Below are 55,114 nucleotides of genomic sequence, written 5' to 3'. Positions count from 1 at the left end.
ACGTCTCAAAGAACGTCTCAGAGAAGGGCACGACCATGGCGGGACCCGTCCTGGAAATGCGCTCGATCGTCAAGACCTTTCCCGGCGTCAAGGCGCTGTCGGACGTCTCCCTGAGCGTCCGTCCCGGCGAGGTCCACGCCATCTGCGGGGAGAACGGCGCCGGAAAGTCCACCCTCATGAAGGTGCTCTCCGGCGTCCACCCGCACGGAAGTTACGAGGGGGACATCCTCTTCGAAGGGGAACCCTGCGAGTTCAAGGACATCAACGCCAGTGAGGCGCGCGGCATCGTCATCATCCACCAGGAGCTGGCGCTCGTGCCGTTCCTGTCGATCGCCGAGAACATGTTCCTCGGCAACGAGCACGCGAGCCGCGGCTTCATCAACTGGCACGAGACGCTGGGACACGCGACGCGGCAGCTGCGCCGCGTGGGCCTGAACGAGAACCCCAACACCCGTGTCTCGGACATCGGGGTGGGCAAGCAGCAGCTCGTGGAGATCGCCAAGGCGCTCGCCAAGGAGGTGAAGCTGCTGATCCTGGACGAGCCGACGGCCTCCCTGAACGACGAGGACTCCGACACGCTCCTCGATCTGATCCTGGAGCTGAAGGACCAGGGCATCACCTCGATCATCATCTCGCACAAGCTGAACGAGATCCGCAAGGTCGCCGACTCGGTGACGATCCTGCGCGACGGTCGCACCGTCGAGACCCTCGATGTGCGGGCCCCGGAGACCACCGAGGACCGGATCATCTCCGGCATGGTCGGCCGGGACCTCGACAACCGCTTCCCCGACCGCACCCCGCACCAGCCGGAGGCGGGCGCCTCGCCGGCCCTGGAGGTCCGCAACTGGACGGTGCGCCATCCCATCGACCGCGAGCGCAAGGTCGTCGACGACGTGTCGCTGTCCGTGCGCCGCGGCGAGATCGTCGGCATCGCGGGCCTGATGGGCGCGGGCCGCACCGAACTGGCGATGAACGTCTTCGGGCGTACGTACGGCAGGTACGCGGGCGGCGTGGTCCTCAAGGACGGCAAGGAGATCAGCACGCGGCACGTGTCCGACGCGGTCGGCCACGGGATCGCGTACGTCACCGAGGACCGCAAGCACTACGGCCTCAACCTCATCGACACCATCGGCCGCAACATCACGATGAGCGCCCTGCACAAGGTCGCCAAGCGCGGAGTCGTCGACGAGCACGAGGAGCGGCAGGTCGCCGAGGGCTACCGCAAGTCGATGAACATCAAGGCCCCCACGGTGTTCGAACCCGCGGGCAAGCTGTCGGGCGGCAACCAGCAGAAGGTCGTCCTCAGCAAGTGGATCTTCGCTGGGCCCGACGTGCTGATCCTCGACGAGCCGACGCGCGGCATCGACGTCGGCGCCAAGTACGAGATCTACACGGTCATCGACAAGCTCGCGGCCGAGGGCAAGGCGGTCGTCTTCATCTCCTCCGAGCTGCCCGAGCTGCTCGGCATGTGCGACCGCATCTACACGATGGCCGCGGGCCGCCTGACCGGCGAAGTGCCGCGGGCCGAGGCGACGCAGGAATCGCTGATGCGCCTGATGACGAAGGACAAAGAGGTAGCGCGATGAGCACGAACGTGACGGACAAGATCCCGGCGGCGGCGCCACCGCCGCCGCCCCGCAAGGAGGGCGAGGCGGCCGGGGGCGGGCTCCTCCAGCTCGTCGTCGACGGCATGCGCCGCAACATGCGCCAGTACGGGATGCTGATCGCGCTCGGCCTGCTGGTCGCCGTCTTCGCCGTGTGGACCGACGGCGACCTGATCCTGCCGCGCAACGTCTCCAACCTGGTGCTGCAGAACAGCTACATCCTGATCCTCGCGATCGGCATGATGCTGGTGATCATCGCGGGCCATATCGACCTGTCCGTCGGCTCGTTGACGGCGTTCGTCGGGTCGATGGCCGCGGTGCTCACGGTCAGCCACGGCTTCTCCTGGCCCGTCGCCGTGATCCTCTGCCTGGTCATGGGCGGCATCGCCGGATCGATCCAGGGCTGGCTCATCGCGTACGGCGGCATACCGTCGTTCATCGTGACGCTGGCAGGCATGCTGGTGTGGCGCGGGCTCACCGAGATCCTGCTCAAGGGGCAGACGCTCGGCCCGTTCCCGGACGGCCTGCAGAAGATCGGCAACGGCTTCCTGCCGCAGGTCGGCCCGAACACCAACTACCACAACCTCACCCTGCTGCTCGGCATCGTGCTCGCCGCGGCCGTGGTCTGGCAGGAGATGCGCGACCGGCGCAGGCAGCGCGAATTCTCCCTGGACGTCGTCCCGTTCAACCTCTTCATCCTGAAGCTGGTCGCGATCATCGCGGCGATCGCGGTCGTCACCATGCTGCTCGCCAGCTACAAGGGCACCCCGATCGTCCTGATCATCCTCGGCGTCCTGGTGGTCGGCTACGGCTATGTGATGCGCAACTCGATCTTCGGCCGGCACATCTACGCGATCGGCGGCAATCTGCCGGCGGCGAAGCTCTCCGGCGTGAAGGACAAGAAGGTCTCCTTCTACGTCTTCCTGAACATGGGCGTGCTCGCGGCCCTGGCCGGCCTGGTCGTCGCGGCCCGGCTGAACGCGGCCTCGCCGAAGGCGGGTCTCAACTTCGAACTCGAGGCGATCGCCGCGTCGTTCATCGGCGGCGCGTCGATGAGCGGCGGCGTCGGCACCATCCTCGGCGCGATCATCGGCGGTCTCGTCCTCGGCGTGCTGAACAACGGCATGAACCTGCTCGGCGTCGGCTCCGACTGGCAGTCGGTGATCAAGGGCCTGGCCCTGCTCGCCGCGGTCGGCTTCGACGTGTGGAACAAGCGCAAGTCCGGTTCGTAGTCACGGTTTCGTATCTCACTTCAGGAGCCGCACAGATGGAACTGAGCAGACGTACGGTCATGGCCTCCGCAGCGGCGGCCGGTGTAGCAGCCACCGCGCTCGGCGGCACGGCCCACGCATCGGGAAACGCGTCCGGGAACGGTTCGGGAAGCAGGAAGCCCGTGAAGGAGCCCTTCGGCAAGCTCGCCGACGGCACGAAGATCTACCGCTGGTCGCTGGAGAACGGCGGCACGCGCCTGAAGGTCCTGAACTACGGCGGCATCGTCCAGTCGCTCGAACTCCCGGACCGGCACGGCCGCTACGTGAACGTCTCCCTCGGCTACGACACCGTCGAGGAGTACGTCGCGGGCACCACGTTCTTCGGCGCCACCATCGGCCGGTACGGCAACCGCATCGCCAAGGGGAAGTTCACCCTGGACGGCAAGGCGTACCAGGTCTCCGTGAACGACGGCGAGAACTCGCTGCACGGCGGCGCCAAGGGCTTCAACACGCGGGTGTGGGACATCGAGCCGTTCACCTCCGGCTCCGACGTCGGCCTGCACATGCACTACACGTCCGTCGACGGCGAGATGGGCTACCCCGGCACGCTGAAGACGACGGTCACGTACACCCTGACGGCGCGCGGCGACTGGCGCATCGACTACGAGGCGACGACGGACAAGGCGACCGTCGTGAACCTCACCAACCACACGTACTACAACCTCGCGGGCGAGGGCAGCGGCACCATCTACGACCACGAGCTGACGCTGGCCGCCTCCCGCTACACGCCCACCGACGCGGGCCTCATCCCGACCGGTGAGCAGGCGTTGGTCGCGGGCACGCCGTTCGACTTCCGCAAGGCGAAGCCGATCGGCCGCGACATCCGCGCGGCCCACCCGCAGCAGATCCTCGCCAAGGGCTTCGACCACAACTGGGTCCTGGACAAAGGCATCACCGCGAAGCCCGTGCTCGTGGCGACGCTGCGCGATCCGGCCTCGGGCCGCAGCCTGAAGATCGCCACGGACCAGCCGGGCCTGCAGTTCTACTCGGGCAACTTCCTCGACGGCACGCTCGTCGGCCAGTCGGGCCGCACCTACCGGCAGGGTGACGGACTGGCCCTGGAGACCCAGCACTTCCCGGACTCGCCGAACCAGCCGTCGTTCCCGTCGACGGTGCTGCGTCCCGGCGAGACGTACCGGACGACGACGGTGCACTCCTTCGGCGTCTGACACCTGCGCGCACACGAGCGGCCGGGGCCCTTACGGGTCCCGGCCGCTCGTCCGTGCCGGTTCAGTACGCGACCGGCCAACCACTCCCCCAGTTCAGCAGGTTGACGCCCATCTTGGGCGTCCCGCCGTCCGTCCCGTCGTAGTAGTGGTAGACGAGCAGATCGCCGTCGGAGTCCGCGAGCACGGACTGGCCGCCGGGCCCGATGTACTTGCCGTGCGTGGCGAGCACCTCGGTGCCGCCGTTCTCCGTCATCCGCACGCCGTTCTTGTCGACGTAGGGACCCGTGGGCGAACTCGCCCTGCCCACCTTGATCTTGTACGTCGACGAGGTGCCGGCGCAGCAGGTGTCGTACGAGGCGAAGAGGTAGTAGTACGCGCCGTGCTTGACGACCGCGGGGCCCTCGACGGCCTTGGTGCCGGTCGGCCGCGCGGCCAGCGAGCGGACGGCCTTGTCGGCGGCGTACTGCTTGCCGGTCGACGGGTCGAGCCTGATCATCTTGATGCCGGAGGACCAGCTCCCGAACGACAGCCACCACGTGCCGTCGCCGTCCACGAAGAGGTTCGGGTCGATGGCGTTGTAATCGGATGACGTGGTCGTGGCGTGCACGACGCCGTGGTCGGTCCAGGTGCCCGGCTGTCCGCTCGGCGAGGACGCGAAGCCGATCGCCGAGTGTGTCGAGCCGAAGGTCGAGACGGCGTAGTACATCAGGTACTTGCCACCGTGGTACGAGACGTCGGGCGCCCACACATCGTTGTCGGGGCTGTACGTCGACCACCACGACGGCAGCGTCGTGAAGGCGGCGCCGGCCCGCTTGAAGGCCGTGCGGTCGGTTGAGGTGCGGGCCTCGACGCCGTTGTGCGTGGAGTAGACGACGTAGCCGCTCGACGTCTTGACCATCGACGGGTCGTGCACCGAGACGTCGCCGGTGAGCACGCCCGAGCCGGGATAGGCGGCGTAGGCGCTTGCCGGGACGAGGGCGTAGACGGCCGCGGCGCCGACGGCGACGGCGAGTACCGGGAGCAGGCGGCGCTTGCGCAGCGCGCGGTGGCGGGATGTTCCGGCGGCGGACGGCGCGGGGGATTCTTCCTTCATGCCGGTGAGTCGCCGCGGACGGGGCGCGGGTTGCCGCGTCACGCACGTCACATTCGACCCACGCGCTGAACGCCGCCCGCCCCGTCCTCGTACTCATGCCCGACACCCGGCCGATGGGAGGAAACCGATGAGCGGAAGCGTCGTCTCGCTGTTCCAGGGCTCGACGGCCCACTCCCCTTCCTACGGCCAGCTGACGCGGGCCGGGGCCGGCGGCGGCAGCGGCGCGGTCGTCGACTTCTGCATCCCCTGCAACCCGTACTTCCCCACCCCCGCGATGCTGGAGACGCTGCGCGGCCGGCTGCACGAGATCCTGACGTACTACCCGAGCGGCGCCGAGCACATCACCGCCGAGCTGTGCCAGGTCCTCGGCCTCAACCCGCAGACCGTGGCGATGGGCAACGGCTCGACCGAACTCATCACCTGGATCGACCACTTGCTCGTTCGCGAGTCCCTCGCCGTGCCCGTCCCGACGTTCGGCCGGTGGACGGACCAGCCCATGGAGACCGGCAAGCGGGTCGACATGTTCCCGCTGCCCGAGCGCGACGGCTTCGCGCTCGACCCGGCCGCGTACGCGGAGTTCATCCACGCGCGCGGCTCGCGGGTCGCCGTCGTCTGCAACCCGAACAACCCCGACGGCGGCCTGCTCCCACGCCGGGCCCTGCTCACCCTCGTCGACGAGCTGCGACACCTCGATCTGATCGTGATCGACGAGTCGTTCCTCGACTTCGCCGACGACGAGGGCGGGCAGGCCCCCAGCCTCGTACAGGAGGCGGTGCTGCGGCCGAACGTGATCGTGCTGCGCAGCCTCGGCAAGAACTTCGGCCTGCACGGCGTGCGCTTCGGCTATCTCGTCGCGAACCCGGGCCTCGCGGGCCGGGTCCGCGCGGCGCTCCCCAAGTGGAACCTCAACTCCTTCGCGGAGACCGTCGTCTTCATGCTCCGCGAGCACCGCCAGGAGTACGCCGACAGCCTCCGCCAGGTCTGCCGCGACCGCCACGACATGCGGTGGCACCTCGCCCGCCTGCGCCCGCTCACCGTCTACCCCTCGCAGGGCAACTTCCTCTACGTGCGCCTGCCGGACGGGGTCGACGGGGTGGCGGTCCGCGACCGGCTGCTCGCCGAGCACGGCGTCCTGGTGCGCGAGTGCGGCAACAAGATCGGATCGTCCAGCAGTTTCCTGCGCCTCGTGGTGCGACCCCAACCGGACGTCCTGCGCCTGGTGGCCGGTCTGGAGTCGCTCATGGGGAGCGGGAACGGAGTCGCCGTGCCCGAGCGATACGGAGGGACCACCTACAGCTCGGGCACGGCGGCGGTCGACCGCCTCATACGGTCCACGGGGGCGTGAGCCTCACGGGTTGCGCCAGGCCGCCGGGTCCTCGGCCAGCTCCCGCACCGGGTCCGGCAGCCGGTCGTGCGCGAGGTCGGAGAGCGTGACGCCCTCCAGGATCTTGCGCACGTTGGCCCGCAGCGCCACCCACAGCGGGAGCAGCGGTTCGGCGGGGCCCGTGTAGCTGAGCGCGTTGGGCCGCTCGCCGCGCACCGACACGATGGGGCCCTCGACAGCGCGCACGACATCGGCGACGGTGATCTCGGTGGCCGGGCGGGCGAGCAGATAGCCGCCGTTGCCGCCCCGCTTGCTCACGACGATGCAGCCGCGCCGCAGGTCGCCGAGGATCCCCTCTAGGAACTTGTGCGGAATCTCCTGCGCCGCGGCGACGGCCTCGGCCTTGATCGGGACGCCGTCCCCCTCGGCATGAACGGTGATTTCCAGGCAGGCACGTACGGCGTAGTCGGCGCGGGCGGAGATCCTCATGCGCACATTGTGGTGGACGTTCGCGCCACTGAGTGCAGTGGATCACCGGGTGCTTTCCAGCATCTGGGACAGACAGATCTTCCCTACCTTTCCCATAGGGATGGTGCGTACAGTCGCCGTCATGGACTTCTCATGGGCGATAGTCGTCGCGGGCGCGCTCGTCGGTGTGGCGGTGGGCCTCACCGGCATGGGCGGCGGCGCGCTGATGACGCCGATCATGGTGATGCTGTTCGGAGTCAACCCGACGGCCGCGATCGGCAGCGACCTCGCGACCTCGGTGTTCATGAAGCCGTTCGGGGCGGCGGTGCACCAGCGGGCGGGGACCGTGCGCTGGGACATCGTGCGCTGGCTGCTGCCGACGGCGATGCCGGCGGCGGTGCTCGGCGCACTCGCGCTGCAACTCCTCGGTGACGGAGAGCAGCTTCAGGAACGCGTGAAGTACGTCATCGGGGGCGCGCTCGTCCTGGCGGTCGTCGGGATGCTGGCCCGCATGTGGCTGGACGCGCGGCGCGGCACGGGCGCCGACGAAGCGGAGGACGCGCACGTGGCGGTCCGCCCGCTGGCCACCCTCGCCATCGGCCTGATCGGCGGCTTCATCGTCGGCATGACGTCCGTCGGCTCCGGCTCGCTGATCATCGTGATGCTGATGCTGGCGCACCCGAGGCTGAAGGCGAACCACCTGGTCGGCACGGACCTCGTGCAGGCCATCCCGGTGGTCGCGGCGGCCGCCCTCGGCCACGTGCTCTTCGGCGATGTCGCCTTCGGCATGGCGGGCACGCTGCTGATCGGCGCGATCCCGGGTGTGGTGGGCGGCGCGCTGCTGTCGACCCGCATCTCAGGACCGGCCCTGCGCTGGGCGCTGGTGACGCTCCTCGCGGGCTCGGGCCTGGCGATGTGGGGCGTGTCGGGGACGCCGCTGCTGCTGGTCTGCGCGGTGTTCGCGGCGGTCGGGGCGACGGTCACGCTGCGCGGGCGGCGCCGCCGCTCCCTGGTGGTGGCGGGCTCCCCGGTGCCGGAGGTTCCTCCGGTCACGCCAGCCGGATCACGTTCCACGACAGGGGTTCCAGGTCCGTCTTGAGCGTGCCGTCCTCCAGGACCGTTCCGGTCGCCGCGTGCGGCACCACCCGCTCCGGCTCCGCGAGGGTGTTGCGGGCGTCCGGGTCGGCGTCGGAGAGCACGCTGTGCTCGACCACGCGCGCGAGGTCGAGCCCGTTCAGGGCGACCTCCAGAGGCAGCGCCTGCGTCTGGCTGCGGTTCACCGCGAAGACGGTGACCGTGCCGTCCTCGGCGCGGACCGCCGTGGCGTGCAGCAGGTCGGCGGTGCCGTGGCGCTGTGTGTCGTACGTGGGGCCCGAGACGCGGACGTCGAGGACCTCGCCGCGACCGTACTTCGAGGCCGCCGCGAACGGGTAGAACGTCGTCTGCCGCCAGGCGGGGCCGCCCGGCTCGGTCATGATCGGGGCGATGACGTTGACCAGCTGGGCGAGGCACGCGACCGTCACGCGGTCCGCGTGGCGCAGGAGCGCGACGAGGAGCGAGCCGAAGACGACCGCGTCCGTCACCGAGTAGACGTCCTCCAGGAGACGCGGGGCCTCCGGCCAGTCGAGGGCGGCGACCTCGGACTGGGTGCGGGACTGGTACCAGACGTTCCACTCGTCGAAGGAGAGGTTGATCTTCTTCGGCGACTTGAGGCGCGCGCCCACGTGGTCGCAGGTCGCGACGACGTTCTCGATGAACGACTCCATGTCGACGGCCGAGGCGAGGAACGAGTCCCGGTCGCCGTCGTGCTCCTCGTAGTAGGCGTGCAGCGAGATGTGGTCGACGAGGTCGTACGTCTCCTGGAGGACCTTCGCCTCCCACTCCGCGAAGGTCGGCATCGACTGGCCCGAGCTGCCGCACGCGACCAGCTCCACGTCGGGGTCGATCTGGCGCATCGCGCGGGCCGTCTCCGCCGCGATCCGCCCGTACTCCTCGGCCGTCTTGTGGCCGGTCTGCCAGGGGCCGTCCATCTCGTTGCCGAGGCACCACAGGCGGATCCCGAAGGGGTCCTTGTCGCCGTGCTCGATGCGGAGGTCGGACAGGGCGGTCCCGGCGGGGTGGTTCGCGTACTCCTGGAGCTCTATCGCCTCCGCGACGCCGCGCGTGCCCAGGTTGAGCGCCATCATCGGCTCGGCCTGCGGGCCCAGCTTGCGCAGGAACGCGATGTACTCGGACAGGCCGAAGCGGTTCGGCTCCGTGGTGCGCCAGGCCAGGTCGAGGCGGGCCGGGCGGTCCTCGACGGGGCCGACCGAGTCCTCCCACTTGTAGCCGGAGACGAAGTTGCCGCCGGGATAGCGGATGGCGGTGACCCCCAACTCCCGTACGAGGTCCAGGACATCGGTGCGCATGCCCGCCTCGTCCGCGTGCTCGTGGCCCGGCTCGTAGATGCCGGAGTAGACGCAGCGGCCGAGGTGCTCCACGAACGAGCCGAAGAGCCGGGGGTTGACGGTGCCGACGGTGAAGGCGGGGTCGAGGGTGAAGCGTGCGGTGCGCAAGGCGTTCCTTTCGACGAACTGGGTGAACTGCGGGGACCGGGGGTCACTGCCCCGCGAGGCCCGTGTGGGCGACGCCCGCCACGATCTGGCGCTGGAAGAAGACGAAGACGATGATCAGCGGCAGGCCCGCCATCAGGCCGCCGGCCATGAGCTGAGCCCACTGGATGCCGTAGGAGTTCATGACGGTCGCGATGCCGTTCGGCATGGTCATCAGGTCGGGGTTGTTGGTGACCATGTACGGCCACAGGAAGTTGTTCCACGAGCTGATGAAGGTGAAGATGCCGACCGCCGCGAGCGAGGGGCGGGACAGCGGCACGACGATCGTGAAGAAGACCCGCCAGCGGCCCGCTCCGTCGATGAACGCGGCCTCCTCCAGCTCGCGCGGGATGCCCTGGAAGAACTTGTAGAGGATGTAGACCATCGCGGCGGGCGCGCACTGCGGCAGGATCATGCCCCAGTACGTGTCGACCATCCCCATCTGCTGGACGGTGGTGAACAGGGGGACGCCGAGGACGGCCGGGGAGATCATGAGGCCCGCCATCACCACGCCCATGAGGACGGACTTGCCCTTGAACTCCGTGCGGGCGAAGCCGTATCCGGCGAGCGCCGCGACGAACAGCACGATCGCGGTCACGCACACGGACACCACGACGGAGTTCACGAACCAGTTGGTGATGTTGCCGGTATCGAAGAGGGCCTTCCACGCCTGGCCCGTCCAGTCCTTCGGCAGCCAGTGCGTCGGCACCGCGACCGCCTCGGTCTCCGACTTCAGCGAGGTGAACAGCGCCCAGACGAGGGGCGAGAGGAAGACCGCGGCGACGGCCACGCCCACGAGCGTGAGCACGATCTGGCTCGGCGTCCATGGCCGGCGGGACTTCACGAGTACCTGAGCGCCGCTCATCGCGCGCCCTCCTCACGGTTGCGCAGCAGCCACATCCGCGCGAGGGCGACGGCCGCGATGATCACGAAGAAGATGATGGAGATCGCGGAGGCGTAGCCGACGCGGTAGGCGGTGAAGCCCTCTTCCAGGGTGAACTGCACGAAGGTACGGGTGCTGTCCTCGGGGCCGGGCCCGAAGTCCATCATCACGACGGCCTGGTCGAAGACCTGGAGCGAGGCGAGGATCTGGAGGGCGATGACGAGGCCGGTGATGTTGCGCAGCATCGGCAGCGTGATGTGGACCATCCGGTGCCAGGCGTTCGCGCCGTCCAGCTTCGCGGCCTCGTAGAGGTGGGCCGGGATGCCCTGGAGGGCGGCGAGGTAGAGCAGGAAGCTGAAGCCCGTCGTCCACCACAGGGTGCAGATGACGACGGCGAGCATCGCGTACGACTTGTCCGACAGCCAGGGCGTGTCGATCCCGAAGACGTAATTGACCATGCCCGTACCGGGGTTGAACAGCCACTGCCACAGGTTGCCCGCGACCGTCGACGGCAGCAGGAACGGCAGGAAGAAGCAGAGCCGCCACAGCCACTTCCCGCGCTCGATGTGGTGGGCGAGCATCGCGAGGAAGAAGGCGAGGACCGTGATGCAGGGCACGACCAGCAGCGTGAAGTACGCGCTGTGGCCGAGCGAGTCCCACATCATCGGGTCGTGCAGGGCCTCGCGGTAGTTGTCGAGGCCGATGAAATTGGCGCCCTCACCGGAGATGTTGGCGTCGGTGAACGAGAGGTACAGGCCGCGGATCAGCGGCCAGATCACGAAGAGCGCGAAGACGGCCAGGAAGGGGGCGACGAACCAACCCCCGTGCTGGAAGCCCTGCTTGCGGCGGACCGTCGCGCTGCCGGCGACGGCTTTCGCGGGCGCCCGGGTAATGACGGTCTCGGCACTGGTCGTCGTCATGCGACCGCACCTCCCTGCGTGTGACGGGTGCCGGACAGGGCCTGCGCGGCGGTCTTGCCGTCCATCGGGTTCTTGGACGCGAGGAGCGAGGAGAGCGCGCCCTTGATGCGGCGGGCCGCGGCCTCCGGGGTGCTGGAGCCGGCCGACGAGGACATCACGATGGGCCCCGTGCGCTGGGCGAGCAGCCCGGTGGAGCCGGCGAACCACACCTTCGGCTCGGTGGCCTGGTGGTTCATGGCGGACACGTACTCGTTCTGCGGGGTCATCCGCTTGTACGCGGCCGAGGACAGGGTCGGCGTGTACGCGGGGATGTGCCCGCCGAGCGCCCACTTCTGGGCGTGCTTGACGATGTACGCGGCGAGTTGGTGCGCGGCCTCGTTGGCGGCGCCGCCGCGCTCCGCCTGGTGCGGCAGGACGAAGGAGTGCGACTCGGCGTGGGTGGCCTGCTTGCCGAAGACGGGCGGCAGCGGCGTCGCCCCGTACTTCACCTTGGCGCCGTCGAAGACGGGCACCGACCAGTTGCCCTCCCAGGTGAACGGGGCGCCGTTGATGAACTGTTCGGCGTCGGCCGCGCCCGATATGGAGTAGCCGTCGGTGACGTGCTTGCGCAGGAACTCCAGGACCTGGGTGGCCTTTTCGGTGTCGAAGGTGACCTCGGTGTCGGCGCCGTTGAACCAGGTGCCGCCGAGCTGGGTGTAGAAGGCGACGAACATCCACCACTGGACGTTGAGGTCGTTGACGTGCAGGCCGAGGGTCTGCAGCCCCTTCTTCTGGGCCTTCTTGGCCGTCTTCAGGACGTCGAACCACTCGTCGGTGGACGTCACCGGCACCATCCGGCCGTCCGCGCCGAGCAGCCCCGCCTTCTTCAGCACGTCCTTGCGGTAGAAGCAGAGCTGTACGTGGATGTCGAGCGGCAGCGCGTACAGCTTGCCGTCGATCACCGCGCGCTTCCACAGGTGCGGGTTGAAGTCGGCCTCCTTCACGCCGTACTTGGCGAGCAGGCCGACGTCCCACGGGTCCAGGAGGCGGCCGGGCGAGAAGCCGGTGACCCGGCCGAGGTGCATCACGGCGAGGTCCGGGGCCCGGCTGCCGGACGCGGTCATCGCGAGCTTGGTGTAGTACGGATTGCCCCACTGGAGCGTGGAGTCCTTCACGTCGACGTCCGGATGCTCCTTACGGAAGGCGTCCAGCATCGAGATCATGTTGTACCCGTCGCCGCCGCTGAAGAGGTTCCAGTAGCGCACACGGGTGTCCGCGCCCGAGGCGAGCGCGTCGGCGCCCGTTCCCATGGCAGCGAATCCCAGGCTTCCCGCGACCGCCAACCCACCCGCACCGGCGAGGAGTTGTCTGCGGTTCAGGCCAGGTCGTCCCACAACCGGCCCCTCCCTACGTCCGATATTTCGAATGCCGCTCGTAACTTCGAACGGGACCGTAGAATCGAAGCGCTTCCGCGTCAATGGGTCGCGCGGGAATCGCGGGAAAAGGTGCGGGGCGCACGACGCGAACGCCGTACGCCCCGCAGGGGTTCACCGGGCCTCGGCCCGAACTCTCAGCCTCCGAAGGCCGCTTGGGGCACGCCCTGCCCGACACCCGGCACGACGAGCAGCGACCCCGCGAGCGGCTCGGGCCCTTCGAGGCCGACCCGCGCCGTCGACACGTACAGGTCCTTGAGGTCGGCGCCGCCGAAGGCGCAGCACGTGGGGCGGCTCACGGGCAGCGGCAGCACCCGGTCGAGCTTGCCCTCGGGCGTGTAGCGGCGGACGGCGGCACCGTCCCACAGTGCCACCCACACGCAGCCGTCCGCGTCGACGGTGAGCCCGTCGGGAGAGCCGGAGCCGTCCTCGACGACCGCCAACTCCCGCCTGTTGCCGATCCGTTCGCCGTCCACGTCGAAGACGTCGATACGCCCCGTCGGCGTGTCGACGTAGTACATGCGCGTGCCGTCCGGGCTCCAGCCGGTGCCGTTGGAGATCGTGACGTCGTCGAGGACCTCGGTCACCGTGCCGTCGGGGGCGACGCGGATCAGGTTGCCGCCGCCGGGCGTCTCGTCGTACGTCATCGAACCCGCCCACAGCGCGCCGTCGGGGGCCACCGCCGCGTCGTTGCCGCGCCGACCGGGGACGGGCTCGCGGTGCAGCCACGTGAAGGCGCCGTCCGGGGCGTAACTCCCCACTCCGTCACGGAGGTTGACGACCAGGCCGCCGCCCGCACGCGGCTTGGCGGCGCCCACGTGCTGTTCGGTGGCGAGGACGGTGCGGCGGCCGCTGCCCGGCTCGTAGGTGTGCACGCGGGAGTTGAGGATGTCCACCCAGATCACGCGGCCGGTGGCCGGGTCCCAGGTCGGGCCCTCGCCCAGCTCGGCCGAGGCCCGCACGGCCTCCTCCACGCGGATCCTCATCGCGCCACCCCCCGGTGGCCGAGGCGCTCGGAGAGGTCGGCGGCGCCCTTCGCGGCGAGCCCCGCCAGCTCGTCCTCGCGCGCGTCGCTCCAGCGGATCATCGGTACGGAGATGGAGAGCGCGGCGACGACCCGGTTGGTGCGGTCGCGCACGGGGGCGGCGACGCACGACACGTCCGTGTTCGACTCGCGGCTCTCCACTGCGATGCCGCGCTCGCGCACCCCGTCCAGGTGTGTGCGCAGGGCCGCCGGGTCGGTGATCGAGTTCTCGGTCATGGCGACGAGGTCCGCGTCGTCCGGGACGCGCGCCGTCAGTTCGGCCTCGGGCAGCGACGCGAGCAGCATCTTGCCGACCGACGTGCAGTGCGCGGGCAGCCGGCGGCCCGCGGCGGACACCATGCGCACGGCGTGCGTGGAGTCGACCTTCGCGATGTAGATGACGTCGGTGCCCTCGAGGATCGCCACGTGGACGGTCTCGTCGCAGGTCTCCGCGACGTCGCGGGCGACGTGCTGCCCCTCGGCGGCGAGGTCGAGCTGCTCGGCGTACCGGCTGCCGAGCTGGTAGGGGCGCACGCCGAGGCGGTAGCGGCCCGGCTGGCCCGGGACCTGCACGATGTACTGGCGGGCGGCGAGCGTGGTGACCAGTTCGTGGACCGTGGTCCGCGGAAGCTGTAGCTTGCGGACGATGTCGGGGGCGGACAGCGTGCCGTCCCCGTCCAGGAACAGCTCCAGTATGTCCAGAGCCCGGGTCACGGCTGGTACGAGACGTCCCACAACCGACCCCTCCCTATGTTCGGTATTTCAACAGACGGTCGGTATCACGAACATAGGCTAAACACGGGGGCATTGACCGGGCAATGGGTGATCCCACGCCCTGTACACGCTCTACACAGGTCCTAGGGCCCTCCTGACGGATCAGGCTGGACTCGGTGGGCCAGATCATTCGGCTCCCTGTGCGTGCCAGGGCCCGCGACTCCAGCAGGATCCGTCAGGAGGGCCCTAGTTCTCCCCGCAGGCGTCGCGCTCGCAGTACCAGTTCGAGTTCGAAGCGGCGGTCCGGGTCGTCGACCTCGTCGCCCCACAGCTCGCGGATCTGGCGCAGCCGGTAGCGGACGGTCTGCGGGTGGACGCCGAGCCGGGCCGCGACCTCGGGGGCGCCGCCGCGGGTCTCCAGCCAGGCGAGCAGGGTCTCGGCGAGCCGGCGGGCGTGGGTGGGGCCGCAGCGGGTGAGGGGTTCGAGGGCCCGCCGCGCGAGGTCGTCGACGAGCTCCTCCGGCTGGAGCAGGACGAGGGCCTGGGTGTGCTGCGTGCACTGCACCACTTCGGCGTCGGGCAGCAGTCCGCGCTCCATGAGGCCGACCGCCGCCTCGGCCCAGCGCAGCGACTTCGCCGCGTCGGCGGGTTCGACGGGCGGCCCGATCGCCCCGGTCCAGCCGGACAGGGCGCGGCGCAGCAGGTCGGCGCGGCCCGCGGCGTCGGGTTCGGACAGGACGAGCCGGGGCCGCTCCGGTTCCATGTCGAGGAGGACGTCGGCCCCGACGGCGGGGGCGACCGCGTCGCGGGCCGGGCGGAGCAGCACGCCGACCGCGACGTGCGCGGGGACCGGCCACCCGATGCGCGCCGCGCGTTCGGTGAGCGCCTGTACGGGGTCGCGGGGCGGCGCGGCCCGCCCTTCGAGGAGCAGGTCCATCAGCTTGCGCTGCTGGCGCAGCCGCTCACCGGCCTGCCGGGCGGCGGCCTCCGCGTAGCCGCGGACCGACTGGTCGACGAGGCCGTCGAGGTACTCGTAGCCGGCCTCCGCGAGTTCGTACAGCGCCGGTGGCGGGATGTGCAGCCGCTGCCCGATGTCGGCGAGGCGGCGCCAGGACATCTTCACGCCGAGCCGGTACATCGCCTGGAGCGAGTCGAGGGTGCGGCCGTGCAGGGACTGACCGCGCCCGAACTCCTGGAAGAGGGCCGGGGCCCGGCTCTCCGGAAGGCCGTCCGCGGTGCCGTCGGCGAAGCCGCGCACGAAGTCCTCGATGGCGCGGCGGATGCCGACGAGGGCGACGGCCTCGCCCGACTCGTCGAGCACGACGGGCAGTTGGGGGAACTCGCGGTGGATCTCGTCGAGGATGTCCCGGGCGAGCCGTGGCGCCTCGTCGAGCGCGAGCGCCACGAACTGCTTGGTCTGGAGACGCGGCACGTCGCACCATGCGGAGCGAGCGGTGGCCGGCACGGCTCAGCCCCCTTGGCCGGGCGTCTCGTAGGTCACCAGAGGGGTGTTGGGCTGGTCCGGTGTCGCGTTGATCAGCGCGAGCACGCCGAAGGCGGCCGCGAGGGCGAGCGCGGCTCCCGTGGCCGCGGACAGCGCGGCGGCGAGCAGTCGGTTCATCGCAGGGTCAGCCTCTCGTCCGTGCCCGATCCGGCGTTCACCGATCGGGGTATCGAGGTCACCAGAGGTCGTTCCCCACCCGTGCGATTGCGACGTACGGCAAGCCGTCCGCCTCAAGTCCCCAGTCTCCGCAGGACATTGACACTTCGTCAAGACTCCGTCTACGGTTCCCGGCCCATAACCGGCCGACCGCGTAACCGCACGCGGTGCCATTCCTCACAGGAGTGCCGGATGCGCCGTAAAGCCTCACCTTTCTCGCTGGTCGCAACAGGTCTCGGCACGTTCCTGATGGTTCTGGCGGGGCTGCTCGCCGGGTTCGTGGAGCCGCGCGCCGAGCGCACCAGCATCGACGTCGACGTGACGACCGTGTTCACCGGAACCGGCAGCTACTTCGACACCGCGAAGATCAGGACCGTGCGCGACCGCAAGCTGATCATCACCCGGCAGGCCCGCGGCGACGTGGCCGAGAGCGAGCGCAGCGGCCGGGCGGTGTGGGACGTCACGACGTCCGTCGACACCGTGAAGACCCTCCCGGCGGCCGACCCGCACGACGCGCTCCAGTGGACCCTGGAGCGCTGGGTCACCGACCGGAGGACGAACGCTCCCGTGCACTGCTGCGGCGAGCAGCCCGCCTTCAGCGGCGAGGCCTATCTGAAGTTCCCCTTCAATGTGCAAAAGCGCACCTACACCTGGTGGGACAACACCCTCGGCGCGACGGTCCCCCTCCGCTTCAGCGGCGTGACCAAGGTGCAGGGCTACGAGGGCTACCGGTTCACCGGCACCGTCTCCCCCGCCAGGACCGGCTCCCGGCTCGTGCCGGGCCGGATCGTGGGGCAGCCCGGGAAGAGCCAGGTCCTCGCCGAGGAGTGGTACGCCAACCACGGCGTCGAGCTCGTCGCCGACCAGCGCACGGGCCGCGTCCTGTACGCCGCCATCGGCCCCCGCAAGACGCTGCGCGCACCCGGCGAGAGCAAAGACGCGGCCGTACTCCTGGACAGCCGGAAGATCGCCTTCACGCCGGCCACCCAGCGCGGACAGGTGGCGCTCGCCCGGGACGACAACGACCGGCTCACGCTGCTCGGCACGACGTTGCCGCTGGTGGCGGGTGGTCTGGGTGTGCTGCTCGTGGCGGCCGGTCTGGTACTCGTCGTACGGGGCAGGGGTGGCAGGCCGGGGCCGGAAGGGTCGGAGCGTCCGGATCCCGATACGTCCCCGACGACCCTGGAAACGTCCACGATGTGACGGTACGTCAGTCGAATACGGACCAAAACTTGTCACGCGGGTGAGTAGCCGCATCGAACAGCGGGGCGAAAACTGTCCCTCCCCACCCCGTGCACAGACTCCGCACAGCCTCGGCACCGTACCTCCCAGTACACCCCAGTACGCCTGAACACCCGCGTACGCCCGACGAGTTGGAGCACAGATGCCCCAGCACGTGCCCCTGCCGCTGCGCGCCACGGCCCCACCCGGCGCGCGGCATCCGCAGCACGACCCCCCACACCCTCGCCGCATCGTGTTCCTCGCCCACCGCGACCTCGGCAACCCGGCCGCGGGCGGCTCGGAACTCCTGGTCGACCGGCTCGCCGAAGGACTGACCCGCCGGGGCCACCAGGTGACGCTGCTGTGCGGCGGCCCGGCCGCCTTCCGCGACTACCGGGTCGTCTCCGCCGGCGGCGAGCACGCCCACTATCTGCGGGCGCGCTCGGCCTTCGCCCGCCAGGTCGGCGACTGCGACCTGCTCGTCGAGGTCTGCAACGGGATGCCGTACCTGGCCCCGCTGTGGCACCGCGGCCCCACGCTCTGCCTGGTCAACCACGTCCACACGGACCTGTGGCGGATGCGGCTGCGCGGTCCGCTCGCGCCCGCCGCCCACATCGGCCGAAGACTTGAGCACTGGGCGCTCTCCGGTGCCCAGCGCCGGAATCTGCTCGTGGCCGTCTCGCCGTCGACGGCGCACGCGCTGCACGCCATCGGCGTGGACCGGGACCGGATCCGCCTCGTGCCGAACGGCGTCGAGGAGCCGGGCCCGTGCGCGGACCGCTCCCCCGACCCGCTGTTCCTCGCGATGGGCCGGCTCGTCGAGTACAAGCGGATCGATCTGCTGCTGCGCCTGTGGGAACGGGTGCGTCCGGTGACGGGCGGCCGCCTCGTGATCGTCGGGGACGGCCCGGAAGCGCCACGCCTGCGCCAACTGGCGGGCGAGGGCGTCGAGTTCACCGGTCACGTCTCCGAGTCGGAGAAGCACCGCCTGCTCTGCGAGGCCTGGCTGCTCCTGCACCCCTCGGCCGTCGAGGGCTGGGGCCTGGTGATCACCGAGGCGGCGGCGCGCGGCACACCCGCGGTCGGCTTCGACGTGCCGGGCGTGCGCGACTCCGTCGAGGACGGCGCCACCGGACTCCTCGCGAGCGGCGAGTCGGCGTTCGCGGCGGCCTGGTGCACGCTCGCCCTGTCCGGGCACCGCCGCGAGCTGATGGGCAAGGCGGCCCGGGAGCGGGCCTCGGGCTACCGATGGGCGCACACCGTACGGCAGTTCGGCGCGGTGGCGGCGGAGGCGGTGCGGGGCCGGACGCCATGACGGCGTCCACGGGGGTCAAGGGAGCCAAAGGAACCAAAGGCGTCAAAGGAGCCAAGGGCGTCAAGGGATCCGTCGGTTTCCGGGATCCCTCACCCGCCCGCTCGCTCGCGCTCTTCCGCGCGTTCCTGCGCGAGCAACGCGACCCCGAGACGTGTTACGCGCTGCTCGCCCGGGACGCCGCCGACCAGGTCGAGGCGTACGGGAAGGTGGCCGGGAAGCTCGTCGTGGACGTGGGCGGCGGCAGCGGTCACTTCACGCGCGAGTTCCGGGCGCGCGGCGCGCAGGCCCTCCTCTTCGAGCCGGACACCGGGGAGCTGGGCGCGGACCCGCCGGCCGGCACGGTCGTCGCGGACGGCTATCTGCTGCCGCTGCCGGACGCGTCGGCGGACGTCACGTTCTCCTCGAACGTCCTGGAGCACGTCGCCGACCGCGACACGTTCGTGAGCGAGCTGGTCCGGGTCACCCGGCCCGGCGGCCTGATCTACGTCGCGTTCACCAACTGGCTGTCCCCGTGGGGCGGTCACGAGTGGGCGCCCTGGCACTATCTGGGCGCCGACCGCGCGCAGGCCCGCTACCGGCGGCGCACCGGCAGATCGCCCAAGCACACCCTCGGCGAGAACCTCTTCGCCCACCACATCGGCCCCACCCTGCGCCATGTGCGCGCCCGCGACGACGTGTCGGTCGTCGCGGCGCGCTCCCGCTACTGGCCGTTCCTCAGCGAGGCGGTCACGCGGGTCCCCGGCGTGCGCGAGTTCGCCACCTGGAACCTCCTCCTCATCCTCAGGCGGTGTCCATGACGACCATGGTCCAGGCCCCACCCGCCGCGGCGACGCACCCGGAACCCGAGCCGGGTCCGCGTTCGCGCCGCTGGCTGTTCGCGTTCTGGGCCGTGCTGTTCGTCGCGTTCTGCGCGGCGGCGCCGGGGCGTGCGACGTTCGAGACGAAACTCGGCGTCTCGCAGGCCCCCTGGAAGTTCCTCGGTGACCTCGGCGAGCTGTGGCACGACAGAGCCGGTTTCGGCGGGATCTCCGACCAGTACATCGGCTACGCGTTCCCGATGCTGCCGTACTACGGGCTGACCGACCTGCTCCAGCTCCCGGTGTGGCTGGCCGAGCGGCTGTGGATGTCGATCGTCGTGACCGTCGCGTTCTGGGGCGCCCTGCGGCTCGCCGAGCGCCTGGGTGTCGGCACCGACCGCAGCCGGCTGCTCGGCTCGGTGGCGTACGCGCTGTGGCCGACGTTCACGATCGTCGTCGGCTCGACGTCGGCGGCGGCGCTGCCGGGCGCGTTCCTGCCGTGGGTGCTGCTTCCGCTGACCAACCCCCGTACGACAGCGCGCATTTCGGCGACCCGCTCGGCTCTGCTGATCCCGTTCATGGGCGGCGTGAACGCGTCGTCGACGCTGGCGTCCCTCCTCCCCGTCGGCCTGTATCTGCTGTCCCGGCCGCCCTCCGTCCGTAAGCGCCGGCAGATCGCCTGGTGGCTCCCCTCGGTGGTCCTGGCGACGGCCTGGTGGACGATCCCGCTCGTCCTGCTCGGCATCCACGGCGAGAACTTCCTTCCCTACGTGGAGAGTTCACAGACCACGACGGAGACGATGTCGGCGACGGAGTCGCTGCGCGGCTCCGGGAACTGGGTGGCGTATCTGCACCTGGGCGACGCCTGGCTGCCCGCCGGCTGGTCCGTGGCGACATCGGTGGTCGTCATCGTCTGCTCGGCGCTGGCCGCGGCGCTCGGCCTCGCGGGCCTGGCGCGCCGCGACATCCCCGAGCGCCGCTGGCTGCTGCTTACGGTCATGGCGGCGGCCCTCATCACCCTTGCCGGATACGGGGGTTCGCTCGGCGCGCCCTTCCACGACACGGTGCGGTCGTGGCTCGACGGAGGCCTCGCCCCGTTCCGCAACGTCTACAAGTTCCAGACCGGCCTGGCACTGGCTCTCGCGCTCGGCATCGTCCACCTCGTGGGTGTGGCCGCCGATCCGCGCGGCGCCCGCCCGGTGCGCGGCCGCCGGTACGCCACGCTGATCGCGGCGATCCTCATCGTGCCGGGCCTCGCCTGGCCGTACCTCAACGGCTCGATCCTCCAGCCGGGTTCGTTCCAGAAGCTCCCCACGTACTGGCGGACGACGGCCGACTGGCTGAAGAAGTACTCGCCGGACTCCCGCGCCCTCGTCGTGCCCGCGACCGCCCACGGCATCTATACGTGGGGCTCCCCCATCGACCAGCCGCTCGACGTGCTCGCCGACTCCCGCTGGGCGCAGCGCGACTACGTCCCGTTCGGCACCCGCGGCAACCGGCGCGCCATGGACGCCGTCGAGCAGGCCCTGATGAGCGGCACCCAAGTGCCGGGACTCCAGGACTACTTGAGCCGCTCTGGCCTGCACTACGTGGTGGTCCGCGGCGACCTCGACCCCGACCAGTTCGGCTACGTCCCCACCGCCACCGTCAAGCGCACACTGACCGAGTCGGGTTATCAACGGGTGACCGGGATCGGCCCTCTGGTCACGGGCGGCCGCATCGCCGAGAAGACGCCGCTCCAGATCGAGGGCCTCTACCCGCGCAGCCGCGCCGTCGAGATCTACGCGCCACGGGCCACCGCCCACCGCCCCGGACAGGCGGGCCTGCTCCCGGTCGGGAACACGGCGGAGGTCAGCGGCGGCCCCGAGGCCCTGCTCCGGCTCTCCTCCGACCCGTCCTTCCTGAACCGCCCCGCCGTCCTGACCGGCGACAACCATCCCGGCATCGGCAACCCCGCCCTCCGCGTCGCCGCCGACGGCCTGCGCCGCGCGGACACCCGGTTCGGCCTGGTCAACACCAACACCTCGTACCCGTACACCCCGAAGGAACGCAACAGCCCGAACGCCTCCGAGAACCCGGGCGAGCCGCCGAAGCAGATCCTTCCGACCGACAGCGTCGCCCATCAGACGACGGCCGACATCCAGGGCGCCCGCTCGGTCACGGCGTCGTCCAGCGGCAACTGGCTGCTGCACCTCCCCCAGTTCGACCCGGTGAACGCCTTCGACAAGGACCCCGACACCGCGTGGACGGAGGGCGCCGCCGACTCCGCCAAGGGCGAATGGGTCCGCATCGACTTCTCCGGGCCGACCCGGATCCCCGCCACGATCCACCTGACACCGCTGCCGCAGGACAACGTGCGGGCCACCCCGACCCGCGTACGCATCGAGACGGACAAGGGCTCCACGACGTCCGACATCCAGCCGTCCGGAAAACGCCAGGCGATCAAGTCCCCTGCCGGCAGGGCTCATTGGCTGCGCGTGACGATCCTCGACACGCAACGCGCCCGCCCCGGACTCACCGGCGCAGGCTTCACGTCCATCGACATCCCCGGCGTCAGGGCGACCCGCGCGCTGCGCCTCCCGGCCGACTCCGAGCGGGCCGACCAGTACTCCTTCCACCGCGCCACGAGCGACGGCGGCCTCACCCTCACCGACACCGAGCGCGCCCTCAACCGGGTCTTCACGACGACCGGCGAGTCCACGTACGACTTCCAGGCGACGGCCTCCCCCGCCCCAGGACCCGCACTCGACAAACTCCTCTACGCCCTGGCCCCCGACCAGCGCCGAAAGATCACGGCGACCGCGGACTCCACGGCCGAACTGGGCCTGAACACCACGCCCCGCAACCTCACCGACGGCGATCTGACGACGGCCTGGATCGCGGGCGACGACCCCACGATCCATCTGCGCTGGCCGGACAAGCAGCCCGTCTCCACGCTCGTCCTCGCCGGGGCCGGCGGCCTCACCACGCGCCCCGAGAAGATCGAGATCAGCAGCCCGGACGGCGCGGCGGTCGCCGGGGTCGACGAGAACGGAGTGGCCCGCTTCGACACCATCACCACGAACCGCCTGGACATCACCATCACGAAGTCGGCCCCGCTCAAGGTCCACAACCCGGTCGCCGACAAGGACCTGCAACTCCCGGTGGGCCTCACCGAGGCCTACATCCCCACCCTCGACGCCTACCGGGTCGAACAGCCCACGCCCGACCGCCGGTTCAGCCTCCCCTGCGGCAAGGGCCCGACGGTGACGATCGACGGCACCCGCCACCGCACCTCGGCGAGCGGCACCCTGCGGGCCCTCACGGAACGCCGCCCGGTCACGGTGAAGCTGTGCGGCGACGCCCTGGACCTCCCCGCGGGACCGCACACCATGAAGACGTCGCCCGGCGGCCCGCTCTCCCTCACGGACATCACCCTCACGAACACGACGGCCACCACACAGGCGGCGCCCACCGTCCGCGGCCTCACGATCCGCGACTGGCTCGGCGACCGCCGCGAAGTACGGGTCGCCGCGGGCGAGGCGACGTACCTGACCATGTACGAGAACGCCAACGACGGCTGGGAGGCGACCCTCGACGGCAAGAAGCTGTCCTCGCTGCGCCTGGACGGCTGGCAGCAGGCGTGGCTGATCCCGGGCGGCGCGAGCGGCACGGTCAAGCTCTCCTATGCCCCGGCCCGCACGTACGAGATCGGCCTGTTCGCCTCCGGCGCCGCGATCCTGGCGCTCGGCGCCCTGTGCCTGTGGCGCAGGCGCGACACGGAACAGACACCCCCCGAGCCTCCGCCGGCCCCGGGCCTGCTCATCGGCACGGCGCTGCTCACGGCCATCGGCATCGTGATCGCGGGCCCCTGGGCGGCCCTGGTCCCGGCCCTCGCCCTCCTCGCCTGGAAACGCCACACCCTCCTCGTACCGCTCGCGTTCGTGGCGATGACGGCGGCGGGCGTAGTGGCGACAACAGGCGCGGCCGAACCGGTGCGGGAGGGATCAGGCGCATTCAGCACGACAGCCCAACTCCTGTCACTGATCGCCTTGTTCGCAGCATTGGTGACCACCGATCAAGCCCCGCGCCTGGCAAATCAAGCCCGCCTTTCGAACGAGAGCCAGCGGGGTCCGGGGCAGAGCCCCGCGGCCTCGACCGAGTCGACCGACCCGCCACGGAAGGGCGCCACGCCATGACCACCCTGGACCGCCCCGCCCGCGGCAAACGAACCACCCGGATCCCCTTCCCGACCGTCGACGAGGTCTCCCGCCACTGCCTCCAGGACCGCGAACCCGAAACCGTCCACATCGAGATCCACCTCACCGCCCGCCCGGACCCCACCCGCCTCACCCACGCGTTCACCGAGGCCCTGCACCACCACCCCCGCATCCTCATGCGCGAGGCCCCCCGCCACTGGTACAGCAGGCGCTACGAGTGGGAGCTGACGCAGACCCCTGACGTACCCCCCGTCTCCTTTCCGGCCTCCACCCCGAACGCCCTGCACGAGGCCCGCACCCGCTCCCTCGCCGACGCCCCGCCCCTCACCACGTCCCCACCCATCCGCCTGGAGGCGGTGGAGGACCCGCGGACCCGCACCACCGTCCTGTTCCTCACGATCAACCACACCGCCCTCGACGGCCCCGCGTGCCTGCGCGTCGTCGCCACGGCGGCGGAGCTCTACTCCGGCCGCGACAACTCCCCGCCGCCGTCCGCTCCCCCGGCCCCGGGCCCACGCCCCCCGCAGGACCCGCCCTCCCCCTGGTCACGCCCGGCCCGCGTCTCCTCCGGCACCCCGGACCCCCGCCCCGGCAACGGCCTCCTGGTCACCGAACTGTCGGTGCCCCGCCGCCCCAAGGGCGCCCCGTACACGGTCAACGACCAGCTGATGGTGGCCACGGCCCGCACGGTCGCCGACTGGAACGAGGAGCACGGCACCCACCACACCCGCCGCCCCCTGCGCGTCACCATGCCGGTGGACGACCGCCCGCGCGACACGACGATGCCCATCGGCAACGGCACCCGCCTGGTGGAAGTCGCCCTCACCCCGGCCGAGTTGAGCTCTCCGACCCCCGATCTCCTGCGCCTCACCGCCACCCGCACCGCGGCCCTCAAGTCCCAGCCCAGACCCCAACTCGGCCACGGCGCCGCCCTGTTGACGAGCCCGTACGCCCCTGTGGCCTGGCGCGCCGCCGCCACCCGCGCCCTGCGCACGGCGGCCGCCCCATGGACGTCGACCACCCTGCTCAGCAACATCGGCCGCGTCCCGTACCCGCTGGACTTCGGCGACGGCGGCCGCGCCCGCGCCGTCTGGTTCTCGGCCCCGGCCCGCATGCCGCGCGGCCTCACCTTCACGACGGCGTCCACGGCCGGCCGGCTCCACCTGGCCCTGCGCTGGTCGCGCACCCTGCTCGGCCCCGGCGACGGGGCCCGCCTGCGCGACCTGTTCGAGCAGCACCTCCACGCGACGCAGGAGGAGGCACCATGACCACACACCCCGAACTCGACGCTCTGCCACAGGACTTGAGGGACTTCTACGAGAACCCGGACGTCCCGGTGGCCTCCGGCTCCCCCCGCACCCGCCGCCAGGCCCGCATCCTCGCCGCCGCCCTGTCAGGCACCCGCCACGCCACCGTCCTGGACATCGGCTGCGGCGACGGCACGGCCGCGGCCACCACCGCCCGCCTCCTCCCCGGGGCCGACGGCCACCGCCTCATCGGCATCGACTGGTCACAGGACGCGCTGCGCCGCGCCGCCTCCCGCGTCCCCCATGTCGTACGCGGCGAACTCACCGGCCACGGCCTGCCGTTCGCCGACGCGTCGGCCGACGCGGTCCTCCTCTCCGAGGTCGTCGAGCACCTCGTCGACCCCGACGCGGCGCTCGACGAGATCCACCGCGTCCTGCGTCCGGGCGGCCACCTGATGCTGTCCACCCCGAACCTGGCCGCCTGGTACAACCGGGCCCTGCTCCTCGCCGGCGTGCAGCCCGTCTTCTCGGAGGTGAGCCTGCGCGCGGTCCACGGCAGGCCGGGCACCGAAGTGGTCGGCCATCTGCGTCTCTACACGCCGCGCGCGCTGCGGGAGTTCGTCGCCGCGTCGGGCTTCGACGTCGTACGCCTCACAGGGGCTCCGTTCCACGGAGTGCCCCGCCCGCTGCGCCCCCTCGACCGGCTGGCCTGCGCGGCCCCGTCCCTCGCCTCGATCCTCCTCCTGCACGCGCGAAGGACGTGAGGGGCGATGCCCGCCGTGGCATGGGGAGTCGGCGCGGCACTGCTCGCCAACACGCTCTACAGCGTCGGCTTCGTCCTGGAGAAGCGGGCCCTCACCCGGCTGCCCGAAGTGAGCGTGCGCCGCCCCGCCCACCTCCTGCGCCAGGTGGTGACGAGCCCGCTGTGGCTGGCCGGATCCATCGCCCTCGCCTCCGGCTTCGGCGCCCAGCTCGCCGTCTACCGGACGCTTCCCATCGCCGCCGCCCAGGGCATCTTCGTCTCGGGCCTGGTCCTGCTCCTGCTGCTTTCGGCCCGGCTCCTCGGCGAACACACCTCGGGCCGCGAGCGCTACGCCATCGGCGCGATCCTGGCGGCGCTGCTCATGGTCGTCCTGTCCCTCCAGCAGGATTCGGACGCGGTGGGACACACCTCCCCCGCACCCCTCATCCTCCTGGTGTGCGTGCCCTCGCTCGCGGCGGGCCTGTCCCTGTACGCCGCCGCTGAACGCCGGGCGCGGCACCGCCACCGGCTCCCGACCACGGGCGTCGAGTACGGGGTCGCAGTGGGCCTGCTCTACGGGGTCAGCTCGCTCGCCATCAAAGGCGTGTCGGGCGTGCTCCCGGACATCCCGGCCCTGTTCGCGTCCCCGTACCCGTATCTGCTGATGTGCACGGGCGCGTTCGGCCTCGTCATGTCGCAGGCGGCCCTGCAACGCTGCCGTGCCTCGCTGATCGTCCCGGTGTGCACCACGGTCACCTGCCTGTTCACGGCGGTCCTCGGCACGCTCGCGTTCGGTGAATCGCTCCCCCACGAGCCGGTCCGCCTGACGCTGCGCGTCACGGGCACGGCCCTCGCGGTCGCCGTGCTGCTCCTGATGCCGAAACACGACACCCCCACACAACCGGACCAAGAACCAAGGGAGTTGCTCCCGCATGAACCCTGACGACCCGCTGCTCAAGATCCTCGCCTGCCCGCTCGACAAGGGGCCGCTGCTCCTGCTGCCCGCACCGGAGGGCGACGCGGGCGACTGCCTCTACAACCCGCGGCTGCACCGCCGCTACCCCATCGTCGACGGCATCCCGCAGCTCCTCCCGTCGTCCGGCGAACAGGTCCCGGAGGGCGAGCACGAGCAGCTCCTGCAACGGGCGGAGCAGGCGAAACGGGCCCTCCCATGACGACGCTCGCCGCCCGCCTCGCCCCCTGGCTGCCCGCCCGGCTGACCGCGGCGACGGCCCGCGCCCTGTACCCGCGCTTCGAACCCGAGCTGACCCGGCTCGCCGACATGCTGCCCGCCGCGGGAGCCTGCGGCACGGCGGTGGACGTCGGCGGCTGGTACGGCCCGTGGACCCACCGGCTCGCGGACCGGGCCCGCCGCGTGATCACCCTCGAACCGGTCCCGCACCTGGCCCGGGTGCTCGCCGCGTCCGCTCCCGCGAACGTGCGGGTCGTCCGGGCGGCGGCCAGCGACCGCCGCGGCACGGCCCCCCTGTGGCAGCCTCCGCACGACGAGCGCGGCGAACGCGGCGTGTCCTCCCTCGTCCGCCGCGACGACCTGCACGCGCCGACCGGCCGCGAGGTCCCGTGCGTGACGCTCGACGAACTCGCCCTGCACGACGTGGACTTCATCAAGGTCGACGTGGACGGCGCGGAGCTGCGGGTGCTGCGCGGCGCCCGCACCCTGCTCGCCCACGACCGGCCCGCCCTCTTCATCGAACTGGAGACCCGCATCCAGCCGATCACCCCGGTCGTCGCCCACCTGCGCGCCCAGGGCTACGAGGGCTGGGTCCTCCCCGACACGGACACCGACTGGCTGCCCCTGCCCTCCTACGATCTGGCGGCCCATCAGCGCGGCACCGCCCACATCGCCTCGCAGGGTCTGCTGCGCCGCGCCCTCACCCCGACCGGGCGCCGCCCGCGGTACGTGAACTCGGTGCTGTTCCTTCCCGACGGGCGGGCCCCCGGCGGCGTACGCCACCATGGAGCGCATGCCCGGACGCCCCGCTGACGCCCCCTTCACCCCGCTGGACTTCCAACTGGTCCTGCTGCGCCGCATGGCCGACCACAATCCGCAGCTCGTAGAGACCGCCCGCGCCGACCTCGGCGTCTCCGTCGCCGACATGCGGGAGGCGAACCGCCGCTGGCAGGCGAAGCTGCACTCCCGCCACCCGCGGGCAGCGGTCTCCCGCTACCGGTCCGTCCTGGGCACCCCGGAGCGCACCCTCATCCGCAAGGTCGGCGACCTGGAGTGCGAGGCGCTGCTGTGGCCGGTGCCACTCTGGCCCGACCTGCGCTTCGAGGTGCTGCTCGCGCCCACGGGCGGCATCTGGAACGAGTGGCTGATCCGCACCCCCGGCGCCCCGGGCCCGGCCCTGCGCACCCTCGCCGATCTGACGCCCTGGTCCTGCACGGTGGACGAAGCGGCCCGCGCCTTCGCCCCGGCCCGCCCCCTCGAAGGCTCGGCGCCCACCCGCTGGGGCCTGGCGTTCCGCGCCCCGGACGAGGCGGGAACCCCGCGCGAGGTGCGGGCGGAGTTCACGTGGGGACTGCTCCAGCGCTGGTACGAGGCGTAGCCCCGGCCGGCGTAGAACACCGGAAACGAACAGGGGCGCAGTTGTTCCCTTGAACAGGTGATCGTCGTCCAGAAGTTTGCGTCGAAAGCCCGCGACGAACGATGCTTACGGTGCGCAAGCAACGGGCTGCAGACCGTAGCGACCGCATCGCGATGCACATCTCAAGTCCCAAGTCCCACATGCACTTTGCATCACCGGTGCACTTTGCATCATCGCTAGGAGAACGCGACACATGAACGTCATCACCGACATCCTCGCCGGCCTCGCCCACTTCGTCGGGTGGCTGGTGTAACACCGTCGGACACCGAAGCGGCGCCGTCTCCCCCGTCCCACGGGAGGCGGCGCCCCGGCGTTTGCGGACCCGGCCGGCCTACTCCAGCGAGCGCCCTCCCGCGCGCGACCGCAGGATGCCAGAAGGGTCGCCACCCGGCGAGCCCACCACGGTCCGCGCTCTCGGGAGGATCTGCCATGACCGCCAGTCTGGAGCAGTTGCGCCGCTGCCACTTCGCCGTCGATCTGGGTGCCGCGCGCACCCGCGTGTACGTGAAGGGCGCGGGCCTCGTCGTCGATGAACCGAGCGCGGCGGCGGTCAACACCCGCACCGGCGCGCTCATCGCGGTCGGCGAGTTCGCCGAGAAGATGACAGGCCGCACCCCGCACTACATCCGCGTCGTACGCCCCGTCTCCGGCGGCACGGTCGTCGACATCGAGATGGCCCAGCGGATGCTGCGCCATCTGCTCGGCGACAAGCTCCGCCGCACCCTTCGCCGCAAGCCCCGGCTGCGCGCCGCGGCCGCGATCCCGCACGACGCGGACCCGCTGGCCCAGCGCGCCGCCGTCGAGACCCTCATCGGCCTCGGCGCCCGCCGTGTGGAACTGGTCGACACCCTGATCGCCGCCGCGGTCGGCTGCGGCCTCCCGGTCGAGCAGCCCGAGGCCACGATGATCATCGTCTGCGGCGCGGCCACCACCCAGATCGCGGTCCTCTCGCTCGGCTCGATCGTGACGGCGGCCCGGATCCCCGTCGGCGGCGACGCCATCGACCACGCGGTCGTCCAGCACCTGCGCCAGCACCACGCGCTGATGCTGCCGTCCCAGTCCGTACGCCCCCTGCAACTCGCCCTGAGCGGCAACGGCCTCACCCCGCAGGGCCCGGAGCAGACCGAGATCCACGGCCGCGACGTGGCGACGGGCCTGGCCCGCTCGGTGCACGTGGACACCGCCGCCGTGCGCAGCGCGATCCACACCCCGCTGACCGCCGTCCTCGACGGCATCGGCAGGGTGCTGCGCGATTGCCCGCCCGACCTGGTCGCCGACCTCACGGAGCGCGGCATCATGATGGTCGGCGGCTCCGCTCTGCTGCCCGGCCTCGACCAGATGCTGCGGGCGGCGACGGGCGTCCCGGTACACATCGCCGAACGCCCGGACGTGTGCGCGGTGCGCGGACTCGGCGAGATGCTGGAGGGCAGAATCCGCCCGATGACCCTGAACCCGCTGGCCGACTGACCGGGATCCCGGTCGCCTCTGTCTCCGCTTCCCGTCGGCCCGGCGTCAGCCGCCGGCCACGAGCACCACGCCTGCGCCGACGACGAGCACGGCGAAGCCGACGAACGCGAGCACGAAGAGGAAGAGCTTCCCCGCCGACGGGCCGGGTTCGTACGCCCGCTGCTCCTGAGGAGCACGCTCCGGTGAGGCCACTCCCGACTCCTTCTCTCGTACCGCCGAATGTTTCCTCACCGTATGCCCCGTCTCGAACCGCCGGACGGCCGGGGCGGGTCTCTCGGGGGTCGGGGCTCAGGCGGGAAGTCCGGTGGCGCCGAGGGCGAAGTCCAGGTTCCCCACCCCGTGGTTGGCGAGGCCCACCGTGACCACGCCCGCTCCCTCCAGCCAGTGCGCCATCTTCAGGCCGCCGACGTCCAGCGGGCGCATCCCGAGGCTCTCGACGAACGCCTCGACACCGGCCTTGGCCTGGGCGCTGTCGCCGGCGATGAAGACGTCGGGCCGGCCCTTCTCCAGGACCTGACGGAAGACGGTGTTGAACGCCTTCACCACGTCGGCGCCGGCCGGGGCGATCTTGGCGACTTCCTGCGCGATCGAGGTCTCCTCGCGGTGGGCGAGCCCGTCGAACGTGGAGTTGAAGGGGTTGCTGATGTCGACGACGACCTTGCCCGCGAGCGCGTCCCCGTACTGGGCGACGACCGGCACGACACCGTCGTACAACAGGGCCACGATGACGATGTCCCCGGCCGGGGCGGTGCCCCACTCTCCTGTCGTGGCGCCGCCGCCGAGCGCCTTGGCCAGGTCGGCGGCCTTGGCCTGATCGCGGCCCATGACCTCGACGGTGTTGCCGCCCGCTATGGCCCGCGCACCGATGGTGCGGGCCATGTTCCCGGTGCCGATGATGCTGATGCCGCTCATGAGATGCCCTGCCCTTGGGTTGTGTACCGCTCGGTTCAGATCGCGGTGGTGCCGCCGTCGGCGACGAGTTCCATGCCGTTGACGTAGCTGGAGTCGTCGGAGGCGAGGAAGAGGGCCGCGGCGGCGATCTCGTCGGGGTGACCCATCTGGCCGCGGGGGATGAGGGACTCGAACTGGCGCTTGGTGGCCTCGTCGAAGAGTTCCGCCTGCTTGGCGGTGGCGACCTGACCGGGCGTCAGGACGTTGACGCGGATGCGGCGGTCCTTGAGCTCGTTGAGCCAGACGCGGGCCCATGCCTGCTGGACGGCCTTGCTGCCCGCGTAGACGCTCCAGCCGGGGAAGCCGCCGAGGGAGGCGTTGGAGCCCGTCATGAGGATGGAGCCCCCGTCGTTGAGGAGCGGGAGCGCCTTCTGGACGGTGAACAGGGTTCCGCGGGCGTTGAGCCCGAACCAGGTGTCGAACTGGGCCTCGGCGATCTCCCCGAGACGAACAGCTTCGCTCCGGCCAGTGCCATGCCGGTGGTGCCGCCGGTGATGACCGCGACCTTGCCGTCGAGCTTTCCCATAGCCATTCCCTTGGGTCGGTGGTGCCGTGCGCACCTGGGGCGACGATGTTAAGTACACCGTCCCGTGTACTTACGGTACGAGGCGGGCCGCCCCGGCGCAACTATGTACACCGGTCGTTACCCAACCGGGGTACGATGGGTCCATGACGGAGTTGGAGAAGGGCCCCACGGGCACACGGCGCGGCCGAGGAGCCCGCGAGCGCATCGTCAGCGCGTCCCAGCGGCTGTTCCGCGAGCAGGGCATCAACCGCACCGGCATGGACCAGCTGTGCGCGGCGGCCCAGGTGTCCAAGCGCACGGCCTACCAGCACTTCACAAGTAAGGACGAACTCGTCGCCGAGTACCTGCGCCGGTTCGACCCCGCCGTGCTGTCCGACGTGTTCGACCGCACCGACCTCACGCCCCGCGAGCGGCTCCTGGCGGCCTTCGACGTTCCCGCCACCACCCCGCTGTGCCCCTATATCGCCGCCGCGGTCGAACTCCACGACCCCCAGCACCCGGCATCCCAGGAGGCACGCGACTACAAGAAGGCCGTCGCCGCCCGGCTCGCCAACACCGCCCGCGAAGCCGGCGCCGCCAACCCCGAACAGCTCGGCGAGCAGCTCGCACTGCTCATCGACGGCGCAGCAGCCCGCACCCGGGTCCTCGACGCCGACGCCTTCCCCACCGCCGCGGCCATCGCCGCCACCCTCATCGACAACGCGATGCCCCCTGGGGCGACTCCCTTGGAGTGACAGATGGCCCGCCACGGTTTCCGTGACGGGCCATCAGGTTACGTTCTGGCTGGTCAGAACGATTCTGCTCTACCAGCTAGTGGTGGGGCGGGTGGGACTCGAACCCACGGCCGACGGATTATGAGTCCTTGACCGCCGATCTTGATCTTGATCGCTCCGTTCGCGTTTCAGCAGGTCAGGGGCCAATTTCCCGCTCTCGCGCGCCGACCCCTGCAAGATCATTAGGCCGCTTTCTGGCCCCTTCTGGTCCCACGCCGGTCCCTCAGGGCCTGTGGGTGCACCGCGTCGCGGTCGACTTTGTGATGCAGCGGACCCGTTCGCGCAGCTCGGCGAGCTTGTCGATGACGGGTTTCGAAGTGAGGGTGAACGGAGTGCCTTACCGGCGCAGCGGCTCGTCGGCCCCTGTGCCCGGGACTCAAGCTATGCGGCTTTTCGCTGGTCAGCCGCTTACGCCGCAGGTTAGCTCGCGGCGTACTGCGAAGGAACGGATTCGTCGTGATCGCGAGGGCTGCGGCCAGGATCCCGTAGCCGGGGTGCTGCGACGTCTCGTACCGCGTGGAGCCTCGGCCACGGAGCCAGGACAGGCGCCACGGGCACGTGTCAGGCTGGATAGCGGGCCTGCGTATCTGGGGCGCATCTGCGAACGAAGGGGCCGCAGGATGGACGCTGAGGGGACTGAGTATCCGATCCATCCGGTGATGCGGCCGCGCCTGTCGGTCGAGGAGCTGCTTGCGGCGAAGAACGTGCAGCCGATCCGGTCGCTGGACGACTTGCGGGCGGACACGTTCGAGTCGGACGAGGAAGTGGAGGAGTTCATCGCCTTCATCTACGCCGAGCGTCACCGCGACCTGGCCTGACTGGAGTGGTCACATCCCGCACAGACTCGATCACATCCCCGTGCGGGGCTCATCACCCGCCGTATGCTGGCATCACACGGGAAGGAGCCTTGCCATGAGCGTCGACTCGATCGCGAGCACCGAGTTCCCCGAGGGACACGTGGTCTTCTTCGGCATCGACGGAAAGATCATCATGACTCCGCAGAGCTTCGAGCACTCCAGCACGATCAAGTCGATGCAGTACGACACGGTCGTGTCCCTGGGCCGCCACGCGAAGACCCCGTCGGACGTCTACATCGACTTTCCCGCGGACGAGAACTCCGCGCCTGACCTTGCGATCTTGCGCCAGGACGCCCGCCGCGAGGGCGCGCGCTACGGCTTCGAGGATGTCCTGCTGATCGCCGAGGTCGTCTCGGTCTCCTCCGCCCGCAAGGACTACGACGACTGCACGGCGAAGTACGGCCGGTACGGCATCCCCATCTACCTGGTGGTGGACCCGTACGCACGCGAGGTGGTCCTGCACACCGAGCCCACCGGGAGTGGCTACGCCACCACGCGACCCCACCGTTACGGCACCGGAAAGCTCCCCATCCCCCTGGCCGACGGCCGCACGTACAGCCTCGACCTCGACGAGCTCCCCCTGCCGGAACAGGAAACCGGACTCGGCTGACACGCCCCGGGCCGCCTCGCCAGGCAGACGATTCGGATAACGGAATCAGCAGCCACGCTCTGTCCACGCCAATCGAGTCGGACGACGGCGAAAACCGCCCGTTGAATCTCAAGGACTACCGGCACTTCCAGGAGAGGCACGGTCTTCGGATTCTTGGCGAGGAGTAGCTTCCCGCCGTGCGGCCGACGGGCACCTGCGCTGCCCGGCGGCTGAGGGCTGGCGAGAGCGACGCGGCCCGCCATCGCACAGCACGCCCTGTCACGGTGCTACGCCCTCACGTCGTGGAGTTCCCGGCTGGCGCTCAGGCCGAGCGGCGGTACGTCGAAGTGTGCGCTCATATACCGGGAGGCAGGGGACGGGAAGGACCTGGAGCAGGTCAGCGCCCGCTCGCTGCCGGCGATTCCGCCTCTTTGGGCCACGACCGGTTGTCCGCCGTCGGTGATTCTGATGCCGAGGGGCGGCGGGGATCCTTCTCCTCTTTCGCCGAGTTGCCAGCCGTCGCCGAGGAGTTCGATGTCCGTGCGTGACGGGTCGACGATGACCTCAAGGGTGCTGTGCAGCCCGGCCGGGTTCACGACGACACCGTGCTGCCAGACGACGTACCCGTCTTCGTCGTAGAGGATCTCCGGGCCGGCGAGGAGCCTGGGCCTCGGCGCGGCGATGTCCTGCTGTGCTGCTTCGGGCGTGTTCTGTTCGCCGGTCCCGTCGAGCATGCGCGTGATGTGGAGGCCGAGGGGCTTGATGTAGATGTCCAGGAGGGCCTGGTGGGGTTCCACGTCTCCGAAGTCGGCGGTCCATCGCATGGTGTTCCGTGTGCCCTCCGGGGCGGGCAGGGCAAGCACCGCAGCGGGAGATCCGAAGGGCCGGAGAGTGATGCCGACGGGGGTGAGCGGGTCGGTCTCCTCCCACTCGTCGTCGAACATTGCGGCCTTCGGGGCTTCGGGGCCCGCCTGGACTCCGAGGGAGAGGGTGAGTCCGCGTACGCCGGCGATCAGGCCGTCATGCCAGACGAGGGCCTTGGGCGAGGAGTGGAGCAGTTCCGGCTCAAGGAGCACGCGTGGTGGTGTGCGTGGTGCGGTGGTCATGGCGCTCCGAGGATCAGGGGGAGATGTCGCAGTTGACCTTCTTCTCGTCGGACAGTAGTGAGTCGAACTCGATGCCGCGTGCGTATGGTTTCACTTCGATGCGGTAGACGCGCTGGTTGTCGTTGCCGCACTTCTCGTCCCGGACGACGCGTGACACCCGCGTGTAGTCCTCCCGGTATGGGGAGCGGATCCAACTCGTTTCGTCGGGAAATACGATGCAGAGGGACCCTGGACAGGTGCTCTGCAGTCTCGTACGGACGTACTGGGGCTTCGAGTTGCCCTCACAGGTCTGCTCGGCACCCCACTCCAGGGTGTTGTTCACCGTTCTGGGGCCGGTGAAGTGCCCGACGCAGTAGTCGGAGAACGGGATGGCACCGGAGCGTTCCTTCTTGCCGAATCCGATGATCCAGCTGCCGTCGTCTCGCACGTCGAGGTGTGCTTTCGTTTCCGGCCCGGATTCAGCAGATGCCGGGGCCACACCGGCGGTGGCCGCGGTCAGTGCGAGGCCGAGAGCGGCGAATACGCGGAGCTTGGACATGTGAACTGCTCCTTCGGTGAGACCCAGAGGCTCCCGCCGAGGGGCGGGAGCCGTGTCGCTATGCGCGGTCGAAACTACGGAGAGTGGCACGGCAGGGCATGCGGTGAGGTCCACTCGGGCGAGCCGGCGCCCGGCGACGGGGGCCGAAACAGAGCCAGTGACACTGCCGGGGTAGATGATCTGCCGGAAGGCCTGGTTGGCCAGGGCTGACGCGGCACCGGAGAGTGGTTTCGATCAGTCCACGGGCCGGCCTGGAACGTCCACGCCGAGCGCCTTGCGCAGCCCCGCCGACGGCACTCGTGTCGTGTGCCCCAGGCGCAGCGTCGCCACCGGGAACTCTCCGGCGCGGAGCAGCTGGTAGGCCTTCTCCTTGCTGATCCCCAGCGCCCTGGCCGCCGTCACCACATTCACCGTGGCCGGGAGCGCCAGGAGCTCCTCGAGGCCCATCCTGCCCTTGGGCCCGGAGGGGTGCGGCACGGTAGGTGTCGCGTGGGAAATCGAGTGGAGCATCTCGGTTGCCGCCAATCTGCCCCGCGCCAATGTGGTCGTCATTGGTGCGGAGGGTTCGGGTGTGGTCATGGGTTCGGTGTGCTTTCGGGTGGGGCGGCCCCGGCGTGGTGCCGGGGCCGCGGGAGGACGGAGGGAGGGCGGGTTACTGGTCGTTGGTGAGGGCGGTGTCGTGGGCGGTCATGCGGGCGACTTCGCGGCGGAACTCGTTCATGAGGGCGTGTGCGGGGGCGTTGGTGTTGATGGCTTCGAGGAGGAGCCAGGCCATGCGGTAGTCGCGGTTGATGGTGAGCGCGTCGGTGAGGGCGATGCGGGCTGTGGTGCGGTCGCCTTGGCGCCAGGCGGTCCAGCTCAGGAGGGTGAGCAGGGGCGGAGCCTTGTCGGTGTGGGGTGCGACGCAGCGGCGGGCGAGGTCGGCCCACAGGGTGCGCAGGTGGTGGAGGTCGCTGTCGGCGCCGTGGCCGAGGGCGAGGTCGCGGGCCTTGCGGTCCTGGAGGCCGCAGATGATGCGGGCGGCGGCCTCGTCGTGGAGGCGCGGGTTGGGGCCGGCGAGGTCCTGGCGGGCGGCTTCGATGATGTTGAGGGTGCCCTGGCGGGCGAGCGCGGCGGCGAGGGGCGTGGCGGTCCAGTCGGCGGCGATGGACTCCCAGGCGTGGATCGCGTGCTGGTAGCGGTCGGCGTGGGTGGTGGCGGGGCGGAATTCTCGGGCGATGTCGCTGGCGCGGCGCAGGGGCGGCAGGCCGCGGCTGTGGAGTTGGGCGGTGAGGCTGTCGGGGTTGGTGGGATCGAGGATCACTTCGCCGTCGGTGCCGTCAGAGATGTCGCCGTCGTAGGTCCACAGCCGGTTGTCGACGAGCACCATGGTGGTGTTGACGGGGATACGGGCGAGGTCGGTGAAGGCGCGTATGAAGTGGTCGCCGAGGCCGCGCAGGGCGTCGGCGGTGTCCTTGGCGGCTTGGTCGGGGCGGGGGTCGCGGAGGATCAGGACGATGACTTCGAGGACGTCGTGGTCGGCGTGCGCGGTGGTGTGCAGGAAGTCGGTGGCGAGGGTGTCGGCGGCGTCGCCCCAGACGTCGGGGTTGTCGGGCAGCGGGTAAGTCATGACGGGGCCGTGGGTGAGGTCGTCGAGGTCGGTGATGCCGCCGAGCAGGATGCTGTTCTCGGGGTAGTGGCCGACGAAGTGGAGGAGGAGTTCGGCGACGTCGGCCGTGGTGCGGATCTTGATGGGGGTGGGGTGGGTGGTCATCGCGTGTGTCCTTCCGGAGGGGTGGGCTCGGCGGTGTCGGGTGTGGGTGCGGAGTCGGGTGTGGCTGGGGAGCGGGGGCGTACGTGCTTCGGCTTGTGGGTGAGGGCCGGGATGAGCTGGTCGCGCACGAGGGCGCTCAGCGCCTGACGGGGGTCGGTGCCGGGCTGGAGGGTGAGGGCGGCGTTCCAGGTCCGGTGGGGTTGGAGTCGGGCGTCGTTGGCGGCCTGGGCGGCGGCTTGCTCGGCTTCGGTGCCGTCGGGGATCGGCGGCAGGTGGGGGCCGGCGGTGATCCATGCCTGGACGACTCCGCTGCCGTCTTGAGCGCGTAGGCCGATGCGGTGCCCGTCGGGGTGTACGTACTCGACGGTGCGCTCGGTGGCGACGAGGTCGTCTTTGGTCCAGGGCGGGTCGAGGTCGGGCGCGATGTCGTCGAGCGCCTGGACGGGGACGGTGTCCGCGGGCTTGGCGAACGTGGGCCGACGGGTGCGTCGTCGCGGGGTGGTGCGGGGGTGTGCGGGGTCCCTGTCTTCGGTCATGCGGGGGCTTTCTGCTGGTCGGGCGTGAGGTTGTCGAGGAGGCGGAAGGTGCGGCGCCAGGTGGCGATGCCGGATGCCATGTCGACGTAGGTGTCGCGTTGTTCGAAGGCTTCTTTGGCTTCGGCGAGGGTTTTGGCGTAGCCGCCGTCTTCGAGGGCGAGGGAATTGGCGCAGCCGATGAGGGCGCCGGGGCCGAGGTCCCAGATGATGGTGTTGATGGCGGCGCAGGCGGCGGCGAGGTCGTCGATGTCGTTGCCGTACCAGTGGAAGTCGTGGGTGTTCAGGCCGCGGTCGCGGAGGAGTTGGGCGATGGAGCGGAGCATGGTGCCGGTGCCGACGGCGGGTTCGCGGATGGCGTCGCCGGGCTGGAGGGAGTCGTCGCCGAGGAGGCGGGCGATGAGGTCGGAGACGCAGGGCGGGGTGTGGTATTCGCCGCGCCATTTCTTGTCGCTCTTGTGGCGAAGCCCGGTCAGGAGCGGGCTGAGGACGTCGGATTCGGCGCGCATGTAGGGGTCGTCGTGGCCGGTGAGGTGCAACAGGCCCTGGTTGAGGGCTTGGTGGGTGATGGCGTGGACGGCGCGGAGTTGGTGGGGGTCGGGGTCGGGGTTCCAGGCCCAGTCGTGCAGGCGCAGGGCGCGGTTGATCAGGTCGGGGCGTTTGATCCAGTGGCCGAGGTAGATCTCCTTGAACAGCTGCGGGAGTTCGCGGGGTTCGAGGTTGATGATCCAGTCGGCGAGGGCGTTGCCGGTGCCGGGTGGGCGGCGCAGGAGTGCGAGGGCGGCGACGGTGCCGATGGGGATGTGGATGCTGCTGCCGCCGTGGGACCGGTACCAGGTGTCGATGACCGTCTCGGCGATTTTGTGGGCGTGTTCGTGGGGGTCGCTGGGTGCGAAGGCGCGGCGCCACGTCGTCTTCGCCGAGCCGTTGAGGGGCGCGGCGGGCGGGGGTGGGGTCTTTTTCTTGGCGGCCCAGCTGGGTGCGGGGCGGTGGGTGGTGGTCGGGGTGGCGGCTCTGGGAAGGAACATGTCACTCTCGGGCATGGGAAGTTGTTCCTCATCGGGTGTGGGCGCGTATGGGGCCGCCCCGGTGCGCGGGGCGCGGCCGGGGCGGCTGTCGTGCGTCGGGCCGGTGTGGGTCAGGGGGTGGGCCAGGTGGGCAGGCCGGTGACGAGGGCGCGGCGTGCGATGTCGTCGGCGAGGTCTCGTTGCCCGGTCTGGTTGAGGGCGGCTTGGAGGTACAGCAGGGCGAATTCGTCGGCGTCGAGTGAGGCCGTGAACTGCTCGTAGCTGTGGTGGCGTACGGCCAGGGGCCGGAAGGTGTAGCTGTGCCGAAGCGTGGTCTCGATGTCGGCGAGGGCGGCTGCGGCCTGGCCGTCGTTGAGGCCGAGGAGGTGGGCCATGGTGTGGAGGGTGTGCTGGTCTACCGGGGTCTTCACCGGGGTGGGCCTTTCGGTCTCGGGCCGTGCCCGGCCCGGCCGCCGTGGGGCGGGCCGGGCACGGGCGGCGGTCAGAGGGTGAAGGCGCCCTGGTGGTCGGGGTGGCGTGCGGCCCACAGGCCGCCGTGGAAGGGCTGGTCGTGGATGGTCCAGCCGGCCCACTGCATGACGGTGGGGTAGCCGCGGCGTCCGCCGGTGAAGCCGTCGCGGTGTTCGGCGTCGGGGTCGGGCAGGAGGAACACCCAGTCGGGGGTGGTGTGGTCGCCGGGCAGGACCTGGAAGCCGGGGTCGGCCCAGCCGGTCCTGTCGTAGCGGGCGGGCGGGAGTCCGGCTGCCTGGAGTATGGCGATGGCTTCGGCGACGCGGGGGTGGCCGTGGAATTCGGGCAGGGTGCCGACGCCGCGGTGGATGACGGGCTTGTGTGCGCTGGTGCCGGTGGCCGTCTTGCGGATGGCGGTGAGGAGGTGGGCTTCGTCGTTGCGGTCGGCCATGCGCAGGGCGATGTTGGCGACGGTTGCGATGGCGTCGCTGTCCAGGACGAGCGCGCGTCGGTGTGCACCGGGCGTCTGGCCCGAAGGGCGGCGGGTGGGCTGGTGGGCGGTGTGGCGGATGACGAATTGGAGGGATCTGGCGACGTGGGCGGGGTCGATGGCGAGGTTTTCGGCTATGGCGCGGATGTCGCGGCTGTAGTGCATTTTGGGCTCCAAGAAGGTGACGCTTGCACGTATGGGTGCGCCCCCGGTGGTGGGCCGGGGGCGCGGTGTTTCTGGGCGTCGAGTGGCACACCCGGGGTTGAGTCCGGGAGTGCGGCGGGAATCAAGGAAGGGGCCGGAAGAGGGTGACCGGAATTCCCGCCTCTTTTGATTGAGTTCGGCTTTTCCGAACTTCGTGTTTATATCTTATTCTCAAATACCCGTAATTCAAGTTTCATCCGAAGTTAAATGCGGGGATTCTGGCGGGAATTCAATTCGCCTATTTCGCGGCGGCGGGTGGCCGTTCGGGCCATGCGACGGCTTCAAGCGCGCGGCGGTGGGTGTCGGGGACGGGCGCGGTGGGGTAGCCGAGCCAGTCCAGGCCCATCGCGGCGAGGATCACGGCGTCGGCCTGGTCGTAGCGGCCCGGGCCTTCGCAGGGGATGCTGTACCGTTCGGCGACGGCGCTGCGCACCATGCCTTTGGCGATCTTGGCGCGTACGGTGCGCGGGTGCTGTTGGGCCGGGTTGGCGCGGCCGGTCGCGTAGATGGTGCGGTGGTGCGGGTTGGCGACGGCGTACGGGATGCGCCGGCACCACAGGTATTGGGTGATGACCCACCACAGTCCGGCGAGTTCGTGGTGTCCGGCCTGGGCTCCTTGCGCGTACGCGGCGCCCTCGACGACGACCAGGTCGGCGTCCTGGACCGCGTCGGCAATGTGAGCGGACAGCCAGTCGAGGCGTTCGTGGCTGCGGCGCCGTCCGGGGCGACAGGCCCGCGCCCAGTCGGTGCCCGCGATGCCGGTGGAGGTCAGGGACAGGTCGAGGCCGATGACGTGCGGCCGCCAGTCCCCTGCCGCATGGAGGGTGGGCAGGGTGATGGGGGCGCTCTGCGGCGGCGCGGTCATGGGTGCACCCCGGCGCTGCAGTCGGTCTCGTCGAGGGCTACTGCACCGATTCTGCCGCCGTGAGCCACGCGGCCTGTGAGGAGTTGGGGCCGGAAGGTCACCGGGCGGCCTCCGCGACGATCGCCAGGTAGCGGGTGATCACGCGGTCGGCCTCGGTGAGCGCCTCGCCCTTGAGGTGTGCGGTGTATTCGCCGTCGCAGGTCTCGGGCGGGCCCCACAGGTACCAACCGGTGTCGGGGTAGCCGTCCTTCGTGTTCCGTTTGCGGTAGGCGAGTTCCCACCAGCCGTTGCGCCAGCGCCACAGGCGGCGCTGTGCGGTGTCGGGGAGCCATCCTGCGCGTTCGACCAGGGCCTGGAAGCGGGCGAGGTCGGTGCGCATCATCACGTTGTCGCGCAGGAGGTCTTCGATGCTCTGTCCGCCGGCGGCGAAGTGCTCGCTGCGGGCCTGTCGCATGCGCTGCACCTGTCGCTGCAGTTCGGAGCCGGCCTCGCGGGAGCGGCGTGCGCGACGGCGAGCCGAACGCCACGCCTGTGTACGCCGGTTGACGTCGGCGCGAGCGGTGTCGCGCTCGCGGCGCAGGCGGTCGCGCTGCTGGGCTGTGCGGCGCAGGACGGTGGCGGCGCCGGCGGCGCCGCGTTCGTCGAGCCACTGGGCGGTGGCTTGTATGTCGGTTCCCACAGAGTGCTGCATCTGGCTCCTTCGGCGAGTGCCGCCCCGGCGTGCAGGGCCGGGGCGGCGGCGGGCGGGTGCGCGGGGGGCGTTACGGGCGGGGGGTCTTGGGGGCCTTCTTGATGGAGTTGCCGGTGGCGGGCATGGGGGTGCGTCCGGCGACGAGGTCGCGGAATCGGCTGCCGGGGCGGAACTTGATGGCGCGGGTGGCGGCGACGGTGACGGCGGTGCCGTTGCGGGGGTTGCGGGCGGTGCGTTCGGGCCGGTGCTGCGGGGTGAGCGTGCCGAAGCCGGTGACGGAGACGGTCTGGCCGGCGGTGACCGCGCGGACGATGGTGTCCAGGACGAGTTCGACGGACTTGGCGGCCTGGCCTCGGTTGCCGGTGCTCTCGGCGACGGCGTCGATGAGCTGGTTCTTGTTCACGTGGTGTCCTCTCGGTTCGCTTGCAGATGCGGGGTGTTGGTGGTGCCGGCGGGGTGGGCGCGCCAGGCGGCCGGGAGTGGTGCGAGGCCGTAACCGGGGTCGTGGTCGTCTTCTCCTGCCGTGCTCACATCCCACACCAAGATCATTGCGTCATTCTTCACTCATGTCACCTACCTTGAGTTTTTGGTGAACCTCCCGTCCGGGCTGCTGAGCGCCGGCGGGCCCGGCGCTCAGCCGTGGCGATCCGGGCGCCTTCCCGGCACAGGGTGCAGGCCTCTTCGCCGCGGCGGTGGTGCGCGCGGGCCCCGGCCTCGGTGCCGTGCACGATCGGCGGCTCTCCCTCCGAGTCGAGTTCGCCGGGCTCCGCACCGCGGCACGTCGCGCGGATCCAGCCGTCCAGCCACAGCCGTCCGCCGCAGATCCCGTCGAAGTGGGAGTGATGCGGCTTGACCAGGGCGATGCAGCGGGCTCTGAAGGGGCAGGTCTCGCAGGTGGTGAGCAGGTCGGTGACGTGCGGCGTGCGGAGGGTGTCGGCGCGCGCGTCGTTGGGGGTGAAGCGGGGGTCCCCGACGCACGGGGCCTGGGCGACCCAGCCGTTGCCGCTCATGTGGTGGTTCCTCCGGTGATCTTTAGTCGGTGGGCGGCAGCGGGAGGATGCGGATGCTGTCGCTGGGGTGCTGACCGAAGGGGTGGCGGTAGGTGGTGCGGGCGGCTTCGAGGTGGCGGTCGGCGAGGTCGGGCAGGGCGAAGATCTGGGCGATCATCCGGGCGATCTCGTCGTCCGTATGTAGCGGCCATGCGCACCGGACGGTGCGGTACACGGGGCCGTCGCCTTCCGGCCCCTCTACTCCCTGTGGCCCTTCCAGGACCTCGAGGGCGCGGCCGCCGGAGCGGCCGTCGACGACGATGTGGCTGGCCTCGGGGTGGTGTGCGCGCACGAGTTCGGCGATGTGGGCGACGCGGTCGGCGGGCGGCAGTTGGAGGAGCCAGCTGTTGCCCTCGGATGCCGTGTTGCGGCGCACGGCCGACCACACCGGTGACTGGTAGGACCGCAGGATGGTCTCGGTGTCCCTTTCGATGCGGTCGGCGAGACCGTCCAGGACGTGCCCGCCGTCGTCCTCGTCCTCGCCGTCCGTCTGCCGGTTCTGCCGGTCCCACAGCCACGGGAGCGGGGACAGTTCGGTGGGCGCCTCGGCGAGGACGCCGTGCAGGTCGACGGAGCGCGTGTTGCCGTAGTAGGCGAAGGCGACGTACGCGGCCTGCGGGCAGGCGTCGCGTACGAGGGCGGCCAGGTGGTCCAGGACGGTCACGGCGTGCGCCCTTTCCACGAGGCGCAGCTGCCCGGCCATATCTCTGCGGCGCTGGGTGACCACGGCCAGGTGGTCGTGCCGGGCGGTGTCGTCGGGTTCGGCCATGGATGGAACTTCCATTCTTGGTAGAGGTGTTGGGCGGGTCTACGAGGTGAGGACGGGCATCAGGCGCTTGCCGAGCCAGTGCGCGACGTTCACGGACACGGCGTTGCCGGCCTGCATGGTCTGTTCGGCCTTGGTGCCGAGGACCTTGTAGGTGGCCGGGAAGCGTTGCGCGGAGAGCTGTTCGCGGGGCTGGAGCATGCGGAAGTAGCAGTCCTCGATGACTGGTACGGCGCGTACGAGGGCTGCCGAGTCGTGGGTGGACAGGGCGCGCAGCGGGGCGCCGGCGGTCTTGACGGTGTTGCCCTTGCGGTAGGGGATGACGAGGGTGTTGCGAGCCCGGTCGCCGCCGATGCCGTCGGGGACGACGAGGCCGTGGTGGCGGGCGGTGGCGAGGGTGGAGAGCGGGTTGTCGATGGGGGCGGCGTCGCAGTTGTTGCGGTACTCGACGATGAACGGCGCCGGGGCGACGGTGACCAGGGCCTCGCTCTCCCGGGTCAGCCGGGTGCGCATCGGAGTGTCGACGGTGGTGGCGGTGTCGTTCCAGGTGCCACCCACGGGCACGAGCAGCCCCTCGCCGACCTTCGCCGTACGTGTGGGCATGGGCCGCACCAGAGGGTCGAAGGCGCGGTCGGTGCCGTCCTGGCCGTGGGTGAGGGTGATGACGCTGGGCTGGTGGGCGAACTTGCCCAGGCCCTTTTCGATGCGCTCCATCGTGGTGTCGGCGAGCGGCTTCGCGCGATCGCCGATCCGGGTGCCGATGTTGTCCCACAGGATGATGTCGGAGGCGGGCCGCACGTAGGGCTCGACCTCGGCGTGCGCGCACCGGGTATTGGGGCAGCGGTAGTTGTACTCCTCCTGGTACTTGCCGACACGGACCTTCGCATCGAACCAGGTCTGGCGGGCCTTGACGTCGCGCCCGCACTCCACGCAGTACGCCAGCGGACGCGGCGCGAGATCGGGGCGCCGCACGCCCTCGAGCGTGAACACGACATAAATGCGATCACGCCATTGAGGCGCGTGCGCGTTGGTGGCGTCGCCGATGTGCGCGGAGGACACCGACACGATCTGCACCCGGTAGCCGAGCTTCTTCATGCAGCGGATCCACTCCGGGAACAGGGGCCAGTCGCGTACGAACTCGACGACGTTCTCCACCACGACGCACGGGAAGCGTTTGGCTTCGGCGGCACGCAGGACGCACCAGGCGGTCACACGGGTCTTCTCGAAGGCCTCGTCGGGCAGTTCGCGCCACAGCTCCTCTTCCTCGAAGAGGGCTTCCTGGGCGGCATCCGCCCGGCGCCTTCTGCCGCCGGCCGGGCTGATCTCGCTGCAGATGACCGAGGCCCACAGCAGCAGCGCCTTGGGCAGCCATCGCATCGGGTAGTTCTGGATGTCGGCGCAGCGGGCTGCGGCCTTGGGGTGATTGAGGGCGAAGGTGTCGATGGCGGTCTGCCAGTGGTTGATGCCGAGGATCACCTCGAATCCGGCCTCGGTGAGGCCGTCGGCGTCTCCGCCGGCTCCGCAGAGCAGGGATATGGCGCGGGGCACGGTGCGTGTTCTTCCTTTGAGGGTCGGGGCTGCCCGGCCCGGCACCGCGGGTGGCGGTGGGTGGGGCCGGGCAGCGGCGGGTCAGGGCTGGTCGGAGGCGCGTTGGGCGCGGCGGTGGTGGCGGCTGTCCTCGATACCCAGGGCCGTGAAGGCGGCGAGGGCGAGGAGGCCCAGGGTGAAGAGCCAGACCACCGCTCAGGTTCCGAAGGCGGTCACGCGCAGGATCGCGACGTGCCCTTCACGTTCGAACAGGGCGAGGGGATGGCCACCGGTGGCAGGGCGCTCCCACACCTTGCAGTAGCCGTGGTCGGTGGTGTGCTGGTGCATCACTTCGAAGTAGCGGGCGATGGCGGTGGCGGCCGGTTCGTGGCCTGCGGCCTGGGCGCGGCTGGCTCCGAAGGGGGCGGTGTGGGTGGTGGAGACGATGAGGCGGCGGCCGCTCTTGGCGGCGTCGAGCTGGTCGATGCGGGCGAAGAGCGGGATGAGGCTGTTGCCGTGGTGGCGCTGGGGGCCGTTGTGGGTGGAGTCGTAGAGCACGGTGTGCCGGGCGGGGTCGTCGGTGTGCCGGCGCAGCGCGTTCCAGCCGGTGACCTTGGCGGGGTCGTTGGGGAGGCTGTGCGTGGAGGCGATGACGAGTTCGGTGCCGTCGGCGAGATCGGCGCGGATGAAGAACTCGCCGCCGCCGGTCTCGACGTCGGTGGTCCATCCGTTGTAGCGCAGCGGGGTAATGAGGTGGCGGTAGGCGTGGAAGAGCTGGCGCCACAGGGGGTCGTCGAGGCGGTTGTGGTCGGGCAGGGCCGCGATGGACATGTGATCTCCAAGAAGGTAGCGGACCACGGGCACAACATACAGCGCACGCGGTTCAAGTAAGTCACCTATCAATGGTGATGAGTTTCAGGCGGTGATGTCGGGCAGTTCGTGGGCGCCGAGGATCTGGACGGCCCACATGCGGCCGCCTCGGGTGATGACGCAGCCGACGGGCCGGTCCTCGCCGGCCAGGACGGCGCCGGTGCCGGTTTCGGTGCGGCGCAGCGTGTTGACCAGGGTGTGCAGGCCGGAGGTGGCGCACGTGATGGAGCAGTACAGGCCCTGCTCCAGGACGGGCTCGGCGGGCGGGCCGTGGACGACCTGCGCGAGGACGACGTAGACGCCGGGGGCGGGGGTGATGTCGGTGACGGCGGCGCTGGCGGTCATGGGGGTTCTCCAAGAAGGGTGATTGGTGGGGTTTTTGGTGTGCTTGTTACGTAAACCCTAGGGACCGGAACCCGGGCGTCAAGGGTGGGTCAACTGCGTTGGCTGGTACGGGCATTGGCGCCCTGGGTGCGGCCGATGCGGGCGAGTTCCCGGGTACGTTTCCGTGCCGCCTCCAGGGTCGCCGGATCGCTGTCGGCGAGACGGCGCTGCTGGGCTTCGAAGAACTCGCGCAGCCACTCCTGTTGCGCGGAGTGGTCCTGCTCGGCCTCATCGCGCCGCTGCTGCTCGCGCTCTGCGCGCGGATTGGTGCCGCAGCCGCGGCAGTTGCGGGCCGGACTCGGGTGCTTCGGGCAGCCGGCCATCGCGGGCGCAGCGGGTGGTTCGGCCTCGCCCGTGCCGGGCTCCCCCGCGGCGCCGTCCGTGGGGGTAGGGGGGTAAGGAAGGAAAGAGGAAGAGGAAGGAAGAGAAGGGGTTCCCCCAGGGGAACCCTTAGGGTTCCCGTCGGGCAACCCACTGGGTTCCCCCGAGGGAACCCTCTCCTCACCGCCCGGAGGGTTGCCCTGGGGGAACCCTCCCTCCTTCGCCGCCTCCTCGCGGGACCGCTGCTCCTTCCGTGCCGCCACGTCCTCGTGGGTGCGGGCCGCCGGCGACGGCCTGCGCCTCGACGGCTTCTTCTTCCGGGCCAGGCGGGGGTTCTTCGGGGCCGCCTTCGCCGCCGCACGCCGCGCGATGAGCTCCTCCGTGGACGGGATGGGCGGCACACCGAACGGGAAGATGCGGTACTCGGCGCGCCGCCCCACCCGCCCGACCTCGGCGCGCTCCAGCAGGCCGAGCCCGACCAGCTCCGTGACGACGGCGATGACCTGCTTCTCGCCCACGCCCGCCCACGCCATCATGCGCTCCAGGCCGGGACGGCCGACGCGCGTCTGGTCGTCGGCGGAGTCGGCGATCTTCATCAGTACGGCCTTCTGCGTCTGGTTGACCACCTCTTTGGGCAGGTAGGCAGCGGTCACCATCAGGTGGATGCTCACTGGCGTCTTTCCGTCTCGCGTGCGGGCGTTCGGAGCGCAACGGGGCAGAGGCAGGGAGCTCGGTGCGCCCACCCCTGCCCGGTGTGCGGGGTCAAGCAGTGGTGTGCGGGGTGACGTTGATGCCGACCGAGGTGCGCGTGTCAGGGTCGTAGCGCACGGGCACCGCGATGTCTGCAGCCTTCAGCTGGGCCTTCATCGCCTCGGAGTCGGGGGCCATGGGCACGGTGAGCCCTGCTTTGCGGAACAGGGCGGCCATGGCCTCCACGTCGTCCCGTTTGGTGGGGTTGCCGCCGCTCCAGGTCAGGACGTTGTCGCCGTATACGCCGGGCTCGGCGCCGTCGAGCTGTGCGCGCAGGAACTTCTGCTTCTCCTTGAGCGGCTTCATCTCCTCGGTGACCTCGACGTAGTCGGCTAGTACGCGGGCGCGTTCGGCGTCGTCGTGGACGAGGAGGTGCTGTGGGCGCGCCGCGGCGGCGAGGGGGCCCCAGCATTCAGTCTTGAAGGGGCAGTGGTCGCAGACGGCGGACAGGCCCGGTCCGGGGAAGGTGCGCGGCAGCTGTTCCGGCGTGGCGGCGGCGCGTACCTGGGCCACCCAGCCTCTCGCCGAGCGGGCCCGCTCGGCGTTGAACTCCATCTCCTGGACGTGGTCGTCGCCGCTGTCGCGGTTGAGGAAGCGGAAGCGGATCCGGCCCACGGGCACCGGGCCGATGCGGGCGAGCTGACGCTGCCCGTCGATGTTGGCGAAGCCCTCGCTGCGCAGCAGGTCGGCGTATAGGTAGACCTGGCGTATCTCGGCGTCACTGGCGCCGTGGCGTCGGATGGTGTCCCACTGGTAGGTGGACTTCGTCTTCACGTCCTCGACCGTCGTCACCTCGGCGGCCCGCTCCGGGCGCAGCCGCTTGGGCAGGCGGGCGGCGGTGTCACGGTCGAGCTGGACGGCGTCGATGTGGCCGCGGATGGTGTCGTCCTCGACGCGGCGTTCGGTGATCCAGCCGAACTCCTCGCGGGCGGCCTCCAGCAGGCCGGCGTGCAGCCAGGTGCCGAGGATGGCCTTGCGTTTGGGGCCGGTGTCGGTGGGGGTGTAGCCGTGCAGGAGGTATCCGGCGCGCCGCGCGCACACGGTGTCGCTGGCGCCGATCTTGGACTGGCGGGAGCGGGGCCGGCGGGCATCGGCGGCGTGCGCCGCCTCCCACAAGTCGCTGCGCTGTTCGCTGGTGAGAGTCACAGAGTTCTCCGGGTCGGGCGGGTGCCGTCCGCCGTCATGGACGGCAGACGGCACCCGCGGATCAGGGTGGTGGGGTCAGGAGTCGCTGTCGCCGGGGCGGGGTGTGCCGCCTCGGGCTCCGGCCTGCGGGAAGGGCCGGACGGCGTCGACGAGTTGGGCCAGGGCCTGCGGGATGAGCCCGATGCTCCGGTCGCCCCCCGGTTTCGACGCGTCCGTGCGGCGCTGTGCTGCCGCCGTCCGGCCGCCGGTCCGTGGTGGCAAAGTAGTGCGCGCCCTGCCAGTCCATCGCGAAGATCAACCGCTGCTGCACGCAGCCGGGGAGGTCCTTGATGCTCGGCGTGGAGCCGCCCGCCATCCTGCGGCGGATGACCTCGGCGGCGTGCGGGCTGGTGTCCTCGGCCAGGGCGTGCACCTCCGTACACAGGGCGAGGGCCATCACATCCGGCCCCGCCGGAGATCCGGCACGCATGCTCGCTGCGGCGAACGCCTCGACGACGTCGGGGACCGGGGCCGCGTCCCAGATCACGTCCGGGACAGGCAGTTCGCGCACCCGCAGGTCACCGTCCGCGCCCCGGCCGAGTTTCACGACGAGGATTTGCGGGCGCGCGTCCCACTGCTGCTGTGCGGCGAGGTGCCGTTCGCACGCGGCGAGGATCTGACGTTGCGGAGTGGTGAGTTCACTCATCTCGCGTTCTCCCCCGCTCACGAGGCGGTGCGGGGGCGAGAGCGGGTGGGCGTGGTGCGCTTGCGGGGAGCGGTCTTCTCGCGCTCGGGGGCCGAAGAGGCAGACACCTCCTCAGAGTTGTCCCGGGACGCGGACTGGGCGGTCCTGGTCCGCTTGCGCGGCGCCCTGCTCTTCGATGCGGGCGGCTGGTCGGCGGCTGGCTCGGGCGTCGCCTCCTCGGCGTCGTCCCCGTTCCCGCCGGTGTCGGAGGCGGCCTCGTTGAGTCCGGCGGCGGCACGCAGGCGGCGGGTGGCGTCCTCGGCGGCCCCGGCGGTGACCTCGGCGTCAGCCTGTTCCATCTCCTCGTCCACGTACACGCCGGACAGGTCCTGCGGCGCGGCCATGCGTAGCGCGCCGGCCTCGGCGCACTTGCGGAGCATGTGGGCGCTCATCTTCTGCCACATCGGGGCGAGCGCGTACGCCTGCTTCTTCCGGTCGAAGAAGGTCGGCGCGAACTCCGCCCAGCGGGCGATGAACGGGAAGCGGGCGCTGCCGCGCAGCACGGTGACCTTGACGGCTGCTGGGGGTTCCTTGCCCAGCCACACCTCCAGGGCGTGGCCCTCGGCGTCGTAGTAGACGGTCTCCTCGTACGAGATGTGCTCGCCGGCTTGGGCGGCGGCGCGGTGGGCGACGGTGCGGAAGCCGTCGATGCCGGTCTGGATGGTCCAGGTCTGCTCAGGCTCGTTGGGGTCACGCTCGGCCTTCTTGTTGGCGCGGCCGATCATGTAGATCTGGCGGGCGAACGGGTCGAGGCCGGTGCGGACGCAGTAGTGGAAGAACATGGCCAGGTGACCGCGCGGGGCGCGGGCCAGGCCGGGGCTGAGTAGTTGCAGGGTGCTGAGCTGTTTTTCGTCGAACTCATCCTGGTCGCCGCGCAGCGCAATGACGCTCGCCGTCCTGGCTGTAGACACGGGCGCGGGCGGGGTGTGCACCGCTGGTTGTACGGCCGTCGCCTCGATGGGCTCGGTGGTCTTCTCGTCACTCACGTGTTGGTCTCCGTGCTGGTGTCAGCGGGTCCGCAGGACGCGGACCTCGAATGCGGGGGCCCACTCCGGGTGGCGCTCGATGAGCAGCCGGACGTACCGGGAGCGGTGGTTGTTGTTGAGGCGGAACTCGTCGCCTTCGGTGGCGGCGGCTTCGGTGATGTAGCGCCAGCGCAGGACCTCGAAGAGCATCCCCATGCCGATCCGGCGGGCGCCGGAGTCGAGGAAGTGCGCGGTCAGGTTCTCCAGCGCGTCCAGCACCCATGGGTTGAGGCGGTGGAATGCCTCGAACTGCGCCTGGATCGTGAACTCTTGACCGTCGTCCGGCTGCTGCACGACGTGCATCGCGAAGCCGGACATCTCGCCCTGGACGGCTTCCACACCCCACCCCTTGGAGACACTTTGCAAACGTGTCACCTATCTTGCGGGATGGGGTCAGCTTGATCAACCCATTGAGGGTGGTTAGGAGTTCAGATCTTCGCGGTCAGCTGCACGCACGGCGCCGGGCAGCCCCCCGCTCCGCATGTTCCGCGCGTTCCTCGTTGGCGCGCGAGACGGCCTGCAGCATCCGGGCCGCGAGGAACGAGTCGGGCTCCTGCGCCAGGTAGCGCGCCAGGACCACATCGAGCACGAGCACCTCCTTGGCCTCCATGACGGCGACGACGTCACCGGAGGGTGTGTCTATGAGCTGCACGAATGCCTCCTTCTGGGAAAAATGGGGATGCATTCATCCTAGGGTGAATTCGGCGCTACGTACATCATTTTCACAGGTCATAGGCCCTTCGCAGGCACCTCCTGCCGCTGCCGTCAGCCGGTGTGGTCAACAGCGATGCACAGCATCCGCGAGACGTCCCTCTTCTCCTCGTCGGAGACGACTCCGCGGTACTTGCCCGCGGCGCTCTCCGAGAGCGTGAGGGTCATGAACTGCGTGTCGATTACGACGCCCGATACGGGTGTGGTGATCCGGGTCGACAACAACGTGTCGTGAGCGGCCCCGGTGGTGTCCACGGGGTCCGTCACGGCGGCACGCGGGAGCATCGGCAGGGCCTGCTCCGCCTCGATCACGAACAGCGTGCGCCGACTGGACCGAGCCGGAATCTCTCAAACTGCCCACCGCCCAGGCGGTGTTATCGTGTGGGCGGTCTCCAAGAAGGACCAGGTGGCCCCCGCCTCGGCGGGGGCCACGCCTGTGCGGGCCCCGTTCACGTGCGTTCGTTCGTCGAGCCGCCGCCGAAGATGACCAACCGGAGCCGACTGGGGCTGCGATTGCGTCGCACCATGCGAGTGAAGCGCAGGGCGTGCACGCTCTTGCCGGTCGCGTCCCGGAAGAGGCTGGCGATCTCGTCGGTCGTGACGCGCCGCCCGTCCACGGTGAGTAGCGGACCGTCGATGTGCGGCCCAATCAGTCCTCGTAGCTGGGCGGCGAGGGACTCGGTGATGCCGATCGGGTACCAAGAGCCGTCCTTCACATCCTGGTAGCCGATCTGCCGCGCGCCGAGTTCGACGTCGTTTACGTCCAGCGAAACTACTTCGCGCAACCGGATGTCGCACTCGTACAGCAGCTGCCACGAGAGGCGCACGGCGTGCGGGAGCGACAGGTCGGCGAGCGCCGTGTCCACCGCCAGGTCGGACACGAGCAGATGCGTGGTTTCCACGGGTGACCCCCAGGTCGCAGAAGAACGAGCTGCGATCACGCTAGAAGGCGTGTCGGACAACGCTCCTTCCTCCAGGGGGTTTTGACGTCAGCTCTTGACGAGGGCGAGCACGGCGACGGCCGTTCCGACGACGCTCGTCAGGGCGAGGATCGTCGGCAGCGGCCACCGCGACTTCTCCAGTGCACTCACGCGCACGGTCAGGTCCTCCACGGCCTTGTCGGTCTGGTCGCTGCGCTGCACCACCACGGCCAACTGCCCGTCCATGCGGGCGAACCCGACTTCCAGGGTGCTGCGCAGTTCCGCGAGCGCCAGGGCGACCTCTCCCTCCGGCACGGGCACCTCCTCACCTCTCACAGGGGACGTCAGTTGTCTGCGGTGGCCGGGTCGCTTCCCGCAGGCAGCCACGAGGCGGTGCCCGACTTTCCGATCACCGTGCCGATGGTGGACTTCAGCGCGGAGAGAGCGGCGGGTATGGCGGCGACCGAAGCGGCCTGCCAGGCGTTCAGGGATACCAGGTCGGTGGTGCTGGAGGCCGCCATCAGCCCGAGGACGGACTGGGCGTAGGTGGCCAGGGTGCGTTCGGCGACATCGGCGAGGGCCTGCGGCATAGGGTCGGTCTCCTTGATGCTGCTCGGTGTCGTACGCACGGTGGGGCTGGCGGTGGTGGTGCGGGGGATGTGCAGCTTGGTCCAGGTGGTCTTGCCGGGGATGCCGTCGGCGGCTGCTCCGGTGAAGCCGCAGCGGATCTGCCAGACCGCGTAACTGCGCCGGTGATCCTCGTTCCAGGTGGCGCCGGGTGACGTCGCGTAGGAGTTGCAGCCCTCGGCGATCAGCCGCTGGGCCATCGCCTCGATGACCGGCGAGGCGCGGCCCGGGTGGAAGAAGTCCGGGCCGGGATAGGCGGCGTACTGCGTCGCGGCCGGCTTCTTCTTGGAGGAGCCGCCCTTCGGTGTCTTGGATTTGCCGGGCTGCGTGTCGCCCTCGTTGGCCTTCGAGCTGGACTGGGGATCGAGGTGGCGTGCGATGCGGGCACGGAAAGCGTCCATGTCGATGCCGTGCGGGTCGCTCTTTCCGGGCTGCCACTCCTTGTGGCCGATGACGCTGCGCTCGCTCCAGCCGTGCGCCTTACAGACGGCTGCCGCGGCGCGAGCCATGGCGTCGAGCTGGGCGGCGGGCCACACCTGCCCCGTCCCCGTGTTGATGCATTCGAAGCCGTAGAAGTGCCGGTTGCCGTCGGTGTCCGCCTCGTTATCGGGCGGCAGGTCCTTCCTCTCCGCGATGACGGCGAGCAGGACGTTGGTGTCGCCCATGCCGGCGTGGTTGGTGCGGCCGTAGCCGACTAGGTGGATCGTGCCGGAGCGGTCGATGACGCCGTGGCACAGCGGGCCGGGCAGGTCCTGGTAGCCGGCGCGGCACAGCTCCACCATGTCGGTCTCGGAGGAGTAGGCGCCGGTGTGGTGGATCATGACCCCGTTGACGGGACCCCAGTTGCCGTGGGTGTTGCGGTTGTGAGTACGCCAGGAGCCGTGCTCGACGACGCCCAGGCCCGACTTCTTCAACGAGGACATGAGCTTGTCCGCGCTCAGCGGGGTGGCCACGCTCGCCTCGCCCTTCTCCCCTGCGCCGGATGGCAGTTGCCCAGCTCTGCGCCGGAGCGGGTCCCTCGGGAAGTGTCGCAAAGAGCAGGCGGAGGGTCGCCTCGTGCCCCGCCATCCTATCGGGCAACCCCGGAGGGCAGGTGTGTCCAGCCCCGGGCCGCGGGAGTCGTCTTGCGCATCGGGAGGCGCGCCCGCACTGCGGGCAGGCTCAGCAGCTCGGGTCGCACACCACGTCTCCCGGGCTGGTGCGTTCCGTCGTAGCGAACAGGAGGGGTCGCACATGACGAATCAATCGGGGCACTCGGATAGAGGCCGGGCGGCTCGGTCGCAGGTCGCCGCCGCAGTGCGGGCACTGATGCCTGCACCGTCAGCCGCACCTACAGATCTCGATGCCTCGGCCACACATGGTCTTGAGCTGCAAGGAAATCGTCGATGGGGTGACGCCCACGGCGTCGGCCAGCTCGCACACACCCGGCTCCCCGTCGACCTTCATGAGCAGCTCGCGGTGTGCCTCCTCGATGCCGCGACTGCCGCATGTCGGCGGGCTGCGATGCCTTGGTGCGGGACTTGGTCACCCCCGGTCTCGGCGATCACTACCCACGCACTAGTGCTGCGCCGCGGAAGTTCCGCCGATGGCCATCGGCTCGTTGACCCGGCATGGTCTTGGATCCCGATGATCGGCGTGTGCTGGAGGACCGGGTGCGTGCGCACACCACCCCGCAGCGTGCCGCCCGCCGTGCGCACATAGTGCTGCTGGCTGCGGGAGGGTGCCCTGTCTGGCGGATAGCGGAGATCGTGCGAGTGGATGTCTCCACGGTGGTGCGGTGGCGGGACCGGTTCACCAGGGAGGGAGTGGCCGGACTGGAGGACCGGCCCCGCTCGGGCAGGCCGCCCGTTTACGGTCCGGAGGTTCGGCTGCGGATCGTGGCGACGGCCACCAGCACCCCACCTCGTCCCTACGACGGCTGGTCGCACCGGCTGATCGCAGATCGCCTGGCCGACACGGGCGTCTCCGTCTCCCAGGTCGGACGCATCCTTGCCGCGCTCCAGGTCAAGCCGCACCGGGTCCGCGGCTGGCTGACCCGGCCCGCCGACCCACACTTCTTCACCAGGGCGGCCGAGGTGTGCGCCCTCTACCGCAACCACCCGCCGGAATCGGTGGTGCTCTCGGTGGATGAGAAGACCGCGATGGCCGCCCGCTCCCGCAGGCACCCCGACCGGCTGCCCGGCCCCGGCCGGGTGCGCCTGCGGGAGTTTGAGTACGTCCGTCATGGCACCGTCTCGGTCACCGCCGCGCTGGACGTGCACACCGGGCAGGTCGTCGTGGACGAGCTGCCACGCAATGACTCCGCGCACTTCGTGAAGTTCCTGGCGCGGCTGGACAGGTGCATCCCGGCCGGGCTGACGGTCCATCTGGTCCTGGACAACGGCGCCTCGCACACCTCCAAGGCCACCCGGGCCTGGCTGAGGCGACATCCCCGGATCGTGACGCACTACACCCCCAAGCACGCCTCCTGGCTGAACCAGGTGGAAATCTTCTTCTCTCTCCTGGCCCGTGCCGTCCTGCGCCACGGGGACTTCTCCTCACGCACCGACCTGCTGGAGAAAGTCACCGACTTTGCCGTCATCCACAACGAGACTGCCCACCCGTTTAGTTGGAACTACAACGGTCGGCCCCGCCAGACTGGGCACGAAAGCGCCGCCGCTGCGAAGGAACCGTGCCATGCCCACTGACTCCGTCCTGCAGATCAAGGTCACCCTGGCCGGCACCCACCCGCCGATCTGGCGACGACTGCAGGTCCCGGCCGACCTCACGCTCGACCGCCTGCACCTGGTGATCCAGACCGCGATGGGCTGGGAGAACTACCACATGCACCTTTTTGAGACCCCGGCCGGCGACTACGGGCGCCGCGACAGCGAGCTCGGCCACCGCGACGAACGCAAGGTCCCGCTCTACGCCGTCGCGCCCGCAGTCGGGGACAAGATCAGCTACACCTACGACTTCGGTGACGATTGGGTGCACCGCATCGAGGTGGAAGAGACCCTGCCCCGGGACCCGGGAACGGCCTACCCCCGCTGCTTGACCGGTCGCCGGGCTTGCCCACCCGAGGACTGCGGTGGTCCGTGGGGCTACGCGAACTTCATCGAGGCCATCACCGATCCCGACCATGAAGAACACGAGGAACTCCTGGAGTGGGTCGGCAGCGCCTTCGACCCCAGCCAGTTCGACGTCGAGGACGCCAACAAACGCCTTGCC

59 protein-coding genes and 3 pseudogenes (1 of these 62 cut by a window edge) are annotated in these 55,114 nt (G+C 70.4%); 21 read left to right on the top strand and 41 right to left on the bottom strand.

Annotated features, from left to right (window positions below; genetic code table 11):
- Positions 1-35: 35 nt before the first annotated feature.
- From mmsA to ACP4E5_RS30760, 3 genes are read left to right on the top strand one after another with little or no spacing between them, the layout of a single operon-like run.
- A complete protein-coding gene (mmsA, locus tag ACP4E5_RS30770) occupies positions 36-1,586 on the top strand; it encodes a multiple monosaccharide ABC transporter ATP-binding protein (protein WP_425834315.1) in 1,551 nt (516 codons plus the stop codon).
- On the top strand, positions 1,583-2,836 hold the full coding sequence (mmsB, locus tag ACP4E5_RS30765; RefSeq protein WP_425834313.1) for a multiple monosaccharide ABC transporter permease: 1,254 nt from the start codon (positions 1,583-1,585) through the stop codon (positions 2,834-2,836). Before mmsA ends, mmsB begins: the two co-directional genes overlap by 4 nt.
- Positions 2,837-2,871: 35 nt before the next feature.
- On the top strand, positions 2,872-4,044 hold the full coding sequence (locus ACP4E5_RS30760; protein WP_425834311.1) for an aldose epimerase family protein: 1,173 nt from the start codon (positions 2,872-2,874) through the stop codon (positions 4,042-4,044).
- A 61-nt stretch (positions 4,045-4,105) separates the two neighbouring features.
- On the opposite strand, the gene ACP4E5_RS30755 is transcribed toward ACP4E5_RS30760, so the two are convergent.
- Positions 4,106-5,137: an arabinan endo-1,5-alpha-L-arabinosidase gene (locus ACP4E5_RS30755; protein WP_425834309.1), complete on the bottom strand. Its 1,032-nt coding sequence runs from the start codon at positions 5,135-5,137 to the stop codon at positions 4,106-4,108.
- A 127-nt stretch (positions 5,138-5,264) separates the two neighbouring features.
- Here ACP4E5_RS30755 and ACP4E5_RS30750 point away from each other — a divergent pair.
- Positions 5,265-6,544: pseudogene (locus tag ACP4E5_RS30750) on the top strand (pyridoxal phosphate-dependent aminotransferase); the annotation flags it as partial.
- Here the strand turns inward: ACP4E5_RS30750 and ACP4E5_RS30745 are convergent.
- Positions 6,486-6,950 carry an RrF2 family transcriptional regulator gene (locus ACP4E5_RS30745; protein ID WP_425834307.1) on the bottom strand — a complete coding sequence of 155 codons (465 nt, stop codon included), beginning with the start codon at positions 6,948-6,950 and terminating at the stop codon, positions 6,486-6,488. The pseudogene ACP4E5_RS30750 and the gene ACP4E5_RS30745 overlap by 59 nt on opposite strands.
- Positions 6,951-7,071: 121 nt before the next feature.
- On the opposite strand from ACP4E5_RS30745, the gene ACP4E5_RS30740 reads away from it, so the two are divergent.
- On the top strand, positions 7,072-8,028 hold the full coding sequence (locus ACP4E5_RS30740) for a sulfite exporter TauE/SafE family protein (RefSeq protein WP_425834305.1): 957 nt from the start codon (positions 7,072-7,074) through the stop codon (positions 8,026-8,028).
- On the opposite strand, the gene arfA is transcribed toward ACP4E5_RS30740, so the two are convergent.
- The 8 genes from arfA to ACP4E5_RS30700 form a co-directional block, all read right to left on the bottom strand.
- Positions 7,979-9,484, bottom strand: a complete 1,506-nt coding sequence (arfA, locus tag ACP4E5_RS30735) for an arabinosylfuranosidase ArfA (RefSeq protein WP_425834303.1) — start codon at positions 9,482-9,484, stop codon at positions 7,979-7,981. The genes ACP4E5_RS30740 and arfA overlap by 50 nt on opposite strands.
- Positions 9,485-9,527: 43 nt before the next feature.
- Positions 9,528-10,385: a carbohydrate ABC transporter permease gene (locus ACP4E5_RS30730; RefSeq protein WP_425834301.1), complete on the bottom strand. Its 858-nt coding sequence runs from the start codon at positions 10,383-10,385 to the stop codon at positions 9,528-9,530.
- The gene (locus ACP4E5_RS30725) at positions 10,382-11,323 is read right to left on the bottom strand and encodes a carbohydrate ABC transporter permease (protein WP_425834299.1); all 942 of its coding nucleotides are present in this window, start codon (positions 11,321-11,323) and stop codon (positions 10,382-10,384) included. The genes ACP4E5_RS30730 and ACP4E5_RS30725 overlap by 4 nt, the downstream gene beginning before the upstream one ends.
- Positions 11,320-12,696 (bottom strand): extracellular solute-binding protein, encoded by a 1,377-nt coding sequence (locus ACP4E5_RS30720; protein WP_425834297.1) that lies wholly within the window; start codon positions 12,694-12,696, stop codon positions 11,320-11,322. The genes ACP4E5_RS30725 and ACP4E5_RS30720 overlap by 4 nt, the downstream gene beginning before the upstream one ends.
- Positions 12,697-12,872: 176 nt before the next feature.
- Positions 12,873-13,721 carry an SMP-30/gluconolactonase/LRE family protein gene (locus tag ACP4E5_RS30715; RefSeq protein WP_425834295.1) on the bottom strand — a complete coding sequence of 283 codons (849 nt, stop codon included), beginning with the start codon at positions 13,719-13,721 and terminating at the stop codon, positions 12,873-12,875.
- Positions 13,718-14,494, bottom strand: coding sequence for an IclR family transcriptional regulator (locus ACP4E5_RS30710; protein WP_425834293.1), 777 nt, complete (start codon positions 14,492-14,494; stop codon positions 13,718-13,720). Before ACP4E5_RS30710 ends, ACP4E5_RS30715 begins: the two co-directional genes overlap by 4 nt.
- Before the next feature lie 214 nt (positions 14,495-14,708).
- Complete coding sequence (locus ACP4E5_RS30705; protein ID WP_425834291.1) at positions 14,709-15,938, bottom strand: PucR-like N-terminal domain-containing protein; 1,230 nt, start codon at positions 15,936-15,938, stop codon at positions 14,709-14,711.
- Positions 15,939-15,941: 3 nt separating this feature from the next.
- Complete coding sequence (locus ACP4E5_RS30700) at positions 15,942-16,094, bottom strand: hypothetical protein (RefSeq protein WP_422407177.1); 153 nt, start codon at positions 16,092-16,094, stop codon at positions 15,942-15,944.
- 231 nt (positions 16,095-16,325) lie between these two features.
- On the opposite strand from ACP4E5_RS30700, the gene pgfA reads away from it, so the two are divergent.
- The 11 genes from pgfA to ACP4E5_RS30645 all read left to right on the top strand — a co-directional run bounded on the left by pgfA (position 16,326) and on the right by ACP4E5_RS30645 (position 29,730).
- Entirely contained in the window at positions 16,326-17,336 is a 1,011-nt protein-coding gene (pgfA, locus tag ACP4E5_RS30695; RefSeq protein WP_425834289.1) for a cell envelope lipid trafficking protein PgfA, read from the top strand.
- A 181-nt stretch (positions 17,337-17,517) separates the two neighbouring features.
- On the top strand, positions 17,518-18,669 hold the full coding sequence (locus tag ACP4E5_RS30690; protein ID WP_425834287.1) for a glycosyltransferase family 4 protein: 1,152 nt from the start codon (positions 17,518-17,520) through the stop codon (positions 18,667-18,669).
- Positions 18,666-19,466 (top strand): class I SAM-dependent methyltransferase, encoded by an 801-nt coding sequence (locus ACP4E5_RS30685; RefSeq protein ID WP_425834285.1) that lies wholly within the window; start codon positions 18,666-18,668, stop codon positions 19,464-19,466. The genes ACP4E5_RS30690 and ACP4E5_RS30685 overlap by 4 nt, the downstream gene beginning before the upstream one ends.
- Complete coding sequence (locus ACP4E5_RS30680) at positions 19,463-23,644, top strand: alpha-(1->3)-arabinofuranosyltransferase (protein ID WP_425834283.1); 4,182 nt, start codon at positions 19,463-19,465, stop codon at positions 23,642-23,644. The genes ACP4E5_RS30685 and ACP4E5_RS30680 overlap by 4 nt, the downstream gene beginning before the upstream one ends.
- Positions 23,641-24,933 (top strand): condensation protein, encoded by a 1,293-nt coding sequence (locus ACP4E5_RS30675; protein ID WP_425834281.1) that lies wholly within the window; start codon positions 23,641-23,643, stop codon positions 24,931-24,933. The genes ACP4E5_RS30680 and ACP4E5_RS30675 overlap by 4 nt, the downstream gene beginning before the upstream one ends.
- Positions 24,930-25,676 carry a class I SAM-dependent methyltransferase gene (locus ACP4E5_RS30670; protein ID WP_425834279.1) on the top strand — a complete coding sequence of 249 codons (747 nt, stop codon included), beginning with the start codon at positions 24,930-24,932 and terminating at the stop codon, positions 25,674-25,676. The genes ACP4E5_RS30675 and ACP4E5_RS30670 overlap by 4 nt, the downstream gene beginning before the upstream one ends.
- Before the next feature lie 6 nt (positions 25,677-25,682).
- The gene (locus ACP4E5_RS30665) at positions 25,683-26,597 is read left to right on the top strand and encodes a DMT family transporter (RefSeq protein ID WP_425834277.1); all 915 of its coding nucleotides are present in this window, start codon (positions 25,683-25,685) and stop codon (positions 26,595-26,597) included.
- A complete protein-coding gene (locus ACP4E5_RS30660; protein ID WP_425834275.1) occupies positions 26,587-26,829 on the top strand; it encodes a Trm112 family protein in 243 nt (80 codons plus the stop codon). The genes ACP4E5_RS30665 and ACP4E5_RS30660 overlap by 11 nt, the downstream gene beginning before the upstream one ends.
- The gene (locus ACP4E5_RS30655; protein WP_425834273.1) at positions 26,826-27,659 is read left to right on the top strand and encodes an FkbM family methyltransferase; all 834 of its coding nucleotides are present in this window, start codon (positions 26,826-26,828) and stop codon (positions 27,657-27,659) included. Before ACP4E5_RS30660 ends, ACP4E5_RS30655 begins: the two co-directional genes overlap by 4 nt.
- Entirely contained in the window at positions 27,631-28,224 is a 594-nt protein-coding gene (locus ACP4E5_RS30650) for a hypothetical protein (RefSeq protein WP_425834271.1), read from the top strand. The genes ACP4E5_RS30655 and ACP4E5_RS30650 overlap by 29 nt, the downstream gene beginning before the upstream one ends.
- A gap of 468 nt (positions 28,225-28,692) precedes the next feature.
- Positions 28,693-29,730, top strand: a complete 1,038-nt coding sequence (locus ACP4E5_RS30645) for a rod shape-determining protein (RefSeq protein WP_425834269.1) — start codon at positions 28,693-28,695, stop codon at positions 29,728-29,730.
- A gap of 45 nt (positions 29,731-29,775) precedes the next feature.
- On the opposite strand, the gene ACP4E5_RS30640 is transcribed toward ACP4E5_RS30645, so the two are convergent.
- From ACP4E5_RS30640 to ACP4E5_RS30630, 3 genes and pseudogenes are all read right to left on the bottom strand, one after another.
- Complete coding sequence (locus ACP4E5_RS30640; protein WP_425834267.1) at positions 29,776-29,922, bottom strand: hypothetical protein; 147 nt, start codon at positions 29,920-29,922, stop codon at positions 29,776-29,778.
- A gap of 96 nt (positions 29,923-30,018) precedes the next feature.
- Positions 30,019-30,642 carry an NADPH-dependent F420 reductase gene (locus ACP4E5_RS30635; protein WP_425834265.1) on the bottom strand — a complete coding sequence of 208 codons (624 nt, stop codon included), beginning with the start codon at positions 30,640-30,642 and terminating at the stop codon, positions 30,019-30,021.
- 35 nt (positions 30,643-30,677) lie between these two features.
- Positions 30,678-31,207: pseudogene (locus ACP4E5_RS30630) on the bottom strand (SDR family NAD(P)-dependent oxidoreductase).
- Between the two features lie 143 nt (positions 31,208-31,350).
- Between ACP4E5_RS30630 and ACP4E5_RS30625 the strand changes: the two are divergent.
- The 3 genes from ACP4E5_RS30625 to ACP4E5_RS30615 all read left to right on the top strand — a co-directional run bounded on the left by ACP4E5_RS30625 (position 31,351) and on the right by ACP4E5_RS30615 (position 33,447).
- The gene (locus tag ACP4E5_RS30625; RefSeq protein ID WP_425834263.1) at positions 31,351-31,941 is read left to right on the top strand and encodes a TetR/AcrR family transcriptional regulator; all 591 of its coding nucleotides are present in this window, start codon (positions 31,351-31,353) and stop codon (positions 31,939-31,941) included.
- A gap of 659 nt (positions 31,942-32,600) precedes the next feature.
- On the top strand, positions 32,601-32,798 hold the full coding sequence (locus tag ACP4E5_RS30620; protein WP_425834261.1) for a hypothetical protein: 198 nt from the start codon (positions 32,601-32,603) through the stop codon (positions 32,796-32,798).
- A gap of 94 nt (positions 32,799-32,892) precedes the next feature.
- Entirely contained in the window at positions 32,893-33,447 is a 555-nt protein-coding gene (locus ACP4E5_RS30615) for a Uma2 family endonuclease (protein ID WP_425834260.1), read from the top strand.
- 266 nt (positions 33,448-33,713) lie between these two features.
- Here ACP4E5_RS30615 and ACP4E5_RS30610 read toward each other — a convergent pair whose 3' ends face one another.
- From ACP4E5_RS30610 to ACP4E5_RS30475, 28 genes and pseudogenes are all read right to left on the bottom strand, one after another.
- Complete coding sequence (locus tag ACP4E5_RS30610; RefSeq protein ID WP_425834258.1) at positions 33,714-34,532, bottom strand: hypothetical protein; 819 nt, start codon at positions 34,530-34,532, stop codon at positions 33,714-33,716.
- A gap of 13 nt (positions 34,533-34,545) precedes the next feature.
- Complete coding sequence (locus ACP4E5_RS30605; protein ID WP_425834256.1) at positions 34,546-35,070, bottom strand: hypothetical protein; 525 nt, start codon at positions 35,068-35,070, stop codon at positions 34,546-34,548.
- A gap of 234 nt (positions 35,071-35,304) precedes the next feature.
- Positions 35,305-35,547 carry a DNA-binding protein gene (locus ACP4E5_RS30600; RefSeq protein ID WP_425834254.1) on the bottom strand — a complete coding sequence of 81 codons (243 nt, stop codon included), beginning with the start codon at positions 35,545-35,547 and terminating at the stop codon, positions 35,305-35,307.
- A gap of 175 nt (positions 35,548-35,722) precedes the next feature.
- Entirely contained in the window at positions 35,723-36,823 is a 1,101-nt protein-coding gene (locus ACP4E5_RS30595) for a DUF4192 domain-containing protein (RefSeq protein WP_425834252.1), read from the bottom strand.
- Positions 36,820-37,359 carry a hypothetical protein gene (locus tag ACP4E5_RS30590; protein WP_425834250.1) on the bottom strand — a complete coding sequence of 180 codons (540 nt, stop codon included), beginning with the start codon at positions 37,357-37,359 and terminating at the stop codon, positions 36,820-36,822. The genes ACP4E5_RS30595 and ACP4E5_RS30590 overlap by 4 nt, the downstream gene beginning before the upstream one ends.
- Positions 37,356-38,399, bottom strand: coding sequence for an N-6 DNA methylase (locus ACP4E5_RS30585; RefSeq protein WP_425834249.1), 1,044 nt, complete (start codon positions 38,397-38,399; stop codon positions 37,356-37,358). The genes ACP4E5_RS30590 and ACP4E5_RS30585 overlap by 4 nt, the downstream gene beginning before the upstream one ends.
- A 95-nt stretch (positions 38,400-38,494) precedes the next feature.
- Positions 38,495-38,794, bottom strand: coding sequence for a hypothetical protein (locus ACP4E5_RS30580; RefSeq protein ID WP_425834247.1), 300 nt, complete (start codon positions 38,792-38,794; stop codon positions 38,495-38,497).
- Positions 38,795-38,865: 71 nt separating this feature from the next.
- A complete protein-coding gene (locus tag ACP4E5_RS30575) occupies positions 38,866-39,489 on the bottom strand; it encodes a hypothetical protein (protein ID WP_425834245.1) in 624 nt (207 codons plus the stop codon).
- A gap of 277 nt (positions 39,490-39,766) precedes the next feature.
- Positions 39,767-40,393 (bottom strand): hypothetical protein, encoded by a 627-nt coding sequence (locus tag ACP4E5_RS30570; RefSeq protein ID WP_425834243.1) that lies wholly within the window; start codon positions 40,391-40,393, stop codon positions 39,767-39,769.
- 97 nt (positions 40,394-40,490) lie between these two features.
- On the bottom strand, positions 40,491-41,084 hold the full coding sequence (locus tag ACP4E5_RS30565; protein WP_425834241.1) for a hypothetical protein: 594 nt from the start codon (positions 41,082-41,084) through the stop codon (positions 40,491-40,493).
- A 70-nt stretch (positions 41,085-41,154) separates the two neighbouring features.
- Positions 41,155-41,487, bottom strand: coding sequence for an HU family DNA-binding protein (locus tag ACP4E5_RS30560; protein ID WP_425834239.1), 333 nt, complete (start codon positions 41,485-41,487; stop codon positions 41,155-41,157).
- Entirely contained in the window at positions 41,484-41,648 is a 165-nt protein-coding gene (locus tag ACP4E5_RS30555; RefSeq protein ID WP_425834237.1) for a hypothetical protein, read from the bottom strand. Before ACP4E5_RS30555 ends, ACP4E5_RS30560 begins: the two co-directional genes overlap by 4 nt.
- 5 nt (positions 41,649-41,653) lie before the next feature.
- Complete coding sequence (locus tag ACP4E5_RS30550) at positions 41,654-42,094, bottom strand: hypothetical protein (protein WP_425834235.1); 441 nt, start codon at positions 42,092-42,094, stop codon at positions 41,654-41,656.
- 22 nt (positions 42,095-42,116) lie between these two features.
- The gene (locus ACP4E5_RS30545; RefSeq protein ID WP_425834233.1) at positions 42,117-42,902 is read right to left on the bottom strand and encodes a hypothetical protein; all 786 of its coding nucleotides are present in this window, start codon (positions 42,900-42,902) and stop codon (positions 42,117-42,119) included.
- A 39-nt stretch (positions 42,903-42,941) separates the two neighbouring features.
- On the bottom strand, positions 42,942-44,447 hold the full coding sequence (locus ACP4E5_RS30540; protein ID WP_425834231.1) for a DNA cytosine methyltransferase: 1,506 nt from the start codon (positions 44,445-44,447) through the stop codon (positions 42,942-42,944).
- A 195-nt stretch (positions 44,448-44,642) separates the two neighbouring features.
- Entirely contained in the window at positions 44,643-45,257 is a 615-nt protein-coding gene (locus tag ACP4E5_RS30535; protein WP_425834229.1) for a hypothetical protein, read from the bottom strand.
- 84 nt (positions 45,258-45,341) lie between these two features.
- Positions 45,342-45,641, bottom strand: coding sequence for a hypothetical protein (locus ACP4E5_RS30530; protein ID WP_425834227.1), 300 nt, complete (start codon positions 45,639-45,641; stop codon positions 45,342-45,344).
- Between the two features lie 89 nt (positions 45,642-45,730).
- A complete protein-coding gene (locus ACP4E5_RS30525; protein WP_425834225.1) occupies positions 45,731-46,672 on the bottom strand; it encodes a hypothetical protein in 942 nt (313 codons plus the stop codon).
- Between the two features lie 91 nt (positions 46,673-46,763).
- Complete coding sequence (locus ACP4E5_RS30520; protein ID WP_425834223.1) at positions 46,764-47,897, bottom strand: PD-(D/E)XK nuclease family protein; 1,134 nt, start codon at positions 47,895-47,897, stop codon at positions 46,764-46,766.
- Between the two features lie 61 nt (positions 47,898-47,958).
- Positions 47,959-48,582 (bottom strand): hypothetical protein, encoded by a 624-nt coding sequence (locus ACP4E5_RS30515; RefSeq protein ID WP_425834221.1) that lies wholly within the window; start codon positions 48,580-48,582, stop codon positions 47,959-47,961.
- Positions 48,583-48,599: 17 nt separating this feature from the next.
- Complete coding sequence (locus ACP4E5_RS30510; RefSeq protein ID WP_425834219.1) at positions 48,600-49,607, bottom strand: recombinase RecT; 1,008 nt, start codon at positions 49,605-49,607, stop codon at positions 48,600-48,602.
- A 21-nt stretch (positions 49,608-49,628) separates the two neighbouring features.
- On the bottom strand, positions 49,629-49,985 hold the full coding sequence (locus ACP4E5_RS30505) for a hypothetical protein (RefSeq protein WP_425834217.1): 357 nt from the start codon (positions 49,983-49,985) through the stop codon (positions 49,629-49,631).
- Positions 49,986-50,088: 103 nt separating this feature from the next.
- Positions 50,089-50,298 (bottom strand): hypothetical protein, encoded by a 210-nt coding sequence (locus ACP4E5_RS30500; protein WP_425834215.1) that lies wholly within the window; start codon positions 50,296-50,298, stop codon positions 50,089-50,091.
- A 113-nt stretch (positions 50,299-50,411) separates the two neighbouring features.
- Positions 50,412-50,669: a hypothetical protein gene (locus ACP4E5_RS30495; protein WP_425834213.1), complete on the bottom strand. Its 258-nt coding sequence runs from the start codon at positions 50,667-50,669 to the stop codon at positions 50,412-50,414.
- Between the two features lie 137 nt (positions 50,670-50,806).
- Positions 50,807-51,259: a hypothetical protein gene (locus tag ACP4E5_RS30490; protein WP_425834211.1), complete on the bottom strand. Its 453-nt coding sequence runs from the start codon at positions 51,257-51,259 to the stop codon at positions 50,807-50,809.
- Between the two features lie 87 nt (positions 51,260-51,346).
- Entirely contained in the window at positions 51,347-51,592 is a 246-nt protein-coding gene (locus ACP4E5_RS30485) for a hypothetical protein (RefSeq protein WP_425834209.1), read from the bottom strand.
- 332 nt (positions 51,593-51,924) lie between these two features.
- Positions 51,925-52,857: pseudogene (locus tag ACP4E5_RS30480) on the bottom strand (peptidoglycan-binding protein); the annotation flags it as partial.
- 367 nt (positions 52,858-53,224) lie between these two features.
- Positions 53,225-53,350: an ArsR family transcriptional regulator gene (locus tag ACP4E5_RS30475; protein WP_425834207.1), complete on the bottom strand. Its 126-nt coding sequence runs from the start codon at positions 53,348-53,350 to the stop codon at positions 53,225-53,227.
- 191 nt (positions 53,351-53,541) lie between these two features.
- On the opposite strand from ACP4E5_RS30475, the gene ACP4E5_RS30470 reads away from it, so the two are divergent.
- Together ACP4E5_RS30470 and ACP4E5_RS30465 are read left to right on the top strand one after the other, a co-directional pair.
- Positions 53,542-54,591 carry an IS630 family transposase gene (locus ACP4E5_RS30470; RefSeq protein WP_425827620.1) on the top strand — a complete coding sequence of 350 codons (1,050 nt, stop codon included), beginning with the start codon at positions 53,542-53,544 and terminating at the stop codon, positions 54,589-54,591.
- On the top strand, positions 54,581-55,114 hold the 5' portion of the coding sequence (locus tag ACP4E5_RS30465) for a plasmid pRiA4b ORF-3 family protein (RefSeq protein ID WP_425827618.1). Its footprint extends 6 nt past the window's final position; only the first 534 of its 540 coding nucleotides appear in the window; the start codon lies at positions 54,581-54,583; the stop codon falls past the right edge of the window. Before ACP4E5_RS30470 ends, ACP4E5_RS30465 begins: the two co-directional genes overlap by 11 nt.

This window comes from Streptomyces fractus (assembly GCF_049844455.1).
Taxonomy (GTDB): domain Bacteria; phylum Actinomycetota; class Actinomycetes; order Streptomycetales; family Streptomycetaceae; genus Streptomyces; species Streptomyces fractus.
Note: the sequence above shows the minus strand (reverse complement) of the source record. Positions and strands in the feature narration are given on the sequence as shown.

Coding starts and splice junctions, on each gene's coding strand:
- mmsA (WP_425834315.1), top strand. CDS start 36: ATGGCGGGACCCGTCCTGGAAATGCGCTCGATCGTCAAGACCTTTCCC.
- mmsB (WP_425834313.1), top strand. CDS start 1,583: ATGAGCACGAACGTGACGGACAAGATCCCGGCGGCGGCGCCACCGCCG.
- ACP4E5_RS30760 (WP_425834311.1), top strand. CDS start 2,872: ATGGAACTGAGCAGACGTACGGTCATGGCCTCCGCAGCGGCGGCCGGT.
- ACP4E5_RS30755 (WP_425834309.1), bottom strand. CDS start 5,137: ATGAAGGAAGAATCCCCCGCGCCGTCCGCCGCCGGAACATCCCGCCAC.
- ACP4E5_RS30745 (WP_425834307.1), bottom strand. CDS start 6,950: ATGAGGATCTCCGCCCGCGCCGACTACGCCGTACGTGCCTGCCTGGAA.
- ACP4E5_RS30740 (WP_425834305.1), top strand. CDS start 7,072: ATGGACTTCTCATGGGCGATAGTCGTCGCGGGCGCGCTCGTCGGTGTG.
- ACP4E5_RS30730 (WP_425834301.1), bottom strand. CDS start 10,385: ATGAGCGGCGCTCAGGTACTCGTGAAGTCCCGCCGGCCATGGACGCCG.
- ACP4E5_RS30725 (WP_425834299.1), bottom strand. CDS start 11,323: ATGACGACGACCAGTGCCGAGACCGTCATTACCCGGGCGCCCGCGAAA.
- ACP4E5_RS30715 (WP_425834295.1), bottom strand. CDS start 13,721: ATGAGGATCCGCGTGGAGGAGGCCGTGCGGGCCTCGGCCGAGCTGGGC.
- ACP4E5_RS30700 (WP_422407177.1), bottom strand. CDS start 16,094: ATGAACCGACTGCTCGCCGCCGCGCTGTCCGCGGCCACGGGAGCCGCG.
- pgfA (WP_425834289.1), top strand. CDS start 16,326: ATGCGCCGTAAAGCCTCACCTTTCTCGCTGGTCGCAACAGGTCTCGGC.
- ACP4E5_RS30690 (WP_425834287.1), top strand. CDS start 17,518: ATGCCCCAGCACGTGCCCCTGCCGCTGCGCGCCACGGCCCCACCCGGC.
- ACP4E5_RS30685 (WP_425834285.1), top strand. CDS start 18,666: ATGACGGCGTCCACGGGGGTCAAGGGAGCCAAAGGAACCAAAGGCGTC.
- ACP4E5_RS30680 (WP_425834283.1), top strand. CDS start 19,463: ATGACGACCATGGTCCAGGCCCCACCCGCCGCGGCGACGCACCCGGAA.
- ACP4E5_RS30675 (WP_425834281.1), top strand. CDS start 23,641: ATGACCACCCTGGACCGCCCCGCCCGCGGCAAACGAACCACCCGGATC.
- ACP4E5_RS30670 (WP_425834279.1), top strand. CDS start 24,930: ATGACCACACACCCCGAACTCGACGCTCTGCCACAGGACTTGAGGGAC.
- ACP4E5_RS30665 (WP_425834277.1), top strand. CDS start 25,683: ATGCCCGCCGTGGCATGGGGAGTCGGCGCGGCACTGCTCGCCAACACG.
- ACP4E5_RS30660 (WP_425834275.1), top strand. CDS start 26,587: ATGAACCCTGACGACCCGCTGCTCAAGATCCTCGCCTGCCCGCTCGAC.
- ACP4E5_RS30655 (WP_425834273.1), top strand. CDS start 26,826: ATGACGACGCTCGCCGCCCGCCTCGCCCCCTGGCTGCCCGCCCGGCTG.
- ACP4E5_RS30650 (WP_425834271.1), top strand. CDS start 27,631: ATGGAGCGCATGCCCGGACGCCCCGCTGACGCCCCCTTCACCCCGCTG.
- ACP4E5_RS30645 (WP_425834269.1), top strand. CDS start 28,693: ATGACCGCCAGTCTGGAGCAGTTGCGCCGCTGCCACTTCGCCGTCGAT.
- ACP4E5_RS30635 (WP_425834265.1), bottom strand. CDS start 30,642: ATGAGCGGCATCAGCATCATCGGCACCGGGAACATGGCCCGCACCATC.
- ACP4E5_RS30625 (WP_425834263.1), top strand. CDS start 31,351: ATGACGGAGTTGGAGAAGGGCCCCACGGGCACACGGCGCGGCCGAGGA.
- ACP4E5_RS30620 (WP_425834261.1), top strand. CDS start 32,601: ATGGACGCTGAGGGGACTGAGTATCCGATCCATCCGGTGATGCGGCCG.
- ACP4E5_RS30615 (WP_425834260.1), top strand. CDS start 32,893: ATGAGCGTCGACTCGATCGCGAGCACCGAGTTCCCCGAGGGACACGTG.
- ACP4E5_RS30610 (WP_425834258.1), bottom strand. CDS start 34,532: ATGACCACCGCACCACGCACACCACCACGCGTGCTCCTTGAGCCGGAA.
- ACP4E5_RS30605 (WP_425834256.1), bottom strand. CDS start 35,070: ATGTCCAAGCTCCGCGTATTCGCCGCTCTCGGCCTCGCACTGACCGCG.
- ACP4E5_RS30595 (WP_425834252.1), bottom strand. CDS start 36,823: ATGACCACCCACCCCACCCCCATCAAGATCCGCACCACGGCCGACGTC.
- ACP4E5_RS30590 (WP_425834250.1), bottom strand. CDS start 37,359: ATGACCGAAGACAGGGACCCCGCACACCCCCGCACCACCCCGCGACGA.
- ACP4E5_RS30585 (WP_425834249.1), bottom strand. CDS start 38,399: ATGCCCGAGAGTGACATGTTCCTTCCCAGAGCCGCCACCCCGACCACC.
- ACP4E5_RS30575 (WP_425834245.1), bottom strand. CDS start 39,489: ATGCACTACAGCCGCGACATCCGCGCCATAGCCGAAAACCTCGCCATC.
- ACP4E5_RS30570 (WP_425834243.1), bottom strand. CDS start 40,393: ATGACCGCGCCGCCGCAGAGCGCCCCCATCACCCTGCCCACCCTCCAT.
- ACP4E5_RS30565 (WP_425834241.1), bottom strand. CDS start 41,084: ATGCAGCACTCTGTGGGAACCGACATACAAGCCACCGCCCAGTGGCTC.
- ACP4E5_RS30550 (WP_425834235.1), bottom strand. CDS start 42,094: ATGAGCGGCAACGGCTGGGTCGCCCAGGCCCCGTGCGTCGGGGACCCC.
- ACP4E5_RS30545 (WP_425834233.1), bottom strand. CDS start 42,902: ATGGCCGAACCCGACGACACCGCCCGGCACGACCACCTGGCCGTGGTC.
- ACP4E5_RS30535 (WP_425834229.1), bottom strand. CDS start 45,257: ATGTCCATCGCGGCCCTGCCCGACCACAACCGCCTCGACGACCCCCTG.
- ACP4E5_RS30530 (WP_425834227.1), bottom strand. CDS start 45,641: ATGACCGCCAGCGCCGCCGTCACCGACATCACCCCCGCCCCCGGCGTC.
- ACP4E5_RS30515 (WP_425834221.1), bottom strand. CDS start 48,582: ATGAGTGAACTCACCACTCCGCAACGTCAGATCCTCGCCGCGTGCGAA.
- ACP4E5_RS30475 (WP_425834207.1), bottom strand. CDS start 53,350: ATGAAGGTCGACGGGGAGCCGGGTGTGTGCGAGCTGGCCGACGCCGTG.